A 57,060-nucleotide genomic window follows, 5' to 3' on the forward strand; every position below is an offset into this window, starting at 1 on the left:
CCGTGATCCACGGCAACGGCGCGGGTCAGGCCGTGCAACCCTGCCTTTGATGCGCAATAGGCGGCGTGACCCGGATTGCTGCCCAGGCCTTCGATGGATCCGGTGTTGACGATGCTTCCCTTGGTCTGACGCAGATGCGGCAGCGCGGCTTTGATCATCAGGAACGGGGCGGTCAGGTTCACCGTCAGGTTGAGATGCCAGCCCTCAATGCTCATTGCTTCGACCGTTGCTTCCTGCATCATCCCAGCGTTGTTGACCAGCACGTCCAGACGCCCGGTTTTCGCGATCACTTCGCCGACCACCTGTGCCGGGCTGTCGGGAAGGGTGAAATCCGCAGCGATGCCGTGGAATTCGGTGTCCTCACCACGTTGGGCGGTAAAGACCCGTGCGCCTTCGTCGTGCAAACGCCGGGCAATGGCCTTGCCGATGCCGCTGCGCCCGCCGGTGACTAGTGCCACCTTTCCGTCGAACCGCCTCATGATACCGGTTTTCCTCCGTTCACCTCGACGAGCGTGCCGCAAACATAGCGCGACGCGTCCGAGACCAGGAACATGATGACGTCGGCGATGTCCTCGGGCTCGGCGATCCGGCCCAGCGGCACGGTCTGGCCCAACTCGGCTACAGCCGTATCGGGGTCAAAGCCGCGCTTTTCAAAGCCTGATCGCAGCATCGGGGTATTCACCTCATTCGGGCATACCGCGTTGATGCGGATACCCTGATGGGCGTGATCCATGCCCATGCACTGGGTCAGGGACGCGATGGCCGCCTTGGTCATGCAATAGACCGCATGATTGGGGCCGGGGCGCAGCCCCCAGCAGGACGCGGTGTTGACGATGGCCCCGCCGCCAGCGTCCGCCATGATCGGAATTGCCGCACGGCAAATGCGGAAAGGGGCTTCGACATTGACACCCAGCGACAAGGACCAATCTGCATCAGACGTATCCGTGACCGAACCGCGCGTGATGACGCCCGCATTGTTGATCACGATGTCAAGCCCGCCCAATGCGGACGCGGCTGCGCCGGGCAGCTGGTCTGCATATTCGGGAACAAGCAGATCACCGGGCAGATATGCCTCGGCCTCGATGGCATCGACAGCCCGGTCGGCGACGGCGACCCGCGCCCCGGCGTTGCGCAGGCGTTGAACGATTGACGCCCCGATGCCGCCAGCCGCGCCAGTGACCAGAGCCGATTTTCCTTTCAGGTTCATAACGTCATCCATTTTTTAGAACGATGCGACAGGTGTGCCGAGCAGGCTTTCATCAGGAACCACGCCCAGCCCCGGCCCGGTTGGCAGCGCGATATGCCCGGCCTCGATCCGGATGCCGTTTTCGGGATCGTAGTTGCCTTCGATATATGGCGCAGCCAGCCAGACGCCTTCCAGCAGGTCGGGCCGAACGGTTGCACCGATATGGGTGCATGCAGCGGCGATGATATCCCCGCCCCAGCTGTCATCGCAGGTATGGGGCAGGTTGCACGCCTCGCAGATATCGCGGAAGGCGCGCATCGGATGCAGGCCGCCGATGCGGGTGACTTTCATGCCGAACCCGTCGACCAGACCGGTGCCCGCCGCCGAGATCACGGTGTTCAGGCTGGTGCTGTTTTCATCCATGTAGATACCATGCGTGACCTGAGGCCGGATCTTTTTCAGATCTTCGATTGTGTTGCAGGGCTGTTCCATGACGAAGGGGATTTCGGGGCACTCGCGGCTGACCCGCAGGGCGTCTCGTGTGGTCCAGCCCCGGTTGCCGTCAACGGCCAGACGCATGCCCGATCCCTTGACCACGTCCCAGACCTTTCGAATGGTTTCGATGTCGATCTCGACCGGGCGACCTCCGACCTTGATTTGCAGACGCGGGTAACCTTCGGCCATTTTCTCGGCAGCCAGTTTCGCGATGTCGTCGGGTGCGCCGACGCCCGTGGCATAATAGGACGGCACCTTGTCCGAAACCGCTCCGCCCAGCAAATCGGAAACCGGAACGCCCAAATGTTTGCCAAGCAGGTCGTGCACCGCAATGTCTATGGCCGCCTTGGCATAGCCATGACCGTTCAACAGCCCATCCATCCGGCGATGCAAGGCCAGAGGCAGGACCTCTGTTCCGATCAGGCCCGGGGCCATTTCGACCAGAGCGGCGCGCGCCCCGGTGGCGTGCGCCTCGGCATAGGTCGGGCCAACCGGGCAGGTCTCGCCCCAGCCGACCAGACCGTTGTCCGACACGATTTTGACCAGCGTGGTATCCAGCGCCCAGACCTGAGCGTTGGCCATGGTATAGGGCCCGTTTTTGACCGGCAGGTCGTGGGTGTAGATATGTAGTTCGGCGATCTTCATCTTGGTTTAGGTGTCCTGACCGGAAAAAAGGGCCCACCCGGATGACGGGTGGGCAAGTACGGGGAGTGTGGATCAATATGTTTGGTTCAACTCGTCCGCCGCCGGGATTTCCCTTTCGCGGCGGGCGATATAGTCCAGAAGGGCCTCGTTCCTGGCCTCGTCCAGCTTTGGTTCTTCATATTCAGCCAACAGGTTCCGCGCATGTTTCAGGGCGCGTTCGGTGATCTCAACTTCGCCTTCGGCGACCCATTGTTCGATCGAGTTGTTGTCGAACAGCTCCGGCATGAAGAACGCGGTCTGAAAGTTGTCCTGCGTGTGCGGATGACCCAGGTAATGCCCGCCGGGACCCACATCGGGGACCGCTGCCAGGGCCTGATCGAAATCGTGCCACTTTGGGCCTTCCGCCATCCGGTAAGCCATCGCGCATTGTTCGGCGTCGACGATGAACTTGGCGACCGAACAATGCATGCCCGCCTCGTTCCAGCCTGCCGAATGCCAGATATAATTGGCCCCGGCGTGAATGACCGCGCTGAGCGTCGTGGCGGATTCGTACCCGGCCTGTGCATCAAAGGTCTTGGCCCCGCCCAAAGTGTTCGAAGTGCGCCACGGTACGTCGTAAAAGCGCGCCATTTGGCCGATCATGAAGTTCATCAGACTGATCTCGGGCGTGCCGGCCATCGGCGCGCCGGATTTCATCGAAACGGTCGACAGGTAATGCCCCCAGATCGCAGGGCAGCCCTTGCGGATCACCTGCGTATAGGCCAGCGCCGAAAGCGCCTCGGCGGTCAGCTGCGCCACGGTCGCGGGCACCGATGCCGGGGTGTTCGCGCCACCCAGCACAAAGGGCGAGCACAGAACCGGCTGATTGCGGCGGCAGAAGGCGCGCATCGCACCCAGCATGGTTTCATCCCACACCAGAGGGCTGTTGCCGTTGCAGTTGCCGGTGGTGACCGGATGATCGTCAATGAACCCTTCGCCGAACAGGATATCGCACATATCCATCACATCCTCGGCATTCCTGGGCGAGGTGGTCATGCCCATGAAGGTCTTGTCCGAGTATTTCATCGACGAATAGGTGATGCGCAGGTGCCGCTGGCTGATCGGGTGGTCGTAGGGCTCGACAATGTGATGGGCCGAGCTGTGCAGCGCCGGCATCATGTGCGACAGCTTGTGGAACATCGCCAGATCATCCAGCGTCGGGTTGCGGCGTACATCGTCCAGATCGCGCAGGAACGGCGCGCCGGTCATCGGCACGAAGATCGCGTGCTTGCCCCCCAGCGCCAGGTTCTTTTTCGGATCGCGCGCGTGATAGGTGAACTGCGCCGGAATGGTCGAGATCAGCTCGCGTACCATATTGCGGTCCAGATAGACCAGTTCGCCGTCAACCTTGGCACCGGCTTTTTTCCAGTCTTCCAGCGCGATGGGGTCGCGGAACTGAACGCCGACATTTTCCAGGATGTCCATCGCCGCATTGTCGATGCGCTCAACCTGGGTTGCGTCCATGACTTCGCAAACGGGAATGCCTCGGGTCAGGCCCGGCAGCATGTCGAAATTCAAAGCGGTGCGTTGGGCGCGGCGGGCAGAACGTCCGCCGGAACGCGTGGCAGTGCGAGTGGTCAAGGGGCAATCCTCCAATTTTGAAACAAACTGACGGATTCGCGGCGCAACCACCTCTCTGATTGCGATATGTGCTTGCAATAAGCGACACGGGTCATTCCAAATAATTTTGTCCCTGCGTAACGAAAAGACGCCGGGTCATTGTTGTCTGTGTGACCTACTTCACAGCCAGACAAGTGCATACATCTGCAACAGATAAACGCAGGGTTGTTTCAGAAGGCACTCACTCATGCACCACAGAACACAGATGCTGATCGTCGGGGCCGGGTTTGCCGGGCTGACGATGGCGCTTGAGGCACGCAAGCGCGGCATCAAGGATATCGCGATTTTGGAAAAGGCCGATGATATCGGGGGGACATGGCGCGAAAATACCTATCCCGGTGTCGCCTGTGATGTGCCGTCGCATCTGTATTCCATGGCGACCCATCTCAACCCGCATTGGAGCCGCGCATATGCCGGTGGCGCGGAAATCCAGGCTTATCTGCAAAATGTCGCGCGTCAGGAAGGGTTGTATGACCTGTGCCATTTCGGGCAAGAGCTGAAATCGGCCAGGTGGGATGGAACGCGCTGGCAAGTGGAAACGATGGATGGCCAGCACTGGTCGGCGCGGTTTCTGGTCTCGGCCATTGGCGCACTTCATTATCCCAGCATCCCGGATATCCCCGGTGCCGACAGTTTTTCGGGGCCCAGTTTCCACTCGGCCGAATGGAATCACGATGTCGATCTGACCGGCAAGCGCGTGGCGGTCGTTGGAACCGGCGCATCCGCCGTTCAGTTTGTACCCGAGATCGCCAGGATTGCAGGCCATGTCACGATCTTTCAGCGCAGTGCGCCTTACGTGATGCCGCGCCCGGACGGCCCGATTGCGCCCTGGGTGCGCAGCCTTTACGCCCGGTTTCCCATTTTGCCCCGCATTCGGCGCAAGCTGATATTCATGATCTTCGAATTTCGCCACCGCGTGTTTCGCGGTGAGGAACGCGCGGTGAATTTTGCCTTGAAAATGTGGCGAAAGGCATTGGAACGCGCCATCACCGATCCGGCCGAACGGCGGAGTCTGACCCCCGACTACCGGATCGGCTGCAAACGTATCCTGAGTTCGAACGATTGGTACCCGACCCTGGCCCGCGACGATGTCAGTGTTGTTCCGAAGGGCGTCGCCCGTATCGAAGGCGACACGGTCATCGCGGCAGACGGCACCCGGACCAAGGCGGATGTCTTGATCTGGGGCACCGGGTTTCACGTAACCGACGTGGTCGAACGTCTGGACATTACCGGAACAGGCGGGCTGACGCTGCGCTCTGCCTGGTCGGATGGCATGTGCGCGCATCTGGGTACCGCAGTTGCGGGTTTTCCCAATTTCTTCCTGCTTCTGGGGCCGCATACCGGGCTGGGGCATAACTCGGTCGTGCTGATGATCGAGGCCCAGGTTGGCCATATTGGCCGGGTCCTGAGCGAGATGCAGCGCGAAGGGCTGTCCGCGATCACTCCTGACGCCGCCAAACAGGCGGCGTTCATACGGGAAATGCACGACCGCCACGCGGAAGGCGTCTGGCAGGCCGGGGGCTGTACATCCTGGTACATGGATGCGGAAGGCCGCAACACGACCTTGTGGCCCGGCACCGTTGCTGAGTTTCAGAAACGCATGGCACAATCGGGGTTGGAACAATACAGACCCGCCGCCCTTGGCAATGGAGAAAGCTGAATGACAACCGTTCTGATCACAATCGCCGTCCTTGTCGCCTTCCTGTTTGTCATGAACCTGTGGACACGGAAAATTACCCGCCGCGGTCTTGAAACCGTGCCGCCGCTGGGTCAGATCACACCCGTTCATGGCGGCAGCATCCACTATGTGGAAAAGGGAAACCCCGAGGCGCAGACCATCGTTATGATCCACGGCCTGGCCGGGCAGTTACAGCACTTTACCTATGCGCTGGTGGATCTTCTGGCCGACGATTACCACGTTATCGCGCTGGACCGGCCGGGATGCGGGTATTCAACGCGCGATACGGCCGAGCTGGCGCAATTGCCCCACCAGGCAGGCATGATTGCCGAGTTTCTGGACAAAAAAGGCGTGGACCGCGCCGTTCTGGTCGGCCATTCACTGGGGGGCGCGGTTTCACTGGCGATGGCACTGGACCACCCGGCCCGGGTCGCCGGTCTGGCGCTGCTGGCGCCGCTGACGCATAAACTGCCCGAAACCCCGGCGATCTTCAAACCGCTTGAGATCCGCTCCGAATGGATGCGCAGCCTGATCGGCAACACGCTTGCCGTTCCCCTTGCGTCCAAAACCGCGCCGCACACGCTGAGCGCCGCGTTTGCCCCGGAAACCCCGCCTGATGACTTTCTGGACCGGGCAGGTGGCGCGCTTGGCCTGCGGCCTTCCGCCTTTGTCACGGCCTCTCAGGACGTTGCTGGCGTCGATGCCAGTATCAACGCGCAGGTCGCGCGCTATCCTAATCTGACCGTCCCAGGGGGCATCTTGTATGGCCGCCAGGACGCGATACTGTCGCCGCCGCTGCACGGGCCGACAATGACCGAATTCGGGCTGAGTTACGAAGAGCTGGACGGGTTCGGCCACATGATTCCGATTACAGAGCCCGAAATTTGCGCCGCCTTCATCCGCAGGATGACCGAAGCGGCCACATCCCCCCTGACTTCCTTGCAGGACACGCCATATGAGCAGGCGTGAAAGAAATCTTCGGGTTGGTTGATTTCCCTCTTGACCCTCCCGGGCCCCTCGCTTAAATCGCCTCTCACTCAAGGCGGAGTAGCTCAGTTGGTTAGAGCAGCGGAATCATAATCCGCGTGTCGGGGGTTCAAGTCCCTCCTCCGCTACCAAATCTCTCAAGTCCAACATCTGATTTCAGAAGCAATTCATGTTCTGTCTTTAGGTTGCCCTGCCATTATTACCACCACTTGGGTTTTCAAAACCAATTGGAAGGAAAAATGATTCAAAATGGATCACTTAAGGAATTCAGTAGCTTAGTGCTCGGTGTAGATTATCAAGCTGCTGGTTTGGCGGTAGCGCTGGACAACGCGATTTTCCTCGACAACTGCAAGCTGCAAGACGGACACTTCCAAGCTTTAGAGGCCTCGGACGGCATAGAAAAAGCGTTGTACAGATCCACGGACGTGCTCCTCGACTAGATCTGATTTCTCGATCTGGCAATCTATTGGACAATGACAACTGGTGAACGTCCACAACTGGTGAAGAACGGATAGAAGAAAGAGCCCGGACAGAGCCAAGGATAACTCGCGGCGATCTATAAATGAGCACAAGTTTTGTCGGCCCATTATCCGTGCGGCAGGACTTATTGAAGTTTATCATTTCTGAGATTGACGCAGCCGCTGCGAGATTTCACTTTGTCCGCGCTTTCCCTTTTCACCCAGCGGAACTGAACGTCCGAACTGTGCCGTCTACGATTTGCTGCGCGAGGATGGAAGAAAATGTCGCAAAGGCAGCTAGTGGCCCATCCCGCCTTGCACACAGCACTTCGGATGGGTAGGACGCCAACATAGCTTCTGTTTCCACAACGATGGTGATTGGCCTTCAGTCTTCGCAAGAGCAAGAAGACTGAGTGTTATCAGCGCAGGAAAGTCCGAGGGGAAAAGAACCGTTCACGCGAGTGTCAACCGCTCTCTTCCTCGGATCCTCTTACTTGTAGTCTTCAGTATCGTAGCAAGGTAACGGTTTCGTGGGCTCTTTGCCCCAACTAGTCACTCTCGTATTCGAGAAGATCTTCATAAGAGTAAACCGATGAGATTTCCCCTTCCAAACCCGGAACGAAACTAGGGTCTTTTGGCAAACACCCGATATCGCAGATTTGTCTCACTTCCATTCGCTCCGTATCGACGTACCACAAACGTCCACCCGGAGTTGACACAAAGCCGTCGATGCCCTCGTCTTCATCGGCCTCAATGTCTGCAACGCTTGGAACTTCCGAACTATATTCCGGGTCGAACCTCCCGTGCGTGTGGTAAGATAAAACAAGCACCAAACCATTTTCTGCTTGATCCCAAACGCAGCTTTTGTTGTCGCCACGTTGAGCAGGAGTAGCAACAAGTTTCCCGGCTGGGTCATATGCAAGGTAGCCGCAATACTCTGTGTTATTGTTGAAAGAAATACCCTGTAGGCTAGACAGTGTTGCTTTCGCTACGCTGATTTCTTCCTGTGATTGGGCCAGGGTGGCCGCGGGTGGCCAGAGTATCAAGACAACTAAGGTATAGCGAAGGCGGCGTGCGGCTTCACATTTGCCTTCTGCAAGACCAAGTTGACGAGCCGCAAAAAGAAGGCAAAGTCCTGACAACGCAATAATGCTAAACTCGATCATGTTTTGCTCCTTATTATGAACTTATTAAAGCAGCGCTAACGCTGTAGGGATAGCTTGAAGAAAGGTGCTGACTGCGACCACGGCAATCCATCCATCGCTGTTGCATACTCCTAGACATCGTTTTGCGCCTTCCTAGTGTTTTCCAGTCCGCGTTATCGTTCGACACTAATCTATCTGCGTTGTCTTCGGTCGCTGCATGTACAGCGAATAAGCCGCTCTACCTGCCGCTATCAACGTTACTGTGAATCCAAACAACGTTAACAACTGCGACCTGTTTCAACTATAAATCTCAAGCCGTTCCGCTCCGTTAGTCTTTTCGAAAGAACCGGTGCAGCAGCATAGCCAACAACACCCAACACAACCAATTGCTCGCAACCTGTGCGTTTCAGGGACAGCCGAACTAAAAACCGCGATGAAGGCGAATACGAGCAGACAAACAAACGCGGCCACCCAAAAAACACCAAGCAAATCCTGCATCTAAGTTGCTCCAATTCTTAGCAAACGGAAGTACTATGCCGATGATCCGGTCTGTCGTGCTGCGCAAAGTGTTTGCAAGATTGATCCGATCGGCCAGCAGCGGCGTACAAGTGTCACCCCGAACACTTGCCCCGCGCTTGCTCCTATCCCTCAGCAGCGCGGGTTTTTTCTTGCCTGCGGCGCTACGACACGGGGTCGGTTCAGGCCACAACACTACCTCAGTTTTACTACCACCCTTCGGGGGGCCCGCGTTGCTCTTGTCCCCTCTAGCTTGCTTGCAGCGCGGGTCTATTTCAGGTGTGATGTGAACTTGAAGTATTGAATTGTTTAGACAGCCAGCCTGTCGCTTGGGCCCTCCCCATTAATCACCAAGGTCTCTATCGCCCAAACTCTCTGGGTCCGGTATGCCTCCGGCGTGACCCAGATTTTTTCGATTTCGGTTAAGCAGTCTCCAAATCTCCTGGCAGTTTTTCGGTTCAAAGCGAAAGACCCCAGTTTTGAATAGCAGAACTACGCAGTTCATCCTTTGGTAAACCACCAGCACACAAGGAAATCACATCAAACTCACGCTCGCTAGATACACGACGTCAAATCACTCGTCATTGCCTGTGCTGGACCTAGTAAGCAGGCGTTCTCGGATGGTGCGCCAAGAGTCTGGAACAAGAAACGCAGTTCCGTTGGGAGTTAAATTGTAAATCCGGTACATTAACGCCCTAGGATTCCCTACTGATTTGCGAGCGACTAAATCGAATGCAGCTGGTTCATTGAGCGCTACGCCCTCGTCACCAACGTGAGGCACAGTCAAGAAGTTGTGCGCAATTTCGTGGGAAACTAAGGTGCCGAACGAATTGTCCATAGGAGGGTCCACATTCAGAGTAACACCCGCGATGCTCCCGTTTGGTCCAGATTGGGCACTTCCGCCAAGCGGCATTTCTCCGGGTTGTTGAGTGCGTATTGTCAGGACATGCTCGGCCCGATCCGGCCTGCCAGCAGCAGACTGCTCCTGGTTAAATGCGGCCAAGCGCTGCGCAACGGGAGTCCGATCAGGCCACGCGAAATCAATTGGTATCGGCTCAATTCGGTAGCGCAGCCCGGCTTCCTGATCCCCATCCAGAGGCGCCAAACCTGATCGAATGGGAAAAATTCGAGACAAGTCCTCCAGAGCCTGAAAGAGAATTTCCCATTTCTCTGCAGGAAAGGGAAAGATCTCAACGACAACAAGAATTCGCAGATCCTTCGTCGGATGAAACTGTGGTTGCCCAAGAGACTTTTCGCCGACAAGAGTACCGTTGCGATAAAGCCGCGCAGTAAAACGATGCCGTCCTGGCTTTGAGATTTCCCGACCGCGGATATAGAAGTTGATATTGTCGTCTTCGGCGAAACTCTTTGTATCATTTGAGAATACACCATCACCAATATCACCAGGAATAACTGTTGTCCCAGATGGGCCGGAAATCTCAAGTTCGGCGTAATCAATCCGGGCTGGATTGAAGGGCAACGAATGGATTGGAAGGGAATTCAGATCAAATCCGAGGGCTTTAGACGAATAGTCAGAGTCCGCGTCATCCAAAAGTTCTGATGCCATAACAACTACGGGTGGGCGGCGACCAACAAATATTCTTGCAAGAGTATCTTTACCCGCGACAAGCTCGTAACCGGGGATACCTTGAGTCACCTCAGAACCGAAATCTGACATATCCGCCGGAACTTGCGGCAATGGGGGCCCGCTCTCCTCACACGCCTTAAGAGCCCCCCTTTTTCGCTGAAGCAGTGACAGCGACTGCTTTCTAAATCGAAAAAGCGCAGACTTTTGTATTGGGTCAACAGTGTTTTGAATCTGAATATCGAGAAGTTCAATACTATGCTCAAGCGTCTCAATTTCATCCCGAATACTTTGACAATGCGCAGACATGCGGCCACCTGAGGAGGTTAGTGTTGAGTAGAACTTGTTCAGAAAATTACTCTAGCACGAAAACCAAAAAAGAGACGAATCTGGTTGGTCGAGAAATGTACTTGCAGGTATAATTCGTTTGTTTGGCAAGTTTAACGCAATGAAAAATAAGCCAAAACGAAAACTTCCCGAAAGACAGGCCTTTGTAGCAGGCACAACGCGTGGAGCGTGACAAAGGTATTTTCTGTACGATCCGGATCCAAGGAGCAGGAATTAGAGGCAGGCTTTTGCTGCGGTTTCAAACTGTTTGCGGTTTTTCGAGCCAGAGAAACGAAAATCCGTTTAACTCCAGATTTGAATTTCCTTCAAACACCTAAAAAATGATTGATGAATCCTCCACTACGCCGCTTGAGCAGCTTGGTGGCTTCTGCTGCTGCGAATTCAGACTCCTTCCCGACCGGCTTGCCGGATGCGTTGAGTTCGCGACGTTCTCGATTGCAGGCGCGGATGAACCCATCGATGCGGGTTGGCTTTGACAACTCTTTTCCTCGTTCCCTTGGCAGGGCGCGCCCGTTCTTGTCGATGCAAACCTTCCCATTGTTTTTGCAGGAGCCACTCTCTTCGGTCGTCGAGCAACGGATGGCCGCCACCGTCAGGATCAGTTTGTCCAAGGTCTGATTTGAAACTGCGCGTTTCAGCCGTTCGCTTTCTTTCTAAAGCGGTTTCGGTTCCTTCTGTTGGTCAACACCCATTCCACCGTTCTTGCTACTTCAGCGGTGGTGGGGCTGTTAAGCGCCGACAGTCTGCCTGATTGCATCAAGACGGGACATGCCATGCCCCAGATTCCTCAATACACCCATGGACCAGATCAGTTGGGTAGGCTCAGTCAACTACGACAAACTCTTTCAAACAGAGGCCGTTCAGAAAATTACAGATTGGAACAGGTTTGCCCAAAAAGTGGCCGGCTGGCGTTTGTGCAGAGTCTCTAAAAATAAGATGTCTTTTCCACGCAACGCGTTATGCGTTACGAATAGACATGAACGGGAACCGCAGACTTTCCGCAGTACTCTCGGCCGATGTAGTAAACTACTCGGGTCAGATAAAGGCGGATGAGAACAGGACTCTCAGCGAACTCCGTGTCCTGCGTCGAGAGTTGTTCGATCCATTGGTAAGTGATCATCGCGGCAATATCGTGAAGAGGATGGGCGATGGATGGCTGGTCGAGTTCAGCTCGGTCTCGGACGCAGTGCGGTGTGCCCTCGATCTTCAAAGCCAAGTGTCAGCCCAGTCATCGCTTAAACTTCGCGTGGGCGTTCATCTGGGAGATGTCGTATTTGACGAAGATGACATTTTCGGCGATGGGATCAACATAGCCGCGCGGCTACAAGAGGCTTCCAACGAAGAGGCTGTGTTAATTTCCGATGTCGTCCATCGCAGCCTTGATGAGAGGCTCGCCGAGCAATTTCACCGCGCTGGTGAGCGGCAGTTCAAGAACGCCCCGTCACCAATTGAAGTATTCCAATGGTCGCCACCCGGTTCCGCCCCACCGCGAGTGACTCCAGCCAGTCACTCGAAGTCATTGCTGATCGGCGTTCTACCCTTTGACAATCTTTCTTCTGACCCTGATCAGGAATTCTTTGCCGATGGCATTACCGAAGAGATAATTACCACTCTGTCAAAACTCCCGAACTTACTGGTCGTCGCGCGCAACTCTACGTTCGTCTACAAGGGGCGTTCGGTAGACGTAAAACAAGTAGGGCTGGAACAGGGCGTCGATCTTGTTCTCGAGGGAAGTGTCCGCCAAAGCGGTAGTCGTGTGCGAATTACCGCGCAGCTCATCGATGCGAAGTCCGGGATGCACATTTGGGCAGACCGGTTTGATCGCCTGATAGAAGACGTATTCGAGGTTCAGGATGAAATTGCCCTGAGAATTGCGACTGAACTTCAAGTCGAATTACTGGCGGGCGAGATGGCCCGTTTCAGAGGTTCGGGGACTAAACATCTGGATGCCTGGACTGCTCAGCTGCAAGCTGTGGAAGCCTCGCGCAGAATAACTAAGGAAGCACAGGCTGACGCTCGTCGGTTTGCTCAACAGGCAATTTCCCTGGATCCTGGCTACTCCGCGCCATATTGCACTTTGGGGTTCATTTGTACAGTCGAAGCAAGGCACGGTTTTGTAGCAGACCGAAATGCGGCGCTGGCAGAGGCCCGAGACTGCGCTCGACGCGCTCTGAAAATAGACAGCTACAACCCAGAGGCTCACGCAATTGCGGGTTTCGCGGATGCAATCGACGGTAAACTGGAATCGGCTATCGGGAAGTTCAACAAAGCACTGCAGCTAAATCCCAACCACGCTGATGTGGCTGCAAGGCTGTCGATTACATTGGCATTCAATGGGCAGGCAAAAGAAGCGATCCGCGTGGCGCGGCAAGCCATTACTCTCAACCCTCATTATCCGGGCTGGTATGCTGGCGTATTGGGTTTGGCCCTTCGGCTCGACGGTCAATACGAGGAAGCCAAGAAGGCATTCACCGAATATGGTCAAAGAGTTGAAGGTTTCGGACACCTCGACCTCGTTATCGTACATATGGAAACGGGTAACGTTGAGGGCGCTCGAGATGAGGCGCGGAATGTGATGAAATACCGTCCTCAGTTTTCTATTTCAGACTGGGCAAAAACTCAGCTTTTCTCTGATGCAGAACGATTGGAGAAAGACTGCGCGTCTCTGCGTTTGGCCGGCTTGCCCGAATAAGTGCCGCGCGGATTTCCGGCAAAGCGATTTTTCCTGGAAAGTGACACCCAACGCATCGGCTATGGGTTCGAAGCTAAAGCCCGACAAATATGACCGATCACCCGCTCTGGGAAAAACCTGCGTTCCAGTGTTTTACGCGATTGCCCGCTTTATGCGCTTTGCGATGGCAGCTAACACAACAACAGGGCAGATAAACTGCTGCACGACGACTTCTTCGCCGAACAAAGTTTGACAAATGATAACCTATGGAATGCGTTCAGAATTGTACGCATAAGCATGCTCATCGGTTCCGCTCGTAGATCAGGCTTCAAGCTAGGACCTCCCTAGCTGAAAATGCTGTCGCCTTGTTCATCAATGACCTGTTTCGCCTTTGCTATACTAAAGCTTTCGGCCTGTTCCCGACTGTCGAAGACATCCGCCCTGATCACCGTATGTGTCTTTCGATCTCCGTCGATGGTCTTTTCGATACGGGCCATCAGGCGAAATTTGCTGCCCTCGGCCATCAGGTCGGGGAATATCTCGAACCCTTTGTAAGAAACCGGATCTGGCTTGGGCTTCTCAACGCCGCCGAAGAGTTTTGAGAAGAGGGACATCGGGTGGCTCCTTTCAGCGTTGTTCAGGGCAGAGACTAGCGCCGCTCAAGGCCGGAGTGAAGGGCGTTGCACGGTCAGGTCACTGGTTCCAGGGTTCAGAAGCGCGCACCTTTCAGAGGCAAAATGTCCCGAAAAAAGCGGCGAAGGATCCGCCCTTGAAAAGCAACGGCAAACACCGCGCTTGCGTTTCAACAAACCAGCCTACATGTCAGTTTCCCCGATTTACCGATTTAACCTCTCTTAGATGGCATCCGAGCATTAGGAGGCTTGGCCAGAGCAAATAGGTCTGAATCTCAACGTTTTCTCCAAAAGTTAGGAGGACAATGGTAAGCAGTAGTCCCAGCGGAAGCTTGCCACGTTCACACTTTATTGCGTCCAGCGTGACGACCCAGAAATGGACTGACAAAGGCACAAGGAAAGCTGTAAATCCTGTCAGCCCTTTGACGAATAAAAGCCCGTACCAAGTGTGGTGACTGCCGATCGGCATGTATTCAACAAGATGCGCTCCGGGTCTGACTGTGCCATGCCCGAAAACCATTGCATCCGATTGCCACCGTTCATAGGCAATGCGCTGCAGAGTTTCGCGCACGCGGGTACTGTCGGCGCGCGCGGATTTGAAGCTGTAGAGGGCTCTGTTCCCGAACTCGACAAAGGCGACACCCCAAACGGCAACGGCTGTTGTGACTGAAGACAATAAGACCCACCCCAAGCTGCGGGCGACAAGGGGCAAGAGGCGGGGTGACATTGAGCAGAACACCAATCCGACTAAACCCATGCGGGACTTGGACATCAGGATCATCAGAACACCCGCAGCCAATCCGATGATCTTCCACCTGGGGTGTTTTTCCTCCAACGCAAACAAGACCAAGCAGACACCCAGCAGGGCGGCGAAAGGAGACCAGGGCGCAAAGAACTGCCAACGCGGCGTGCCGCTGGCTGGGTCAATTGTATAAAGGTAGACCGAGAAATATTCGGGCCCCGGACCGCCTACGGCTTTCAGCGGGGACGTAAACAAAAGGTGCGGTAGGCCCACATAGGGGGCGACAGCGAGCAACGGCAAAAGGCACAAGGTCCAAAGGCCCAGAACGCATTGCCCTCTGACCAGAAGCTCGCGTCGGATTGGCAACACTGCTCCGGCAAGGATGAACAACGGTATCAACGCCCAGCCTTTGGCCCATCCGATGCTCGATTTGATCGTTTTGGTTGTGCCTAGGTTCCAATCCGCATGGCCTGCCCAAAGTGAGACCAGCATCACCAACATGCCTGCGCTCCAGACCCACACCACGGCAGGCACAGGGCCCGTTGCTTGCATATCCGAGCGGATCACCGGACCGAGATAGAGCGACAACCCGGCCATCGCAGCCAGTGTCCAACCCAGAACCGGGCCGACGACATAAAGCGCGCCAAGCCCGTAGAGTGGCCATGTCCAGATCAGCGTATGCCAGACGATTTTTTCGGCTGGGGTTTGAGGGGACACCTGCATTACGCAGCGGCCTCTTTCTGGTCCTTCAGCAGCTTTGAAATCAATGGGTTTCGGATCCAGGCCAGCGTCAAACCCATCAGCAGCATAAGGCTCGCAGCGATTCCGGCGGCAATCGATATTTTCTTGTTCGGTGAAGATGGGTGTGTCGGCAGCGAAGGATTCTCGAGCACTTGGATCAAGGGGTAGGAGGCATAGACATCGGTCTTTTTCGACTCGGATCGGGCTATGGCAGAGGCGAACACGGCTTCCGCCACGGCGAAATCTCTTTGCCGGTCTTCCAATTCGGCGGCGATGGGTGCGAGGTCTGACAAGCGCAGAGTTTCCAGACGGGCTTGTTCGCGCAGCGTCGCAACATGCTTCTCCAACCCGGCACGCAAGGCGTCTTCGCGCACCAATTCACTTAGCAATTGGGCTCTTTGCCCTTCCGGCGCACGATCCAACCCGCCGAGTTGCCCGACCGCCAGACCAGTCACTTGCGACGCTCGTTGCAAAGCTACTGATCGCGCGCCTTCATAGTCGTTCTGAGCATTCACATAGATCGGGTGGCGTGCTCCGTAGGTCGCATCGGCTTGTGCCAGCTTTGCAGCGCCCACCGACACGTCCTCAAGCAAGGATAGGTACTGAGCATCGGCATAGAGCTTAAGCGTTGCCGCCGCTGCATCAGATGGCAGATCCAACGCGACCTGAAGCGCGGCGACACGTTCAGATTGACGTGCGAGTTCGCTCTCCTGCGCACGCAATTGCTGCTTTGCACGGTCATTTGCCGCGACTTGCTCTTGGTATTGCGCGACCGATATCAGACCGCTTTGCGACTGCAGTTGCTTGATCTCGCGTCGCGTCGTCCGAATTGCACGGGTGTAGTCTTCAATCGCGCCCGTATTGCTGGCCTCGCGCGTGGCTATTTCGTCGGCGCGCAGGGCGTCAATCTCAGCGAAAAAGGCGGCCACCAAGGCGTCACCATATTGCTGTGCATCAGCAGGAGAGGCCGCTTGAAGCTCGATATGAATCAGGCTGGTTTGATCAACCAGTTGTACCCGCGGCTTGCCGAACGCATCCCGATCAGCATCCACAGCCTTTGCAGCCGCATCGAGGATGCGATCTGCCGACAACAGACGTTTGTACGTCTCGGTTGGGCTGATCGATCCATTGGCAAAGGCTGAATTCGCGTAAGAGGACGCCTGACCGATATTGGCCAGATTGACCGATGCCGATGCGCCGGATCCGGGCAGGATAAAAGAGGCGTGGGAGGTGTATTTGACAGGCGCGGTTGCCAGATATCCGCTGATCGGGGCCCAGATGCAACTTGCCCCCAAAAGGAACAGCGCCACATAGCGCGGGAGGCGGCCCGCATCGCTGAGACGACCGCCTTTTACGATGCGACGCCACCCGGGCGATCTGAAGTTGGATCGGGATATGCGCGCCCAATTCAGAAATTGCGTGTCGTTCGTGGATTCAGAGGTGTTCGAAATCTGTTGCGGCATAGAAAAACCCTTTCTTGAAAGGGTGATACACCGCATCCCATCGCTGTTCAGTTGCCCAGCGGGCTAGGGGGTGAGGGGATTGGGAGCGCACCCTATCCCTTCGGATAACGAGGTTTAGAACAATCCAGCTTCGCGCGCCGCCAGGGCGGCCTGTGTTCGGTTGCTGACACCGACTTTACGATAGAGCGTCTTCATATGCAGTTTGATCGTCGGCTCGGACAGGTCCAGATCACGGGCGATTTCCTTGTTGGATTTACCCTCAGTCAGCCCTTTCAGAACCTGCCGCTCGCGCTCGGTCAGCTTTTGGGCCATGGGATGTGAGGCTTCCGGCTGCTCTGCGTTCATGAACCCCGCAGGAAGGTACTGTTCCCCCATTGCCATAAAGCGGATCGCATTCACCAGGGATTTTGCCGGCAGAGTTTTTGGGACGAAACCAGCAGCCCCAAGTTCCAGCGCGCGTTGCGCCAGATCGCGCGAGGTATCGCCGGTAAACAAGGCCACGTGCTGGGCGCCGTCCAAGGCGATGCAGGTTTCAAGCCCGCTCAACCCGTTCATGCCGGGCATGTTGAGGTCCAGAAGGACCAGATCAAAGGCTCCGTCGTTCTCAATCAAAGATTTCGCGGCGGGAAAATCCGGCGCGGTCTCAACCTCGATCCCACCTGCGGCATCTATGAAGGCGACGAGCGTGTCCAAAATAAGCTCGTGGTCGTCAGCAATAAGTACTTTCATCTCAAATCTCCGTCTTCCCCCAACCACACCTGGATGCGTTAATAAATCATTGAACGCATGGTATGAAGCCTGCCTGAAGGACAGGTAAATATCCAATCGGATAGGTCATCGGGCCGTTTCCTCCACGCTATGTGCTGCGGGGTCGTTTGGATAGACCTATTCTCCGATCCCTCTCCGGATGCTCGCCTATCGGTTGCGTGATCACTTTGGCAGTCTGATGTCACAGATTGTTATCGTTGATCGGAGAGTTCCATGCAGTTCCTGTCAGTCCAAGATATGTATAAAGGCGCGCAGCCAGCACCCGGACCAACCCTTGAAAAAACCGCGATTTTGGGTTTGCCAGTTGTGAATGCCCAATCCGGGCAGGTGATTTCAAAACTGCTGGATGGGACGCGCAAGACGGTGTTTTTCCTGAATGCTCATTGCGCAAACATCCGGGCCCGCAACCTTACCTATCGAGCAGCATTGGCCCGTGCAGATATGATCCTACCTGATGGAATTGGGGTAGAGGTCGCGGCAAAGTTGCAAGGTGTCCGGCTGACCGAGAACCTGAACGGCACTGATTTTGTTCCCAATCTATTGAAACGGGCCGCGCGTCTGGGGCAGTCGGTCTACCTGTTGGGGGGACGTCCCGGAACAGCTCAGGCGGCAGCGGCCCGGTTGCAGCATATGATCCCCGATTTGACCGTGGCTGGTGCGCGCGATGGTTACGAGGGGGCTGCGCGGGTTGACGAGGCGATCGTCGATATCAACCAGTCGGGCGCTGACATTCTGTTGGTTGCAATGGGCGTCCCGCTGCAAGAGCTGTGGATCACGCAAAACCGTCACCGGCTAGACCCTCGTATCGCGTTGGGCGTGGGTGCTTTGTTCGACTTCCTGGCCGGCAATGTGCGCCGGGCACCGCGTATCGTTCGCCGCGCCCGGATGGAGTGGGCATGGCGGTTGGCGATGGAGCCGCGCCGTATGGCCCGCAGATACATACAGGGCAATTTCGAGTTCCTCGGGCGTGCCGCACACAATTCGCTTTCCAAGGTCACAGCATGTCGTTTGCTGGACCTCACTTTGGCGGCGGTCGCGCTTTCTCTTCTGGCCCTGCCCATGGCAGCAATCGCGGCATTGGTGCGATTGGACAGTCGCGGCCCCGCCTTTTTTCGACAGACACGGATTGGTCGAAACGGGGTACCCTTCACAATGTACAAGTTCCGCTCGATGGCGCAGGACGCCGAAGCGCGGCGTGCAGATCTGCTCGCCCACTCAGATCGTGAGGGCGTGTGCTTCAAAGCCAAGAATGACCCGCGCGTAACCCGCGTAGGGCAGGTTCTTCGCCGGTTTTCGCTGGATGAACTGCCGCAAATCTTCAACGTTCTCAGAGGGGACATGTCGCTGGTTGGCCCGCGCCCGGCTTTGCCCGAAGAGGTTGCCGCGTATCCTGAACGGGCGCTGGAGCGCTTGCAAGTGCGCCCCGGTGTCACCGGCCTTTGGCAGGTTTCGGGTCGTGCGGGCGTCGGCTTTGACCGCATGGTCGAGCTGGATACGGCCTATGTCCGCTCTCGCTCGCCGCTATTGAACCTCATCCTCATCGCAATGACCGCGCGTGCTGTTGTGTCGGGCAACGGCGCTTACTGATCAAACCCAGGAGCATTGAAATGACACGTATTCGCAAAGCCGTTTTTCCGGTCGCTGGATTGGGCACAAGGTTTCTGCCCGCGACCAAATCGGTGACCAAGGAGATGTTGCCACTGATTGACCGGCCGTTGATCCAATATGCGGTCGACGAGGCCCGCTCGGCCGGAATTGATGAGTTCATCTTTGTCACCTCAACCGGCCAATCCGCGCTTGAGTCTTACTTCGGGTGCAACTCGGTGCTGGAGCGCAAGCTGAAAGATGGGGGCAAAACCGGCCTGCTAAACCGCTTGCGCCAAACGAACCTTGAGGATGAGACATACAGCTTTATCCAACAAGACAGCCCCCGCGGATTGGGTCATGCTGTATCTCTGGCGCGCGACTTTGTCGGTAATGAGCCCTTTGCGGTGATCCTGCCGGATGATGTGATCCACGCGCAGCGCTCGGTCCTGGCGCAAATGGTAAAGAACTTTGAAGGCAGCCACATGATCGCGACCCAAGCCGTTCCATCCGATCGGATCAGTGCCTATGGCGTAGTCGATATCGCGCATAAATCAGGGCAGGTACAGCACTTGCGGGGTTTGGTTGAAAAGCCTTCCGCCGCTCAGGCTCCGTCAGAGTTTGGTATCGTCGGGCGGTATCTGCTGCAATCTACGATCTTTGATCGTCTGGATGGCCTGGCACCCGGCGCGGGCAACGAAATCCAACTGACCGATGCGATCGCGGCGGATATCGAAGGGGTGGGATGCAATGGCTTTGCCTTTCAAGGAGAGCGCTTCGATTGTGGTTCGGTCGCTGGATACCTTGAAGCAACCACTGTCTTTGCGTTGGAGCGTGCCGAACTGCGAGACGGTTTCCAATCCATGTTGCGTCAGCGCATGAACCTCCTTTCTGTCGCCGCATGAGATCCAGGCACCTATCCGTTCGGATAGGTGCTTATCCCCATGCCCATCTGTCGCCGCCGACCTCTTTCTGGTTTCTTGGGGTCAAAGAGATGGAGATTAAGATGCGTCTGTTTTTTGCGATCATTGCAGCGGCTTTCACCTTTTGCCTTACGTCTGCTCAGGCCAAGGAACTGGTGACCCCGACAGGAGAGGTCGTATTGACCATTTCCGGCAACATCGGGCAAGCCGGACCCGATGGAACTGCGCAGTTTGATATGGAAATGTTGCAAGCACTGCCGCAGCGCAGCTTTGAAACCTCGACGATCTGGACCGAAGGCAAGGCCAGTTTTGTCGGCGTCCCTCTGTCGGTCTTGATGAAACGGGTCGGGGCAGAGGGCTCTGCGATCCGGGCAACGGCGATCAACGATTATGCGGTTGAGATCCCTGCGGACTCGATCTCGGCGCAGGATCCGATTGTCGCCTATGAGATGGACGGCGCGGCGATGTCCCGACGGCAGAAGGGGCCGCTTTGGATTGTTTATCCGTATGACAGTGACACCAAATACCAGACCGAGGTGATCTACTCTCGCAGTATTTGGCAACTCGACAGGTTGGAGATCGTTAAATAGCGTGGGGTTACAATAAAGTATGAAGTGGTTGTTGCAGGCGAAACATTGACAAGAGAATTCCAAAACCACTCGCGACGCCGGTGGGCCTTCTGGCTCATCGGTATCGCCGTTTTATGCGCCCTTGTTTTGGTCGTCTTGCTGTCGGTCAAGGTGATGTCCGACCTGCGCGACCGGCAGTCTGCCCGAACCGATAACGTCCAATGGACGCTGACGCAGGTTGAAGTTGAGTTCCTGTCCTATCTCAACGCGCTTGAGGCAGGTGTATCGGATGCGGAGTCAAAGCAAGAAACCCTGGACATTGTCCGCCGCCGTTTCGACCTTTTTTACAGCCGCATCGATATTCTGAGCACCTCGCGTCTGTTTGAAACGCTGCGTGCTGATCCAAAATTCGCCGAGCCTCTGGCGCAGGTTTCTGATTATCTTGAAGCATCGGTTCCCACAATCGATGCCGCAGATCCGAAATTGAAAATCGGGTTGCCTGATCTCTATCAAGGCGCCCGAGAAATATCTCCGCAGGTGCGTGAGCTTTCGGTCTCTGCGATCTCTTACTTTGCAAGCCAGTCAGATCAGCGCCGTGAGGAAACCGCGCTAAGCCTGTTTCAACTGGCCATTTTGTCCGGTGGGTTGTTCCTGACTCTCGCCGCAGTCAGCGCCTATCTTTTGGCGGTCAACCGCAAGGCCGAAAGGCGCGGGCGGGCGATCCGGCAGGCCAACCAACGTATGAATACGATCCTCTCGACCTCATTGGATGCAGTCATCGTGGTGGATGCCGCCGGCAAAGTGCTGGAGTTCAACGCTGCTGCACAAGCGATTTTTGGATATTCCGAGGATGAGGCCAAAGGGCATTTGATCGGTGATCTGATCGTGCCCGCGCATCTTCGCGACGCTCATACCGCCGGAATGGAACGTATGCAGCGCGGAGGTGATCGCCACGTCGTTGGCAAGGGCCGTGTTCAGCTTGAGGCGATGCGCAAAAACGGTGATGTCTTTCCTGTCGAACTCGCCTTGCAATCCGCCCAGGCAGGCGACGAAGAAATTGTCATCGGCTTTGTCCGCGATATCTCGCAAAGCGTGGCGGATCAGAAAGAGCTTGTCTCGGCCCGCGACCGCGCCCTTGCCGGGGAAAAGGCCAAGTCGGATTTCCTGACCGTCATGAGCCATGAGATCAGGACACCGTTGAACGGGTTGCTGGGCAATCTGACCCTGCTCAAAAACACACGCACGACCAGGCAGCAATCCCAGTTTGTCCGCAACATGGAGATCTCGGGACAGATTCTGCAAAACCATGTGGATGCGGTGCTGGATATCGCCCGGTTTGAGGCCGGTAAGCTGTCTATTGCGCGTGAACCGACTGACCTGAATGCGATGCTGCAGGACTTGGTGGATGGCCAAAGCGGCAATGCGGCCTCGCGCGGCAACTCGATTTCGTGGCAATGGGTGGGCGGAGCGTTTCCGAATGTCGCAACTGACGCACAGAGGCTACGGCAAATTTTGCTGAACTTAGTAGGCAATGCGATCAAGTTCACCGAAAACGGCCGAATATCGATTGAGGTTGAAAGATGTGAAGCTGCGGATCAGGGAAATGCACATATCTACGAAGTGCGTGTGATCGATACCGGGGTTGGCATCGCCGAGGATGAAATCGACACCATTTTTGATGACTTCTACACCAGCGATCCCTCAATCGGTCGCACGGCCGGAGGGACCGGGCTTGGCCTGGGGATCGCCCGTCGGTTCGCGCAGGCGATGGGTGGCGAGCTTGGGGCAGAAAGCACATTGGGCGCCGGCAGCGTTTTCTGGTTGCGGTTGCCATTGCAGTCGTCAGAGCCCGACCAGTTGCTTGACGCTGCTCAAATCAATACCACGACCGTTCGCCCCTTGAACCTGCTGGTTGTCGAAGACAACGAGATCAACCTCGAGGTTATCTGCAACATGCTGGCGCTGGACGGTCACCGTGTGACGACAGCTAAAAACGGGCAGGTCGGCGTCGATAAGGCCAAGGGGCAGCGCTTTGACGCGATCCTGATGGATATCAGTATGCCAGTGATGGATGGGCCAACCGCTGCGCATCATATTCGTAACGGTCAGGGGCAATCGGCAGATGTGCCGATTATTGCGGTGTCGGCCAACGTTCTTCCAGACGCAGTTGATGCCTTTCGCGCCGCTGGAATGACGGCTTTCATCGGCAAGCCAATTTCGATAGACGCCCTGCGCAGGGCGCTTTCGATGGTCACGCAACCCGAGATGCAGGTTTCGCAGAGTGTGCAGCTTGATCCATTGGCAGAGTTGAAAGACAGCGTCGGGCCTGAGGTCTTTGCCCGCCTTCATGCCAAGTTTATTGCCGAAGGGGATGAGTTCATTGGATGGCTCGAAACCCGAGCATTTGATCGGTCAGATTCGAATGAGCTCGCACGGGCTTGCCACAAACTGGCCGGTAGTGCGGCGACCTTCGGGGCGGAAAAGTTTCGAGAGGCGTTGGTTGCGGTAGAGATTGCAGCAAAAGAACACAAAGACATCACTGACAAGCTCGCTGCAGTCTCCACCGCTTGGGAGCGGGCGAAATCATCGCCCGCTCGGGATTGATTTACGGGGCCAGCAGCGCCGCAGCACCGACGATGCCAACAGCACGGGCAACCTCGGTCAGGCCGGTCACCTTACTGTCGTAGCAGGCAATGGCATCACCCGGCAGAACATAGGGGTCATAATCATCCCGATCCCCGCGCCGCAGCAGTTTTTCGATGTTGCGTTCAATGACGATCGAGTTGCCTGTCATCGGGTTGCGGGTGAACAGGACCGCGCTGCGATTGGCATTGGTGGTCTTGGCCCCGCCGACACAGTTGGTGTCGACAACTGCCTGAAGATAGCGCGTGCCATAGGGAACTTCGCGCACGTCGCGTCCGATGGCCGATTCCGCGTTTCCGGTGGCTGGTTGAGTGAGGTTTGACATGTACAGCGTTACACCGGGCGGGCTGATCGGACTGGGACGCATCAAGTCATCTTGGAAACATCCTCGGCTGTTGACCACGATCTTGTCCCCGGTCAGCAGCATAATGTCGGTCGGGTCGGTGCCTTCGAACACACCGCGCAGATCCATACGATAGATCGCGCCGTGACGGTGCAGTTCGACCGCTGACAGATCAGCATCCGGGCGTACGCCTCCAGCGGAACGAATGGCAACCGACAGGTTGCGCGCCTCGGTCGAGGCCCCCAACACACCCTGACGTCCTCGATCCAGCGCGTCGCCGGGGATGCCTCCGATCTCAACCGAGTGGGGTTCAAACACTGCACCTTGCACGCCGACAGTAACCGAGGCGAAGTCGCTAATGCGCGCCGTTACGCGCGGCGTGTTGTCATAGAACTGCGCTTCCACCAGAACACGGGCCACATCCCGCTCCACCTGCTCGGTCGTTCGACCCTGCGCGCGCACCGGTGGCAGGTAGGGCAGCTTCAGGTCGCCATCGCGAGACACAACGTAGGTGTCGCTGAGAAGTTCGTCACCGTCGATTGTGATCTGCACCATGTCATTGCGCGAAAGCTTTTCGCCCAACAGCGGACTGAGAGCAGGCTGTGACCATTTGGCAAAGGCGCTTGCGCCTTGATCCCCGGCCTGAGACCGACATGCGCGCCCGTTCATATGCTCCGATTGCAGCAAAGGCGCGTTTGCAAGGCGCCGCGATGGGGACCGGTACTGGGCTTGATAACTTTCGCCCTTCGCGACGGATTCGATGTTGCGCGGGGTCTTCATGCTACTACAGCCCGACAGAGCAATTGCGCTGACGGTTCCTAAAACCAAAACTTTGAAATGTCGTATCATTTTCAACTCTCCTGAACTGCATCCACAGCTACAGCAGTGCTTTCCTATGTGTCAGACCGGTATCGGGATTGCCGCCTACCCCATTCGGATAGGTCGCTCACCGGATGGTTCGTTCGGCTGTCCACCCGCGTCTGGGACAGAGACTTCGCCGCCAATTAAAACTGAGCTCAACACTGTTTCTGGACATTAGGTGAGATGACTCAGCGATTGGCACATTCCGGTTTCTTGCAGCACCTGCTGGCTTACGCGGCGTCTGAAGTTGCGGCAAAAGCCTCGCGTCTTGTTGTGGTCGTCGTAGTGGCCCGCAATCTCAGCCCCGAGGCGATCGGTCTGGCTGCTGCTGCCCTTGCGGCGGGGGATATCCTCAAGGCGCTCACCGAGAACGGTGTAGTTCAAAGGATCATCCAAGCCCCGCGGGCCGAGCTGGAACAGCGTTGCAACACCGCAAATCGTATTTTCTGGGGCTGGTGTGGAGGACTATTTCTGCTGCAGGTGACTATCGCTGCTGTCCTATACGCGATGGAGCATCAGACTTTGGCGCTGCTTCTCGCCATTCTGGCCGGAGAATATCTGTTTATGCCTGCAGGTTTGGTGCAGGCTGCGCTTGCGATGCGCGAAGGCAAGCTGAAACAGACTGCCGCCATTGCCGGAGGGCAGGTGGTTGGTGCGAATGTCATGGCGGCCCTGCTGGCGCTGCTCTGGGCATCGCCGCTGGCCTTGGTGCTGCCCCGGTTGTTGGCCGCCCCGATCTGGCTGGTCCTGATGCGCCGCCTGCGCCCCTGGGCGTCGGACGCGAAACACGGGTTTGCCGCCCTGCGCCCCTTTGTTGGTTTCGGCTGGGCCGTTCTGGGGGTCGAGATTGTCAAAGTTCTACGTCTACAGGCCGACAAACTTGTTGTCGGTGTGATGCTTGGGGCTGAAAGCCTTGGCATCTACTTCATGGCCTTCAACGCCGGGCTCGGTTTGGCGACTTCTTTCACGCAGGCTTTCTCGGTTGTTCTGTTCCCACACCTTTGCGCGGCTGAGGACAAGACCAAGGCGCTGCGTCACGGGCTCGGCACGTCCCTCCTGGTGCTGAGCCCGCTTGTTCTGCTGCAAGCTGCTCTTGCGCCGGTCTATGTGCCACTGCTGCTGGGCGCAGAGTGGCAGCAGATTTCACCGGTGGTCACTGTTCTTTGCCTTGCGGCTTTGCCCAGTGTCATCTGGTCCGCTGTAGCGGGTTGGCTGCGGTCCGAGAACCGCGCGATCACAGAGCTGCGGGTAAGCGCTGCACTTGCTTTTGCATTGATCCTCAACACTGCGGTCATGGCTCCTTTCGGGCTGATGCCGGTGGCGTTCGGATACTTGCTGACCAGTACTGTCCTGATGCTGACGGCCTCTTGGGTGCTGCTGCCTCGGGATCACAAAACAACAGAAAGGTTCGGCTTCCAATGACCCGCTTTACCATCATCATTCCGTTTCACAGCGATGCGGACACAATCGCCGACACGCTGACCAGCATTCGCACGCAAAGCTTTCCGAATTGGGAGGCGATCTGCGTCGGCGACCGCCCCTCGAAGGCATGTTTGTCTGTGGTGTTGGATCACATCGCGCAAGACCCACGCATCCGGGTCGCTGGCAGCCCGCTTGATGGCCCAAGTGCGGCCCGCAACTATGGGGCCGAGTTGGCCAAAGGTGACATACTGGCGTTCTGTGATGCAGACGATCTGTGGCACAAGGACAAGCTGGCGCAGCTAAACGAAGCCTTCCAACCCGCCTCTACGGATGCAGTCTTTGGGCAGATCCGGTTCTTCGCCGATCAGCCCGGAGATTCTCAGACGTGCTCGACCGTTCCTGACGCACCACTGACCATTCAGGACCTGTTGGCCGAGAACCCGGTCTGCACCATGTCCAATCTTTCGATCCGCCGCGAAGTCTTCAACGCGATCGGCGGCTTGGACGCAAGAACGGTGCATAACGAAGACTTGGAGCTGTTGATCCGCCTCGCAGGTGAGGGCTTTACCATCAAAGGCGTCGACCGGTTTCAGGTCTGGTATCGCACCAATGCCGGTGGATTGTCCTCGAACCTTAATGCAATGCGCGCTGGGCGGGCCTACGCGGTAAAAACGGCTGCGTCATATGGCGTTTTCCCGTCGCGGTCGTCCGAAGCCGTCTATTTGCGATATCTCGCGCGCCGGGCATTGCGATTGGGGCATCAGAGCCAGGCTCTGTCCTATACACGCAACGGCCTGGGTTTGCATGCGCGAAGTTTCCTGCTGCCTCTGCGCCGGGGTCTACCCACCGCGGCAGGGGCAACACTGGCCCCGATCTTGCCGCAAGCGATCAAACGCACGTTGTTTTCATGAGAATTCTGAAGGAGATCACCATGCCCATCGCATCTATCGTCGTACCTGCCTACAATGCCGAAACTACTTTGGCCGAAACACTCGCCTCGCTGAAGGCGCAAACCCATGACGATTTTGAAATTATCATCGTCGACGACGGATCCCAGGATACAACCCCGACGATTGCCCGCGCGCATCAAAGCGACCCGCGCGTGCGACTTGTTCAGCAGGCCAATCGAGGGCTGGCGGGCGCCAGAAACACCGGCATCGCCGCCGCGCGCGGAACGTTCATCGGCTTTTGCGATGCCGACGATCTGTGGATGCCCGAGAAGCTTGCGGCTCATATTCACCATCTCAAGAAAGAGCCGGATGTGGGGATAAGTTACTCCGGCAGTGCCTTGATCGACGAGGCGGGGTGCACGATGGGGATCAAACAAACACCCCGCCTGAAGAATGTGACCGCAGCCCATGTTCTGAACCGTAACCCGATTGGCAATGGATCGGCGGCCGTTATTCGTAAGACTGTGCTTGAGGCTCTGGCCTACCGCCCGGCTTTTGAGACCGAGCGGGATTGGGTCTTCGATGAAACCTTCAGGCAGTCCGAAGACATCGAATGCTGGATGCGGCTAGTGTTGACGACCGACTGGCAGATCGAAGGCGTTCCGGGGCTTATGACCCACTACCGGATCAGCGCGGGCGGGCTGTCGGCGGCTTTGGATCGTCAACTGGAGGCGTGGGAGAGGATGGTTGCGAAACTACGTCCGCTTAACCCTGAATTCTTCGCCCGGCACGAACACTCGGCCCGTGCTTATCAGCTGCGCTATCTGGCACGGCGGGCCATCACCAACCTCGACCGCGACGTCGCTTGGGAGTTGTCTGAGCGCAGCTTCAACGAAAGCCTCCGCCCCGTGCTGGAAGAACCTCTCAAGTCGTTCAGTACTTTCGCCGCAGCCATTGTTTTGAAAACGTTTGGACCCGGCCCGATCAACCGAGTCGGGCAAATGAAATCCAAGCTTCTGTCGATCTAAGAAGGGCATCTTCATGAAAAAGAAAAAGATTCTTCATCTGGTTGACGATACGACAGCGGGCGGTGTGATGCGGATGCTCGACCATCTAATGACGCAACCCTATTTGTCCGAGGCGGTTGAGCAAAAAGTCTTGAAGGTCAAACGTACCGCGTTTTCTTGGGGCAAACTGAAGGCGGATGTCATTGTATCCCATGTCGTGCCAAGCTGGAGAAGCCTGCCAGCGTTCTCAGCCCTTCGTGCCTTGCATGTCGACACAGAACTGGTCCATGTCGAGCACAGCTATACCCGGGCGTTCACCACCCTAAACGTCCCGCATAAACGTCGGTTTTTTGCGATGCTTCGCGTGATCTATTCCTTATTTGATAAGGTTGTCGCGGTCAGCCATACGCAGTCGGAATGGATCAAGGAACGTCGTCTGACAGAGCCGGAAAAGCTGGCCGTTGTTCCTCCTACCGTTGATCTTGAGCAGTTGGCTCGCAATACGACGCCCCCCAGATCCACGACCAAAATCGGTGCCATCGGGCGTCTGGAGCGGCAGAAAGGCTTTGACATCCTGATTCAGGGTTTCCAATCAACTTGCGCGCCAGAGGCGCGTTTGTTGATCTTTGGTGAAGGCAGTCAGCGATCATACCTTGAAGAGCTGGCAGAGGGTGATCCGCGCATTGAATTTCGGGGCTACGTGGATGACCCAGCAGAGGCCTATCAAGCAGTCGATATCGTCGCGATCCCGTCGCGGTGGGAGGCGTATGGGCTTGTGCTGGACGAAGCGCTTGCAGCACAGCGGAACGTGATAGCCAGTAAAGTTGATGGCTTACGTGACCGTGAGGGAGATACGAGAGTCTCTTTCTGTAACCTTGACCCTCATGAATGGAGGCGTGCGATCGATGAATTCCTGTTTTCCGGCGGTATTGAGATAAGCAGCTGAAACAAAGCCTGAAACATAAATTTTTTGGGTTTCAACTGTTTTGGCATTCGAGGTGACAACAAATTTTTGAAGACAGAGGGGAAAATTCTGAAGTTTCAACAATGGAAATTGGATGGTTTAGGTTTTGGGTTCGATCACCATTGGTACATGATTGTCTCAAATGATACGCAAGCCTGGCGAACAAACGCTCAGCCTGCTTGAGGGGTGCCAGGGGGTGAGTGAGACGGGTTCGACTGCCTCGCCGAGTACGAAACCAATCATAGTTTAATAGTATTGTCGTGGCGCCGAATGCGTTGAGCAAATGAATCTTGTTGCGAATAAGCTTGCACAATGGTCGCCATTTGGTTGCCACACAATCATTTTATCACCAAAGGCTTCGCGATTTTCTGAGAAGATGGTGCTGCTGGAGAGAATTGAACTCTCGACCTCTCCCTTACCAAGGGAGTGCTCTACCTCTGAGCTACAGCAGCGCTGTGGGCGGGTGATTAGACTCAAACGAAACGCGGCGCAAGGGTGTCTGGACGGTTTTTTTCGCCTCCTGTAGAGAAAGATCATGACGGATAAAAATTCACCCAAAAAACAAGGCAAATCCGGGGATGCGCGCGAAGAGCGGCTGAAAGCGGCGCTGAAGGCCAATATGGCGCGGCGCAAGGCGCAGGCCAAGGCGCGGGCGGCCTCCGGGGACAAAGCCGACAAGGACGAGGGATAAGAGCAGATGGATTCGATTCTGGTGACGGGCAACGGCCCGCTGAACGGTCAGATACCGATTGCGGGGGCCAAGAACGCGTGTCTGACGCTGATGCCCGCGACCTTGCTGAGCGAAGAACCGCTGACGCTGACCAACGCACCACGCCTCAGCGACATCAAGACCATGACGGCTCTGCTGCAATCGCTGGGGGCCGAAGTGTCGTCGCTGCAAGATGGTCAGGTGATCGCGATGTCGAGCCACAACCTGACCAGCCAAACGGCGGATTATGACATCGTGCGCAAGATGCGTGCCTCGAATCTGGTGTTGGGACCTTTGCTTGCGCGATTTGGACAAGCGGTCGTTTCTCTGCCCGGTGGCTGCGCGATCGGAGCCCGTCCGATGGACCTGCACGTGGAAGGGCTCGAGGCGCTGGGCGCCGAGATCGAGCTGAAAGACGGCTATCTGCACGCCAGGGCTCCGGGAGGGCTGAAAGGCGCGGTGCATGAGATGCGGTTTGCCTCGGTCGGGGCCACTGAAAACATCGTCATGGCGGCGACGCTGGCCAAGGGCACCACGGTTCTGAAGAACGCCGCGCGCGAGCCCGAGATCGTCGATCTGGTCGAATGCCTGCGCAAGATGGGTGCGCAGATTTCGGGCGAGGGCAGTTCGACCATCGAAATTCAGGGCGTCGACCGGCTGCACGGTGCCACCCATCAGGTTGTCACTGACCGGATCGAACTGGGCACCTATATGCTGGCCCCGGCGATTTGCGGCGGCGAGGTCGAACTGCTGGGCGGGCGCATGGCGCTGGTTGAATCCTTTGCGGCCAAGCTCGACGCGGCGGGGGTCAGTGTCACCGAAACCCAAAACGGCTTGAAAGTGGCCCGCAAGAACGGCCGGGTTCAGGCCGTGGATGTGGTGACCGAACCTTTCCCGGGGTTCCCGACCGACCTTCAGGCGCAGATGATGGCGCTGATGTGCACCGCCGAAGGAACCTCGGTCTTGGAAGAGCGAATTTTCGAAAACCGTTTCATGCATGCCCCGGAACTTGTGCGCATGGGCGCGAATATCGAAGTGCACGGCGGCACCGCCACCGTCACGGGTGTCGAAACGCTGAAAGGCGCCCCGGTGATGGCGACAGATCTGCGGGCTTCGGTGTCGCTGATCCTTGCCGGATTGGCGGCAGAAGGTGAGACAACGGTAAGCCGGGTCTATCATTTGGACCGCGGATATGAACATGTAGTGCGCAAGCTGGAAGGCGTGGGTGCAAAAATCGAACGGATCAAGGGCGAATGACGGACGCAAGTTTTGAAGACGGGCGCGAAGCCCCGCTGAATCTGGGGGCCGAGGATGCAGATGACCTGAAGGTGATCTCGACCCTTGCCCAGGACGCGGTTTTTCCCGTGACCGAGATGAAATGGCAACCGTCGAAGCGCCGCTTTGGCCTGTTGCTGAATCGCTTTCGCTGGGAAGACAAGGATGCCGCCGCCCGTCGTGACCGCCCGTTTGAACGGGTGCAGTCGGTTCTGGTCTTCGATTCCGTTCTGTCCGTGGCCAGTCAGGGCATAGATCGCGGCGAGAAGGACATGGTCATGTCCCTGCTGTCCGTCGAATTCGAACCCGGCGAGGATGGCGCGGGCCAGGTCTTGCTGACACTGGCGGGTGATGGCGCGATCCGCCTGACGGTCGAGGCGTTGGAAGCCACGCTCAAAGACGTCACGCGCCCGTATCAGGCCCCATCCGGTCGGGTCCCGCACCACCCTGAATAGATGCAGAACAAGCGTGGCATTCCTCAGGCGTTTTTGAAGGTGCCCGAAGGCATCGCCCTGCGCCCGGCCACGGTGTTCGATGTGTTTGACGTAAGCCGGGTACTGATCCGGTCGATCACGCAGCTTTGTGTGGCCGATCACAACAATGATCCCGACCATCTGAAGCAGTGGACCGCGAACAAAGACCCGGCGACCATCCGGGGCTGGTTCAAGCCGGGATCCCAGATCTGGCTGGCCGAGCGTGAAGGTCAGGTGGCTGCGGTCGGAGGATTGATCGAAACCGGCAAGATCACCTTGCTCTACGTTGACCCGGATCACGTCGGCAGCGGGGTGGGGGCCGCACTGCTCAACAGGCTGGAGCGGCAACTGGCCGCGTGCGGCTGTTCCGAGGCGCATCTTGATGGCACCCGGACCGCGCGCGAATTCTATCTGCGCCACGGCTGGCAGGTCACCGGGCAATGCAGTGACCGTCAGGACCTGTCCTGCTTTGCCATGCGCAAATCGCTGCACCCCCAGGGCTGAGGGTTGAGGCCGCGCCTCGTGGGCGATATGTCCCGTGGCGCAACGCCCGGAGTGCCAGACCATGCCCGTTTTCCTCGACGCCACATCGCCCGATTTCGAAGCCGCCTTCCAAACCCTGCTGTCCGCCAAGCGCGAGGACAGTCCGGATGTGGACGCGGTCGTGGCGCAGATCATCGACGATGTGCGCAAACGGGGCGACGCGGCGGTCATCGAACTGACCGCGAAATTCGACCGGCTGGAGCTGACACCCGAAACGCTGGCCTTCAGCGCGCAGGAGATCGCAGACGCGGTGGCGCAGGTCGGGGCCGAAGACCGCGCCGCGCTGGAGCTGGCCGCCGGCCGGATCCGGGCCTATCACGAAAAGCAGATGCCCGAGGATCACCAATGGACGGATGAGGCCGGGGTCACACTGGGCTGGCGCTGGTCAGCCGTTTCGGCTGCGGGGTTGTATGTGCCCGGCGGGCTGGCGTCTTACCCGTCTTCGGTTCTGATGAATGCCATCCCGGCCAAGGTGGCGGGCGTGGAACGGCTGACCATCGTGGTGCCCACGCCGGACGGGCAGGTGAACCCGCTGGTGCTGCTGGCGGCACAATTGTCGGGCGTGGACGAAGTGTATCGCATCGGCGGCGCGCAGGCCGTGGCGGCGCTGGCCTATGGCACCGACACCATCGCACCGGTCGACAAGATCACCGGCCCGGGCAATGCTTTTGTGGCAGCGGCCAAGCGGCGCGTCTTTGGCAAGGTCGGCATCGACATGATTGCGGGCCCCTCGGAAATCCTGGTGATCGCCGACAAGGACAATGACCCCGACTGGATCGCGCTGGACCTGCTCAGCCAGGCCGAACATGATGAAAGCGCACAGTCGATCCTGATCACGGATGATGCCGCTTTTGGCCACAGCGTTGCCAAGGCTGTCGAAAAGCGCCTCGAAACCCTGCAACGCCGCGCCATCGCCGGGGCCAGCTGGCGCGACTTTGGCGCCATCATCACCGTGCGCGATCTGGACGAGGCCGCGGCGCTTTCCAACCGTATCGCCCCGGAGCATCTGGAGCTTTGCGTCGCGGACCCGGTGGCGCTGAGCGAAAAGACCATCCACGCCGGGGCCATCTTTCTGGGCCAATATACCCCCGAAGCCATCGGTGATTATGTCGGCGGCCCCAACCACGTGCTTCCAACGGCCCGGTCCGCCCGGTTCTCGTCCGGGCTCAGCGTGATGGATTTCCTCAAACGCACCACGCTCAGCCAGATGACCCCGGAAGCCCTGCGCGCCATCGGGCCCGCCGCTGAACAGCTGGCGCAATCGGAAAGCCTCGAGGCGCACGGCCTTTCGGTCACGGCGCGCCTGAACCGCCTGAATGGCTGAAATGACGCAAAGACCGGGCATGTATGGCGCTTCTCTGCGTTGCCGACGGAATGCCGTTGTTATAGGTCTGTGCTGACACAAGGATAGTTGCCGTAAAGATGACCCGTATTTCGCATATCGAACTGGATGACCGAAACCTGCCGCCTCCGACCCCCGAGATCGAGCAGGAACGCAAGGTTGCCATCTATGATCTGCTGGAAGACAACAGCTTTGCGCTGCCCAAACGGGATGACCGCGTCATTCCTGATGGGCCTTACCACGTGCAGCTTTCGATCCGCGACAAACGGCTGGTCTTTGATGTCGCGACGGAAGAGGATGAAAAAGCCGCCGAATTTCACCTGTCGCTCGGCCCGTTCCGACAGGTGGTCAAGGATTACTTCCAGATCTGCGAAAGCTATTTCGACGCGGTCAAATCGCTGCCTCCCAGCCAGATCGAGACCATCGACATGGCCCGCCGCGGCATCCACAACGAAGGCAGCCGCGTTCTACAGGAACGGCTGGAGGGAAAAGCAGAAGTGGATACCGATACGGCCCGACGCCTGTTCACGCTGATCTGCGTGCTGCATTTCGGGGGCTGACGGGTGAAGCCTCTGCCGCAGTCGGTCCTGTTCTGTTGCGACCACAACTCGGTTCGATCTCCGATGGCCGAGGGGCTGATGAAGAAGTTTTACGGCACGGGCACCTATGTCCAGTCCGCAGGCGTGCACAACGATCTTGAAATCGACGGGTTCTGCATCGCGGCCTGCCAGGAGGTGGGTGTAGAGCTGTCCCGTCATCGCTCGCGGTCCTTTGACGAGATGCAGGAATGGGGCGACGATCTCAGCTCGTTCGATCTGGTCGTGGCGCTTTCGCCCGCCAGTCAGCGCCGGGCGCTGGAACTGACCCGGGTTTTTCACCTCGATGTCGATTATTGGCCAATAATGGACCCTACCGGGTTGGGCGAGACCCGCGAAGAAAAGCTACATCACTACCGACAGACCCGCGATCAGATCATCAAACATCTGAAAGACCGCTGGGGCGAACCTACGGAGTGACCATGAACCAGACCGTCAAAACCTATTTCGAAGCCTTCAATGCCGGTGACGTGGATGCCATGCTGGCTTGCCTGTCCGATGACGTGGCCCATCACGTGAACGAAGGCCAGATCCGCATCGGCAAGGAGAAGTTCGCCGCGTTCTGCGCGCATATGAACCGCTGCTACAAAGAAAACCTGACCGACATCGTCGTATTCGAAGCCGAAGGCGGCACCCGCGCGGCGGCCGAATTCATCGTCAACGGAACCTATCTGGAAACCGATGACGGCCTTCCGGATGCGCATGGCCAGACCTACCGCCTGCCTGCCGGTTCGTTCTTTGACCTGAAGGATGGCAAGATCACCCGCGTCACCACTTTCTACAACCTTGCGGACTGGACCAAACAGGTCTCGAATGGCTGAGGTCACAGCCGTCCGCCCCCTGATCGGAGAGGCGCTGGAAGCCGCCCTGGATGACGTTGCCCAGCTGCGCATCAAGGTGTTTCATGCCTGGCCGTATCTTTACGATGGCGACCTGGGATATGAACGGAACTACCTGCAATCCTACCGCGACAGCGACAAGGCCATTGTGGTCGGCGCATTCGACAACGACCGCCTGATCGGCGCGTCAACCGGCGCCCCTCTGATCGACCACGCCGGAGATTTCGCGGCGGCTTTCGAGGGCACCGGGTTTGATCTGAACGACATCTTCTATTGCGCCGAGTCGGTGCTGCTGCCCGACTATCGCGGGCAAGGTGTCGGCCACAGGTTCTTCGACGAACGCGAAACCCACGCCCGCGCGCTGGGCTTCACAAAATGCGCCTTCTGCGGTGTACAACGCCCCGCAGATCACCCGATGCGGCCCGACAAGTACCGCCCGCTGGATTCTTTCTGGAGGGCGAGGGGATACACGCCTTTGCCCGGCGCGATCGCGCAGTTTTCGTGGAAAGATATTGGCGACGAAGGCGAATCGAAAAAACCTCTTCAGTTCTGGATCCGTGACCTCTGAACGCCAAACGCAGAAAAAATTCCCGAATCATGGTAGTGTTGGGTTTTCTGTGGGGGAAGTGCCATGAAACGCTATGTTATCGAACGCGATCTTCCGGGTGTAGGTTCCATGTCCGGTGACGAACTGTGCGGCGCGTCTGCGAAGTCGAACGAAGCGCTGGCGCAAATACCGGGCGTGCAGTGGGAGCATTCCTATGTTGCCGGTGACAAGACCTTTTGCATCTATCTGGCCGAGAGCGAGGACGCGATCCACAAGCACGCCGAGCTCAGCGGGTTCCCGGCCAACACGATCACCGAAGTGACCACCATCATCGATCCAACGACCGCAGGGTAATTGGGCTGTACTCCGGTCCGCGTCCGCGACTAAGGTCATGCGAATTTGACCGCACGGGGACGCTGCCATGAAAGTCGCAACCGCCGCCTATGACCTCGACTGGCTGGATAGCTGGGCGCAGTTCGAAGACAAGCTTGAGAGGTGGGTGTCCCAGGCCGCAGGGCAGGGGGCCGAATTGCTGGTCTTTCCCGAATACGGCGCGATGGAGCTTTCGACCCTGGACGGGGCCGAGGTTGCCGGTGATCTGGAGCGTTCGATCCGGGCCGTATCCGACCGGATGGAGGATGTACAAAACCTGCACACCCGCCTCGCCAGGACGTACAAAACCTACATTCTGGGCGCATCCGCGCCGGTTGTGGATGGCCCCGGGCGTCCGGTGAACCGTGCCGCCTTCTATGCGCCGGATGGCAGTTCTGACCATCAGGACAAACAGATCATGACCCGGTTCGAACGCGAGGATTGGGACATTGCCCCGGGGGGTCCGCTCAAGCTGTTCGACACCGCGCTGGGCAAGATCGGTGTGTTGATCTGTTACGACAGCGAGTTTCCGTTGCTGGGCCGCGCACTGAGTGAAGCAGACTTGATTCTTGCGCCATCCTGTACCGAAGCGCTTTCGGGTTACTGGCGCGTGCGGATTGGCGCGATGTCAAGAGCTTTGGAAAATCAATGCGTTACGGTTATGGCCTCGCTGGTTGGAAGCAACGAGTGGTCCGAGGCGGTGGATATGAACACCGGGACCTGCGGTGTGTTCGGCCCGCCCGACAAAGGGTTCCCGGCCACCGGTGTGCTGGCCGAAGGCACGCTGAACCAACCCGGCTGGACCTATGCGGATGTCGACCTGTCAGCCATCGCCGAGGTCCGCGCAGACGGTCACGTGCTGAACCGAACCCATTGGGAGGAACAGGCCGCCCGAGTCGAATCGGTCACAATATCCGCTCTTTAGGTGATTCCGCCCTTGAAATAAGGCGGAAATAGGCTCATTTAAGCGCACACCCCCGCAGATTCTGCGGGTGCAACGTAATGATGGAGACAACATGGCCAAGGAAGATACGCTCGAATTTCCCGGTGTCGTGAAGGAACTCCTGCCTAATGCGACGTTTCGGGTCGAGCTGGAAAACGGCCATGAGATCATCGCACATACGGCAGGCAAGATGCGCAAGAACCGCATCCGTGTTCTGGCCGGCGACAAGGTTCAGGTCGAGATGACCCCATATGATCTGACCAAGGGTCGGATCAACTACCGCTTCAAGTAACGCCTGCCGCAATGGCGTTCATTCTCGGATCGGGCAGCCCAAGACGGCTGGACCTGCTGGCCCAGCTTGGCGTGCAGCCCGATGCTATCCGCCCTCCTGACATTGATGAAACGCCCTTGAAGGGCGAGCTTCCGGTTCCGTATTGTCACCGCATCACGCGCCAAAAAGTGCAGGCTGTTCAGGCGGATAGAGACGACGTTACCCTCTGCGCAGATACCACCGTGGCCTTGGGGCGCCGAATTCTTGGAAAGCCCGAGGATGCGGGGCAGGCGGCGGAATTTCTGCACGCTCTGTCCGGTCGCCGTCACCGCGTGATCACCTCGGTTGCGGTCCGGCGCGGAGATCGTGTGCTGCAACGTGATGTTGTCTCGCAGGTCAAGGTCAAACGCCTGTCGGACGTCGAGATCAACGCCTATCTGGCGACCGGAGACTGGCGCGGCAAGGCAGGCGCCTATGCCATTCAGGGTCCCGCAGGGGCTTTCATTCCATGGATTTCTGGGTCGTTTACCGGCATCGTCGGCCTGCCCCTGTCCGAGACCGCAGCCTTGCTGCAAGGCATCGGCTATCCACTGTATCGTGAGGCATCATGAAAGGTCGCACCATTGTTCTGGACCATATCCAAGGCCGCGAAGCGGCTGCGCTGATGGTCGACGGCAAGCTGGATGACTTCTTGATCGCCGCGGACGCCCCCGCGCCCGGCACCATCTACCGCGCCCGCGCTGACCGCCCGGTCAAGGGGCAGGGCGGAATGTTCCTGACCACGCCAGATGGCCCTGCGTTCTTGCGACAAGTCAAGGGCTTGGGTCCCGGCGCCCTGTTGTTGGTACAGGTCAGCGGGTTTGCTGAGCCCGGCAAAGCCATCCCGGTGAGCCATCGCATCCTCTTCAAAAGCCGCTATGCGATTGTCACGCCGGACGCTCCGGGCCTGAACATTTCGCGCAGTATCAAGGACGAGGACATACGCGATCAACTGCTTGAAATCGCCCATGAACAGATGGGTGACAGCGCGTATGGTCTGATCCTCCGCTCCTGTTGTGCAGGAGCAGATGCCGAGGATATCTCGGAAGACATCTCGGCCATGTTGGCGCAGGCCGATCAGGTGATGAGTGACGACGGGTCCGAGCCGGAACTGCTCAGCGAAGGTGACAGCCCTCATATCCTTGCCTGGCGCGACTGGACGGACCCGGCCGAAGTCGTGACCCAGGCGGGCGGGTTCGAAACCCACGGCGTTCTGGATGCACTGGACATGGTGCGTGGAGCGTCCGAGCCTTTGCCGGGCGGAGGGCATCTATATATCGAACCCACACGCGCATTGGTCGCCGTGGATGTGAACACCGGAGCGGACACCTCGCTGGCGGCGGGCACCAAGGCCAATTTTGCCTGCGCCAAGATGCTGCCCCGTGCTTTGCGCGTACGTGGGCTGGCCGGGCAGATTACGCTGGACCTGGCTCCAATGCCAAAGAAGGATCGCCGCGGGTTTGAATCCGCTTTGCGTGCCGCGTTCAGATCAGACCCGGACGAGACGATTCTTGCAGGCTGGACCCCGCTGGGCCATTTTGAGTTGCAGCGAAAACGTGGTCGTATTCCCGTGATGGAGATCCTGAAATGAGCTGCCCGATTTGCGGTGCGGAGACCGAACAAAAGTTTCGTCCGTTTTGTTCCAGGCGGTGTGCGGACATTGATTTGGCCAAGTGGCTGAACGGGTCCTACTCGGTTCCCTCGCAGCGCGAAGAGGACCTCGAAGCCGAGGATGACACGCAGGACTTCACGCCAAAGCGACCACATTGAAAAAATGTGAAAAAGCCTCTGGACACCGCTTGTAGCAAGTCATAGAAGGCCCCCACCCAACGACGAACGTCGTTCCCGTGCCCGGGTAGCTCAGGGGTAGAGCAGTGGATTGAAAATCCTCGTGTCGGTGGTTCGATTCCGCCCTCGGGCACCACTTTTAAATAACAATATTAAATGTTTATGCGCCACTAGGTAGCTCGATTTTGTGGCCGCTAGCCCTGTGGGTATCATTTGGGTAGCATCGCACAAATGCGGTTCTCGCCAATTTGGCTTAAGGGGCGATTGGGCCGGGAACTTACACAGCCGAAGGCGTCGCTTGGTTTGAAAGTACGCTGACGCGGCCTGGGCGAGAAACCGAGCGCTCGTTTCCCCAAGTGTCAGTTTTCGGTTAATCGCTGACTGCTTCTGTGCCAATGTCACGCTATGACACCAGAAATCCACGATATTTCAGCGTTGAAGCTGAAGCTGAAACGCACAACTGGCAAACCAGCGAGCTTCCTCGTTGGCGCGCCGTTCTCATGGGAAAACGGTACCGGCGTTCCGCCCGTCTCTGGTTTCATAGAGGTCATTCGCAAACGCGTTGCTGCCGAAGGCGCGGACTTCTCGAAGGAACTCGAAGCGCGTCTTGCGGGTGCTGATGGTGCGGGCCAATACCAAGCGGCCATGAGCTTTGTTTTCAGCGTCCTTGATGCTGACGTTGTAACGGAGATCGTTCAAACAGCAGTCTTGTCGGCACGCAAGACAGGGACACCGAGCCTCGACCCGCATAACGGTTCTGATGGTGCACCCAACGAATGGAATATCACGCAAGGGCAGCGTGGGCTTGCCCACTTGATCAAGCTCGACCCAAATCGGTTTTCAGGCCCTGTGTTTACCACGAATTTCGATCCGATGATCGGGCTTGCGCTTCACGCGCAGGGCATTCGCTATCAACCATACACCATTCCGCTGGAAGGTTCGTTGAACGCACCGATCAGCGTAGCTCGTGATGACGTCAGCATTTTCCACCTTCACGGCTATTGGCGGGACTCCCCGACGCTGCACAGCCCGCAACAGCTAGAGGCCAAGCGGACGCAACTCCAAGCCTCCTTAGAAAAGCATCTACACCAGACCAACCTTGTGGTCATGGCATACAGTGGCTGGGACGATATATTCACGTCCGCGCTCGCCAATTGCCTCAGCTCTGACACGTTCAGTGGAACGGTTACGTGGTGCTTCTACGGCAGCAGCCCAGCAGAAATCAGAGAACAGAACGCGGCGCTCTTCGAGAAGTTCAAAGGCGGCATCCAACAAGAGCGGATTACGTTCTTCCACAGCGTCAACTGCCACACCTTCTTCGATGACCTGATCGCCGATCTGGGTTTCGATCCTGTGACACGGTCAGCAATTGAGACCTCACCTCTGGCCGGGTGGGAAGTGGTGACGAAGGAACGGCTTGATGCCTTTGATCCCTTGACGGGCGAGGAAGCTGTTCGGTTTTTTGACGGGGCCGTCCCAACGCTACGGCATGCAATCAGTCCCCTGATCCCAAGGCTTAGCCACGTAGCGACAGTTGTTGACAGGATCGACCAAGGGCTGGTCAGCATTGCAGGCTGCACCCTGCAACTGGTTCGCGCGGCGGGTGGCGAAGGCAAATCGACCGCCTTGTTGCAGGCAGCGGTTGCTGCGGCACGAGAACGCGACTGTGTGGTGCTGCATCGACCTTTACCCGATGCGGGCCTGAACCCGGATGTGGTGGCTTCACTAGATCCCGATCATCACTGGGTGCTTGTTGCCGATGATGCTGAGGGTTTGATCGATGAACTATGGCAATGTGCGGTTCGCCTTCATGAGGCCGGGCGGCGCAATATTACCTTCTTGCTGGCTGCGCGTGACACCGACTGGCTTGCCGAGAAGGGTGATCAAAAGGGTTGGAACGGGCGGCTGAGCCGTCTTGATGACATCGTGCTCGGCGGCATCGCGGAAGACGACGCAGAACGTGTCGTTGATGCATGGAGCGAACAGGGGGATGCCGGACTACGGGGCCTGATGTCCGAGAAGTCACGGGATGAGCGCATCAAGAAGCTCGTTGCGGCGACGCGGGCACAAGACGTCAAAGGCGGAGACGGCAGTTTCTTCGGAGGTTTGCTCGACATTCGGTTCTCCGGATCAGCGCTGATTGACCATGTCGTTACGCTAATGGAGCCCTTGCGCCACCGGGATATAGAATGCGGAGCGGGCAATCTCTACGATGCCTTGCTCTACGTTGCGAATTGTCACGCGGTAGGAATGCCGGGGCTCGACAAGCGAGTATTGGCTTCAATCTGCGACATTCCGTTCCATCGCGTATCGACTCTGATTGCTGGTGCCCTTGGGCGCGAAATTGGCGCAGCCGAGACCCGAATGCACATCTTGACGCGGCATAAGAAGGTCGCCGATGCCGTGGTCGTTGCCTCTGATACCCGCTTTCATACTGATCTGATCGGTGTCTGGGAGCGGCTTGTGTCTGAGACCGCTCGGCTCGGAAATGACGGACAGGTCAGTCGGGAATGTCATGGTCCTATCGTTCACGCAGGCTCCCACCTAAAACAGGATTTGCCTCTTGGTTTGTCCGAGCGTCGCCGCGGTTTCATCGGGATCGCTGCTGCCGAAGTGGCAATGGAAGCTCGACCAGATAGAGCTGATCAGATCGTTGACTGTGCCCGGGCTTTACGATTCGCGGCACAGGGCGTGGAAAGGGAGGAAGCACGTAGTCTGCGACAGGAGGCCTGCGATCTTTTCAAGAACAGTCTTGGTTTGCTGAACAAGGCCGTCGACAAGGCAGAAAAGTTCCGTGGATACTTCTTCGAATGGGGAACTTGCGCGGGAAACCTCGGTGATCGGCAAGGGCAAATCATGAGTGTCTGGCTTGATTGTTTTTCCCTCTGTGACCGCATTCCCATGAAGGTCGACTGCGAACAAGCCAAGCTCTCTTGTGCCGGCCTCGGCGTGGCATTCGCTTATCTCGTCGGAAGCGATCCAATCGGCGTCTTCGCGAAGGGTCGCCGCGCGGTAACAGAAATAGGATGGCGGACAAACCCGGACCCCACAACCGCGAGCTATTTTGAGCACCATCAACATGAACTGGACGAACTTGGCACACCGAAACCCGCCGACCTCGACGAGGCCTTGTTATGGTTGGCGGCAGCCGCGGCAGCCGCGTACGAGGAGCTGCAAGACCAAACCTTGCAGAAGCTCGAACCGACCGGACGCCTGACCTTCAAAAAGCTGCGCTCAGCCATCGAAAGGTAGTTGTTCGCCAACTGCGAACAAACCTTGCAATCTGGCGACCGACCCTCTTTATCTCGCCTGCGACCGGGAAGGCACCACGCATATGCGGCGTCACTTGACGCTTGGAGGCGCAGGTCTCTTCCTCTTATTGGCGCACCGGCGACGTTTCCCGGCAGCGGGCGTCGGCGGCGAGGCCCGGTAAGGATCGCCCCGCGTGAGCGGGCGATCACGGTGGCTTAGAGGTGTTTCGCCTGAGCCTGTTTCAGAGAGCGTGACGCCAGACAATCCCGTCTGGTGCTCTGAGACGAAAGGACTCAGTCATGTCGCAAGACACAGATGATCCCCCGGTCGCCGGGCGAAACTCTCTCGTGAAACCCTCGGCGCGCTCGAAGTGGAGCTGCAGGGGACGCAGGATGCGGCGCATTCTGCTGACGGTCTGGAAAGTGGTCGCGATGATCGTTGCCGCAATCCGCTCTGTCCGTTGGTTGTTCGAGAACCTCTAAGCTACCCTTGTGCCGCTGGTGGAGATGATGCTGAACGAAGCGCTAAGACTTGTCCGGGTCTATCACGACATGACCAAAGCCGATCTCGCTCGCGAGCTTGGTTTTTCGCGGTCGTTCGTTACGGAGTTGGAGGCCGGTAAGAAGAAGGTCACGATTGAGACACTGCAACGATATTCGGACTACTTCGAGATCCCTGTGTCGTCGTTGATGTTGTTCGCCGAGCGGACCGAAGACTCCGATTTTTCTGATCGGGCGCGGAATTTCGTAGCGCACAAAGCACTGAAGATGCTCGACTGGATGGCCACGATTTCCGGATCAGATCAGAAGAAGGACGCCTGATCCATGCGCCGATATCCCCTCGCTCAATCGCCACTCTACAAGATCACATCGCCACGGCGTCTGGCAGAGGTTCTTGGTCTCGATGTGGCAGAGCTTGAAGATTTGGCGAACCGGCTGGACAACTACAAGCGCTTCAAGGTGGGAAAGACGAAGAAACGGGACGTGCAGGAGCCAAAAGACCGGCTGCGCGCGATCCACAAGCGAATTTCCCGGTGGCTGGCGCGGATCGAAACCCCCGACTATTTGCATTCGGCAACCAAAGGCCGATCCTACATAACCAATGCCAAAGCACATCGCGCAGATACCAACCTCATCAAGGTCGATATCCGGTCGTTCTTCCAGAACGTTACGACTCACGCCGTCTACCTGTTTTTCGTGGACTTCATGCGGTGCCGAAGTGATGTCGCTATGCTCATGGCGAAGGCACTGACCGTCGACGGACATTTGCCAACTGGAAGCCCGGTAAGTCCCATCCTTTCGTACTTTGCCCATAAACGTATGTTCGACGAGATCGCTAATCTGGCGACCGAAAACGCGCTCACGTTCACGGTCTATGTGGATGACATGTGCCTCAGCGGCGAAAGTGCATCACGCGCCACCCTCTTTAAGGTGCGTGGCATCATCGCCAAAGCTGGGTTGAAATCGCACAAATGCCGGTTCTTTCCGGCAGGCAAACCACGCGTGGTCACTGGCGTCGCCCTAACGGAGAGAGGAGTAAACCTTCCGCATCGGCGCCATCTGAAAATCAGGGACGGGTTTGCGGCAATTGAAATGCTGCCGCCCGGCAAAAGCAAAGATGCGGCTGGGGCTGCGCTAATCAGCCGAATGCACGAAGCGGCGCAATTGGACGACTCTTGGAAAGATCGCGCCCGGAACGGACGCATTCACCTGCTCAAGAAGCGGGACGTTGCCGATCTACAGAAACTGTCACGCGCAGCCCTGAGTGCCGCCATCGAAAGGGCCGTTCGGTGACCCTAGGAAACTAGGGGCACCTCACGTTGCGGTCATGTACTTTGCTTTAGATCCACAAATTTTTTGTCAATTTTCCCGAGAAAACCCCAACTCGTTAGCAGCGAAAACAAAGTGAGCATGGTGGTCTTGTCGCCATCGGCAAGCAGTTGTTGCAATTGCGGTTGAGAGGAACTTAAGCCGAGTTGCGGAAGAACGGCTGTGACGACAAGGCCGACGATGCCAATAATTGACTTCTTGCCGTCTAACAACTTGCCAATCATCGGTCCAAGTGCATTGTTGACAGGTGTTAGTTCTTCGAGAGGCGCAACCGGCTGAGACGTTGCATTTTCATCCGACGGCGCGTCGATCTTTTCGTTCAGTATCGCATTTAGCAAACTGAGATTTTCATCTCTTTCGTCGGTTTTGTTTGCGAGTCTCTTGTTCAGAATTCCTAAGGCCAGTGCCTTAACGGCTGCGGATTTTCCACCAGTCAATGCCATCAATGCAACTCTCAGTACATCGTCGACGTCAATGTCCAAGTCTCTTTCTTTAACTTTCATGATTTTGATAGGACGTTTGCCCTCTCCCTCTGGCAAAGCATTCAAAAAGACACGCAACTTGTTGACACGATTTATCCAACCGGCCCCAAAGATGACAAAATCCTCAAGACCGCGCAGGCGTTGTTCGTATAGCTCGAGGTATTTCTCGGAAAGCACGGACGGGTCGGTCTGATTGATCGCGCTCAACGTGATCCGGCCAATTATCCCATCTTCTTCCAACGAAGTGCCGTCAACCTTCATGCCAAGTTCATTGAAGGCGCGTTGTGCAGTTCTTTGGGCCACCTTTGGTCCCGAGTGAACTGCCATATTGTAGACGACCATTGCAACGCGGTCGTGCAATTTATCGCACTTACACTTGATGTAGTAATTTGTATAAAGGATTTCTTCGGCCTCTTTCTGGCTCATGGTGGCAACGTCTTCTTCCGTTACGTTCGTACCACGCCATTCCGCCAGAGTTGTCTTGGTAATGCCAAAATTTGTGGCGCCACCTTTGTCGTGCTGATTATTTACGAACCCGCCTTCCGCATCTTTGATGAATTTGTGGAGCTTTTGGAAACGGAGATCTCTTTCAGCCGAATTCATCGAAGTATGCACCGGTGCCGATGACTCGGCCTCCATGGATGCCATCAACTCCGTGTCGATTGCGGGTGCGCCCAGATTTATTGAAGGTCGCGGCGGAGGGGCAGGGAGCCCACTCCAGTTGTCGATCAATTCGTTGAGGCGATCGGCCCAGGCCTCGTCTCCGCCATCCGGATAAGCCCCCTGGTACAAGTCGCGAGACTTTGTTCCTTGAAGTTGAATATGTGGTTTCTCGATGAGCTTACCTTTGGAGTTGTAGATCGGCGTCATTCCATTTTCTTTTGCGATCACATGCATCCGGTCCCACCAAGCCCCTTTGTGGCCTGTGGTATCCCAACTCCACTTACCGTTCTCCCTTAGGACGAAGTCGACGGCGAGCCCGTATTGGTGTATCGAATGCCATGGTCCAACCCAGGTTACCTTGGCGCCTGGCTTCGTTCTTCCTTGCGCATAAAGATCTGCTTGGCGCTCTGGTGTTCGAAATGCTTCGAAAACCTCGAATGGAATATCCTCTTTCTGTAGTTGAGCCTGTATGGCCCTGACGTGTTCCCTAATTGCAGGATGTAGATTTGAGATGTCGTTTTCTCGCTTTCGGGAGTTTCCCATAGCCTAATTCCTTCCTTAAAAAATAATTGGCGAAAACCATCTGCCACAGACTCCCAGTTCGGAAAGAGCTGTATAGTCATAGAAATGTTATGCATCTGCAAGTGTACACTCTAGCACACTTGGTGTAATTTTGCAGGGTTAGATACTTTTTTACGAACTGATTCTATGTCCGATCCAGCAAAAGGCATCACCCAAATGGGCTATGCTGATATTCGCTTTAGAAGTTAAGATGGTCCGATATATTTGAAAAAAGGGAAACTTATTGTGACCCAAGAAATTCGAGATCTTACGCTTGAAATTTATGATGCAATTGCCGACCCATTAGCATGGACCGGTGTCTTGGACCAGCTGGTGGAACGGATCGGAGCACAGGGAAGCATAATATTTGAATGGTCTCAAGGCGATGGGAATATGTCTCTGACCGCGCCGTTTCATTCTGGCTTTTATACAAATGCCGCACTGAATACCTATCTTGTAAAGTGCCAACACCTTGAAGCCAAGGATCAGGAAATTTTACGGGAAAAAACCCGAAGTCACGACGAAATTGAAATCCTTGATGACACTCTTCTTGCGCCGTCTGTTAAAGAACTAAAAAGCCAAGAACACGTTCAAAAACTAATGCGTCTTGGAATATTCCACCGCGCGGCCGGAATATTGAATAAGGACAATCCATGGATATCCCTGTTTTCAGTGCAATTAGCCGCCAACAGGAAACCGCTGGACGAAGTAGAGAGAAAATACTTATCCCAACTCCTGCCCCACATCGCGAAAGCTCTCGACCTCAGCCTTCCGATGAGACAATTGCAGGAACGTTACCAAGGTGTACTTTCTGCCATCGACTGCTTGAACATCGGCGTTTGTGTTCTGGATCGTAGAGGTATGATTGTGGCGCGAAATCAAGAATTCCAGAGACAACAGGAGACTTATCGTACATTCCGAATTAGTCCGGACGGAAAATTGACCATCACGGATCGTCTGGGGCAAAAGATTTTAGAAAGCCTGATGTCCGATCTTCATCAACACGGCAAGTTCGGCGCGCGACCACGCAAGGAAAGCATAGTGAGCCACTTGCTGGAGCCCCTTTGCATCGAGCTTTCACCGCTCCGTAAATCTGGTGAAATCGGAACCAGGGTATTTGACGGTTTTATACTCTGTAGTACCGATACAGGGCTTCCTGTTTCGTGCAATACGCGGCTGGTTCAGCAGGCATTTGGTCTGACATCAGCAGAAACCTCACTAGTCGACGCAATAGGTCAAGGTTTGACCAACCCCGAAATAGCAGACCGACGTGGTCGTTCTGTAGCAACAGTAAACGCACAAACCAAATCCATTCTTCTCAAGTCAAATTGTTCGAATAGAACTCAGTTCGTTCGTGCAATGATGCGATTTGGGGCAAGTTTTCTTTCGACAGACAGTGATTCGAAGAAACCCACCAAACCCAAGAGGATGATATGAATTACTTCTATTGGATGGCAATGGCCGCCGTCATTGGTGGGCATTTTTTCTTTGCTTACTTACAGTGGTTTCGTTGGCCATATATCTGCAAGAAGCTCACCAATTTTTCTGAAGAAGAGATTAAGGGTACAGCATTTTTGGGTCGTAGTTTTTCGTCTTATAACGCATCGATAGCTGTGGGGCTGTGTTTGAGCTTCTGGGTACCGGTCCCGTATCAAGTTTTCACTCAAAGTGCGGTCCTGTTGCTGATTTCGATTACAGCTGCTGTTGGCGCTTTGGGAACTCGTGGGAATACTATCCTGATAGTGCGATTTATGCCTGCTTCGGTCGCTTTTGTGGTCTCGTTTAGCTTGATTGATGGTGGATGACTGCGGTCATACGACTCACTTGGGCAGAGATTGTAAAGCAGAGCCGTACATGAACAGATTTTTACGCGAGATTTGGAATGCGTAAAAGATCTGAGACGGCCGGAATGTTTCGTCTTCGGGTTTGATCACCGGTGAAAAGAGGTGATCATGCAGGTTCGCTAGGCAGTTTGTTTTTGCCAATCCTTCAAGGCAAAGGAAAAACAACATCACTCGAATAGAAGCGCAATTGTACAGATTTTTTTGTGAGTTAACATGCATCTTCTTAGGGAACCCGAAGTCCGTAGACTTCTCATCGACATTAAATCCGAGTTTGAGTTGCAGGCTCCGGCTGGACCAGAGGAGTCCCGCCATGATAAATTACCCGGAATTGATCGGTTTTTCTGGCTGCGAGCAAGTAAGAACGAGTCCGAAAATGATGGCCACAGAATTGGTTCCGTTTTTTCCGAACGTCAACCGAATGTCGAAGGATCTTTTCGACTTTGCAATCTGATCTTGCAGGGTGGAGGTGCGCTAGGTTTGGCGCATGCCGGATTTGTCGCCGGGTTAGAAGCGGCGGGGATACGCTTTGTCGGATTGGCCGGAACCTCGGCCGGCTCGATCATCGCCATGGGCATTGCAGCGATACGCGGAGGCGACCTGACCCGTGCAACCGCAGAACGGCTGGCGGCCCTTTCCGAAACAGTCCCAATGGATCATTTCATCGACGGTCCGCGACCAATCCGAAAATTTATCAAACAAGCGCTCAAGCAACCTAAGATCTACCAATTTCGCAGCTGGTTCGGTTTGTTCGCAGCCGTTCGCAGACTGCGTGACAGCCGAGGTTTGAACCCGGGGCGAGCGTTTGAGTACTGGATGCAGTCCGTTTTGGACGATCTCGGCTTCAAGTCCATAGAGGACATGTACTTGGCCCTCGGCCAGATTTGGAACGACCTCGAGGATTTGCGCAACGAAGAACTCGAATTGAAAGGTCAAGGCGAAAAAAAAGCTGTTTTGAAACCCACGACCACAAAGCTGGAACACCCCGGGATTGAACTGCTTCAATTGATTGCCACGGCGATGCCGGTCGGTCTGAAGATGCACTTTCCGAAGGACCTAAACCTGCTAAGTGATGAGTACAGCAAAATTTCTCCTGCGCGGCTAGTACGAACGTCGATGTCAATCCCAGCGTTTTTCGACCCCGTGGTTATGCGACCTGATCGAAAGATCTGGCCTGCGTTCGCCGAAGACACGCTCCGAGGTTTGTTTTCTGAGAATCAGATCCAGAGGTTCAAGGAACTTGAGAAGTTCGTTTTTCTCGATGGCGGGTTAACATCAAACCTGCCCAGTGATTCATTTCGCCAATTGATGCCTGACGTTCCGACCATTGTCGTACCATTGGTCAGCAGTGGAGAGAATCAAAACGTCTCGCAGCGCAGAAGGCTGTCTGATCTGGTCGGTGATGCTATCGCCTGCGCAACGGCTGTTCGGTTGCAGCGCGACCGCGAAATCTGGATTCAAAACGCCGCGCTTCGGGCACAGTTTGAGAATCAGCAAGACCCTGAGGTCGACGCTGACTTCGCAATGCGCAAGTACCCTGTAGGAATCGCACCGATTGATCCTGGCAAGGCCAATTGGCTCAACTTTGTGATGTCGGGTCCCGAGAAGACAGAGCTTTACTTGGCTGGCCTCAAACGCGCCGAAGCGTTTCTGAAAGGTTTAAACAAGACGGAGTAGATTCACGAAAGGGGGAACTCATTATGTTACGTGGTGATTTTGAAAAACATATTCGTACGCTAGAAGAAGAAATAAAGTCTCAGGGTACCAAATCGGACGCGGGCAGCACTGAGCAGCTGGCAATAGCCGTTAAGAAGATCCTCGAAGGTCTGTTGCCGGATATCCAAGCTTTCGATCGAGAGTATGAAGCGCGTAAGAGAGCCACTGACGAGGTTGATGAGCATCGTGCGAAGATAGAAGCTGTGCATCGGCGCATCCAAGCCAGCTCTGACAAACTCGCACGATTAAGACGAGACGAACGACAATTCGAAGAAATCGTTAACGAAATCAGGGAGAAGCTGGAAACTGCACCGGAAGCCGAACGCGGTGAGCTTACCGAATTGCTGGACAAGGCTCAGGCCGATTTGGCCAATTGCAGGCAAACCATCAACGACCTTGACACAGCGATCAGCGAGGCTGGGATTGATCGAGCCGAAGCACAAAGAGAACTGGACGAGGCCGAGACACGCTTGCATGCGCAGGAACAACGCTGGGAGGCCGCCTATGAGAGAGTTATCGGCGAAATCCAGGACTTGTTGAATCCACTGAACGTGCTGTCTGAAGAGATCATCCTAGGCATGTTTCCGAGCGATGGTGCGCGGTTTCTCGTTGAGAACAAATCCAATCTCCCACTGCAAAAGCCGGATGAATTACTTGAAAAGATTCGCGATTTGAAAAGAGCACCCGAAGAAGCCGCGAGCAACGACGCCGATCTGTTCTTTCGCCTGAATTGCAAGTCATTGGAGGAAGAACTGCAATCACTGGTGGACCACCTGACGGCAAAGCGAGTTGCGGAGGAAATGGATGGTCAGACTTACGTGAATCTCCTGCGTCAGAACTACGACCGGATCAGTCAGAAAGCCGAAATGGACGTAAGGAGCCTGGCAGAGGAACAAAAAAAGGCCGAATGCGCCAAAAAGCGTTTACAGAATCTTGAGTGTTTCTTGGCTGCGCTGAGCAAGAACCTTTCCGGACACAAAAAGCGGACGAAGGCCGAGGATAGTACAAGCGTTGCCAGCGGTTTAGAGCTGCAAAGGATCGCAGACCTGTGCAAGAAGGGCGCATCCTTTTGCGAGAAGCTTGGTGATTTTCTCAAGCAAAGCGACGGCAACCTCAAAAACCTGCAAAACGACTTGTGCAGCGCCCCAAATCGAGATGCCGCTGAACAGCAGTCACGCCTCGTTTCGCAAGCGATCGAACGCAGGCCTCTTCTTAGGCCACACCCTTTCATTGTGGCGGCAGTTTTCACGATACTTATGAAGGGCATTCTAGCGCGCAACAACGCAGAATTGCTGCATGACAATTCAATTACGATCTTGGTTGTAAGCTTTGTCGCAAGTTGGGCCTTTTCGATCTGGTTGGGCTTTTCAGCCCGCAAGAATAAGATGAAAGCACTGCGTACGCATACGGCGCGTCAAATTCGACACATCATCATGCCACGCAGGTCTGAACGGCTGGTTTCATTGATCAAAAGATCGGTGGCGAAATCGCGTCAAATGATACTGGACAGACGCTTGATAGACGAAGCCGTGAAGTTCCCCTCAATAGAATACGGAACGAACTCTGCGGGCAACAAGGACCAATCTGTATTTCAGTGGAGAAATGAGAACTTCTGGCGAAATGCAAGTGTTGTTTCGCTCAACTGCGCTATCCTGGCGGTTCCAGTAGCGGTTTTGTTCGGATGGGATCGTTTTCTCGGTATTACAGTTTCGGGTGGCGAGGAGCACCGCGTGTTCGTGGCCCGCTTACCTGAGGCACCTCCATGTGTTTTGGCAAGGGGCCGTCTGGTTTTTGCGACGAAAGCCGACTACTTCGTCCGTGAAGTGACACCATCCAAGGCAAATTGGACGGGATGGGTGTTGCAGATATTCCCTGAAATCGGTGCGCAAGTCGTACCTCGGGATCTGGTGATCAGAGTTATCCCCACTAAACACGCGGATGACGATCATGGCTTGCTGGATTGCACGGTAACAGATCCCAATCACAATACCTTGCGAATCCAACACGCGGGAAAGGTTTTTGATGCGCTGGGCGAAGAAGAAGTGCGCCAAGAGATACTCTCGGGCCTTCAGAAAATTGCTGAAAACCTGAGCGGGGCACCAACAGTCGTATGGTCCCCCGAGACAGATCCTGAGATTGCAAAGGCGCGCGACGAGATGGAAGGGTTGCTGGCCGTGACCGACCCAACCGAATTCGATGGCCCCCGTTTCGTTGCTGCCTTTGTTCGTATACAGCAGTCTTTGGCGGAGAAGCTTGTGATTGCCGAAAAACTGTCGGTAGCAGATACTATGCGCCTGACATGGCCGCGGACAGGCTCGCTCACTCCGTCGACCAAGTTCCCGAACCCGTTGCAGGTGGATTTGCTCGATCAGGACGAGATAGAGGCGCTGTCTGAGCTGGTGGCCAGGATCGCTACGTCAAACGAGAAACTGGCGCAGCTTATCGAACAGGAACTACCACTGGGAAACAACCCGGCAGCGGTTGTCCTGCCTATCCTGTATGAGTTGCAAGAAAAAACGCCACCCTCAGATGTTCAACCCAGCACTTGGATAACCAACCTTCTCGTGCCCAATGGTGCGCCCGCTGGGAAAAGCTGGCCGGACACTTTGATTTTGCCTTTCTTCAACAACGAAGTGAAATTCAGTGAAAAGGACAAAACGGCATATGAAAAACGGCCATTGCAAATGGCCTTTGTCTTTGGCGCCCGTCAAATCAACTTCGACGACCCGGTGCTGGGAAACTCAGATGAAGGCACGTATTTTGGCCGCATCGCGGAACACCTGGAGCAATGCTTGCAAAGCTCCGACGATCTTGCCTTGGACGGTGCCAGTGCAGAACTGACCTTGGACATAATCGGGCTGGCCAGCCGCACCTGGAAAGACGAGCGCGCCAATTCTTCCAAAGGACAACTGAACCTCGCCTTGGCCGAAGGCCGCAGAGCTGCCACGCTGTACAAGTTGGCCGAGCAGATTTCCGACAAAGAGGCCCAGAACCGAATTCACATCATGATCAGCGACAGCCCAACTGACACCCTGAGCCTTGCCCAAATCTCGGACCTGTTGGCCGGTGAAGAAGAGCGATGGCATGAAAAGCTCCCTGAATTCAGTCGGTTCTCCAAGCAGGAAGAGCTTGCGGAAGCGCGTTCCAACTTCATTACGACATCAACCTCAAAAGGCGAGGCTGGGCTGCCTCTCGAAGAGCTCTTTGCGCGCTCCGTTGTCGTGAAGGTCGAACGTGTGAGAGGCGGACCATGTGCGAAAACTTGACAGACCAGAGTCAGGCGACCTGCCGCACGTGTCCGTCGTCTGAGCCGAATTTGACAAGATAAACTTGAACGGCTTCTAACACCTGACAGGCGACGTTGATCGTTTTCCTATCTGCAGGTTCAAAACTGATCCTTGGTCTGTTCGATGATGGACTGGACAGACAGTACATCAAATATAGTTTGGATATAATTCTTAGTGTTTCAAAGGCTGCGAAATCGTACCAACTGATACTAGCTTAACACCTTTACCGATAGCATGTAGAAGTCTACCTTTGTCTAAATTTGTTTCATTTTGAATTAGGAACTCTGTTATGCATCGGAAGTGTGAAAATCCGAGCGGCGAGTGTGATCACGTATTTGAGTTCTCTGACTTCGGTCCCCAAATCAAGATGGCGACCTTCCCAGAAAACCCGGTCGGAACTGCCTTGATGTTCGTCGAAAAAGAGAACGTTACTAGCTGCCCAGTTTGTGGCTACGATAACGAAATTATTGACGGAGCCGCGATAGGTACCGATAGCGCCCTCCATGTGATTTCGCCGTTACCAGAAGGCGAACTGATTGAAAAGATTAGACATACCAACCTTCTCTCGGGCGGCAGAAAGCTGATCTGTTCAGCAGAAAAGCGGCAATTTCGGCGAGAATTCATCACGAGGGAAACGGTTCCACGACTTGAAGTATTCAAAGATATATTTTTGGCTTTGCAGGATGACAGTATCAACGTTTTTCAGGCGGTCTTTTCTCACTATCACGATATTGACGACGAGTTTTTTGCTTCCCTGATCATCGTTGCTTCAGGTGCGGTCGAAATTAAGTCTAGCGTAGCAGATGACATTGAGAATGCGCCTGTCTTTCAGCCCGCGTCCGAGAACGACGAGCGTTTGTCTAAAGAAGAGTTCGCACGTCGGCTGGATTACCTGCGCGGCCTTTTGGGGCGGCTGGCTTATGCGTATTCCGTGACTTCACTCTTAAATGGGGTACAAGAATCCGGTGACATAAACTGGGGAGTTTCTAGGGTACTTGATGCGTTGCCAGTCGGCTTCCTTCGTTATCCCGAAACATCTGAACATCTGTTGCAGGCTTACCGAGAGTTGGTTTCCCAAGTCACTGAGGATGGTGATGGTTGGATCACAACTAAGTACATTTTCGTTTCAGCCGCAGCTCTGTGCTATTTGGCATCACACGATCCTTTTCCGGATCAGGAGGAATACAGCGACTTTACGGCATTTTTTGAATTCATGAGGGAATCAAATGGTTCTAACGAGCGCCAATTGATCGCTCCGGAAGTTGTTCGAAGAATGATCGATAGGTCCACGTTTGCGCGCGCGGTCACAGATTTCGGGAGGTCCAGTTCGGACAGCGAGAGCGACATAACCTCTAAGGTCGAGAAAGCGATGATGGCAAGCCTCCACCTTTTCGCGGGCGTCCGCAAGGCTCATGAACCAATGGGTGTTCAGACATTCCTGAGGAAAACACCAATCTTGAGCAGATTGTAGATAGGGTTCGCGCTGAGACCACTCTAAGTCGCCTGCTTGAAGAACCAAGCGTATCGCTGAAGCAGTTGTCGCGTGAGCTTGGCTATGCAAATCAGGAAACTCTTTCCCGCGCAGTCAAACGATGGACAGGTCAAACACCGAGCGGCTATCGACGGCAACACTCCTCGCCGTGACGGTGTTAGTTTCCTTCCATACGCACCAATCAGTCGCGACGAAGAGCAGGATGGCGTGTGGATTTTCCTGCACTTGCGAAAGTCGGCTTCGTCCCGCAACCCGGTCATTCAACCATAAAGTCTGAACATCCGCTCCCACTGAAACCGAGAAACCTCCTGCATCTAAATAAAGAAGCAACTGCAGGGGTTTGATCCATGAAGTACCTGTCTGCCCTCGGCGTTCTCGTCGGGGGTTTTCTTTTGCGCCCACCACCCAAGGCTGTCCTGACGACGATGCTCTGGGTGGTTGCTCGGTCTCACCCCGCTGTCTCGGCGCTGGTTCTGCTGACGGTCCTCTGGACGTGGAGGTCCAACTATGACTGAACTGGAGCTGAACCCCGGTGACGTCGTGGTCGTTCAGGCCTTCGATGACGTCCCTGAACATCTGTTCCGAGTGGAAGAGGTGTTCGAAGACTGCGTGACCGGCCATGCTGTCACTGGCCCTCTGACTGGAACCTACGGCGAACCGGCACTCGAGATGATCGTTCGGCTCGTCTCAACCCACTGAACCAATCCCACATTCCAAACCTGAAAGGAGGAGACCCATGTCTGCTCACATTCGCTATGCCTATCTGAAGGGTCACACGTGGCTTTATAGACGCAACTATCCCGTTGACGTGGCTCTCGCGCTGGGCGCTCAGGCGCTGAAGCAGAGCCTCAAGACCGGAGACCGTAACATCGCCCGCGTTCGTGCCGCTGAAGTCAATGCCCGGTTCGAAACGCTGGTGGAACAGGTTCGGGGCAAGGCAGAGGAAGCCCTGTCTGTCACGGAGAGCACCGCTGACGTTCCTGATTGGTTCAGCCAACCGGAAACGTCTCTCGTCCGTCTCCGGGCCACTCTGGGGGACTCTGGATGCAATCTGGAGCAACCTGCCTTCACCCGACCCGTCGCGAAGGTAAAGGTGCCGGTTCGTGACCTGAGCCGCGCCTATCTCTCCCGGCGTAGTGATGAACTGCGACCCAGCGGGTTCAAATCGGTCCGATACTCCGTCGGGTTGTTCACGAGCCGATATGGTGACCAGTCAGTGTGCAGTCTGACGCGGGCAGAAGGACGAGACTTCCTGTCAGCGATAGCCCAACTGTCTCCGATGATTGGCAAGTCGGAAAGAACCCGAGGGCTGCCCCTGGAACAGTTAGTCGCGTACTCTTCTCGTGGGGGGACCGCGACGATAACAGCCAGAACCCAGCGTCGGATCTGGTCGCAGGTCAATCACTTCCTCGACTGGGTGGTCTACGAGGGGCATCTGGAGGTTAACCCCTTCCGAACTGTTCTCTTCGATCGCAAAGTCCGGCCTCAACCCTATGCCGTCCCGACTGACGATGAAGTCTCCAGACTTCTGAGCGCTCGTGACCCTGAGCTTCATACCGTGTTGTTGACCTGTCTACTGTCAGGAATGCGAGCGGGGGAAGCGGTCGGGCTGCTCCGGGAAGACCTCGTGGCCAAGGGCAATCTCGGGGCGTTCGTGCATGTTCGACCGAACCGACTGCGGCTGCTGAAGACGGACGCGGCGGAGAGACTTGTTCCGGTTGGGTCTTACGCCGCCCTTCTTTAGGTTATTGCTTTCTGGCTCCACATAACATGTTGCCCAGACCTGCTTGGTCAGATGGGTAACATTCGGGTGTTCTGAATAACGGTGAACATCCAGTAGTTTGGAGTAGTGCGGATTTGTGATCGGAAAAGCATCTAGGGTCTTTCCAGCGTATATTTCTTCCATGAGTCAATTTGGCCCTCAAAAAATGCGACCACGCCCAGAGCGCACTTAGGCCCTGAAGACGTGATTAGCCGAGCGGAACCGCAGACGGCATTAAGCCATCAACGAGACACACCTCGACTGTGGTTTTCATTGTTGTTTGCTGTGAAGTGGAGGCTCTTGCGGAACCTCATAGCGGACCAAACCGCTATAGCGCATCTAGACGCTGGTCATGGTGCCCACGTAATGCGGGCGGTTAACATGACTAATAAATGGGTATGACCGGATAGTTTGCAAGTTCATGCGGATACTTTTTCCCCGCTGCCCTGCCTATCGGGCCCGACAGCGTATCTTCAGCGAGAGGATAGCGTATCTGGATTCTCTTGGGGGATGAGGAAACTGGGGTGATCGGGAGGGGGAGAGGTTTGAGTTTCTCTTCTCCTCTTTATCCCGCGTTTTCCATTACTTATCCCTATGCCGACTATACTCAGCCATAACCGCTATCGGCCTCTCCCTCTGTTTGGGGGAGGTCACCGCTGACGTGCAGACAGCAAGACAGTCTAGTAAGACATGTGTGATCTGAGCGGGGGCATAAACGGGGGCATTTCTTGGAGGGTTTGGCTCCAAGTGCCTACTGTTCAACCATGTCCTGATGAGCTGGCTGGGGTGGTAGGATTCGAACCTACGATACACGGTACCAAAAACCGCTGCCTTACCACTTGGCTACACCCCAACGGTGAGCGGCTATCTACGATTGTTGCTGGCAGGGATCAAGAGCGTTTTGTCAAAAAAACTCAGGTTGAACCGATTTTTTTCAGGGCGGTCATTTGGTGTCGATCAACACGGCTCCGGTCCGGTTTCCGTCCTGCACCATTGCATGCGCAGACGCGCATTCCTCAAGTGCAAAAACCTTTTGAACAGGGCAGGTCAAAGCGCCATCCGCCAAGGCCTTGTGAAGGGTCTTCACGGCATTGGCACGAAGATCCGGCGGAAGAAGGTAAATCAAAATGGTCTCAAGCGTCATGGCTTTGAACATCATCGGTCCGAACGGAAACACGGGGGTCATGTCCTGCGCGGACCCATAGGCGTTGATGCGACCGTTCTCGGCGATGACCGCGGCGTTTGTTTGAATATTCCGGCCGAATTCGACGTCGATGATTCGGCCGATTGTCTTTCCTTCATTTGCATCGAGAATTTCGGTGGAAAGATCCTCGCTGGCGTAATCAACCACGATATCTGCGCCGGCTTCCCTGACCCGGTCAAAGTTGCGAGGGCTGGCGGTCGCAATCACGCGCGCGCCCGCCCATTTGGCAAGCTGAACGGCCAGAAAGCCAACCGTGCCCGCGCCACCGTGTATCAAGATCGTATGCCCATCGGGGCGGCCGCCTGAAAA

General features: G+C 56.1%; 53 protein-coding genes and 4 tRNA genes (2 of these 57 running past the window's edge). 41 read left to right on the top strand and 16 right to left on the bottom strand.

What is annotated here, in order from left to right:
- The 4 genes from AC2FFD_RS01680 to AC2FFD_RS01695 form a co-directional block, all read right to left on the bottom strand.
- A protein-coding gene (locus tag AC2FFD_RS01680) for an SDR family NAD(P)-dependent oxidoreductase (protein ID WP_496871614.1) crosses the window boundary here: on the bottom strand, window positions 1–479 show its 5' portion. It extends 256 nt beyond the left edge of the window; the window shows 479 of its 735 coding nt (coding positions 1–479); it begins with the start codon at window positions 477–479; its stop codon lies beyond the left edge, outside the window.
- The gene (locus AC2FFD_RS01685; RefSeq protein WP_496871616.1) at window positions 476–1,207 is read right to left on the bottom strand and encodes an SDR family NAD(P)-dependent oxidoreductase; all 732 of its coding nucleotides are present in this window, start codon (window positions 1,205–1,207) and stop codon (window positions 476–478) included. The genes AC2FFD_RS01680 and AC2FFD_RS01685 overlap by 4 nt, the downstream gene beginning before the upstream one ends.
- 15 nt (window positions 1,208–1,222) lie before the next feature.
- Window positions 1,223–2,326 carry a mandelate racemase/muconate lactonizing enzyme family protein gene (locus AC2FFD_RS01690; protein ID WP_496871618.1) on the bottom strand — a complete coding sequence of 368 codons (1,104 nt, stop codon included), beginning with the start codon at window positions 2,324–2,326 and terminating at the stop codon, window positions 1,223–1,225.
- Between the two features lie 72 nt (window positions 2,327–2,398).
- Window positions 2,399–3,946, bottom strand: coding sequence for a trimethylamine methyltransferase family protein (locus AC2FFD_RS01695; RefSeq protein ID WP_496871621.1), 1,548 nt, complete (start codon window positions 3,944–3,946; stop codon window positions 2,399–2,401).
- Between the two features lie 226 nt (window positions 3,947–4,172).
- Here AC2FFD_RS01695 and AC2FFD_RS01700 point away from each other — a divergent pair, with 226 nt between their 5' ends.
- The 4 genes from AC2FFD_RS01700 (at window position 4,173) to AC2FFD_RS01715 (ending at window position 7,090) form a co-directional block, all read left to right on the top strand.
- Window positions 4,173–5,645 carry a flavin-containing monooxygenase gene (locus AC2FFD_RS01700; protein ID WP_496871622.1) on the top strand — a complete coding sequence of 491 codons (1,473 nt, stop codon included), beginning with the start codon at window positions 4,173–4,175 and terminating at the stop codon, window positions 5,643–5,645.
- The gene (locus tag AC2FFD_RS01705; RefSeq protein ID WP_496871623.1) at window positions 5,646–6,632 is read left to right on the top strand and encodes an alpha/beta fold hydrolase; all 987 of its coding nucleotides are present in this window, start codon (window positions 5,646–5,648) and stop codon (window positions 6,630–6,632) included.
- Between the two features lie 72 nt (window positions 6,633–6,704).
- Window positions 6,705–6,781: transfer RNA gene (locus AC2FFD_RS01710), tRNA-Met, on the top strand.
- A 108-nt stretch (window positions 6,782–6,889) separates the two neighbouring features.
- Window positions 6,890–7,090 (top strand): hypothetical protein, encoded by a 201-nt coding sequence (locus AC2FFD_RS01715; protein WP_496871624.1) that lies wholly within the window; start codon window positions 6,890–6,892, stop codon window positions 7,088–7,090.
- A gap of 566 nt (window positions 7,091–7,656) precedes the next feature.
- On the opposite strand, the gene AC2FFD_RS01720 is transcribed toward AC2FFD_RS01715, so the two are convergent.
- The 3 genes from AC2FFD_RS01720 to AC2FFD_RS01730 all read right to left on the bottom strand — a co-directional run bounded on the left by AC2FFD_RS01720 (window position 7,657) and on the right by AC2FFD_RS01730 (window position 11,313).
- Window positions 7,657–8,274, bottom strand: coding sequence for a DUF4329 domain-containing protein (locus AC2FFD_RS01720; protein ID WP_496871626.1), 618 nt, complete (start codon window positions 8,272–8,274; stop codon window positions 7,657–7,659).
- Between the two features lie 1,069 nt (window positions 8,275–9,343).
- A complete protein-coding gene (locus AC2FFD_RS01725) occupies window positions 9,344–10,663 on the bottom strand; it encodes a hypothetical protein (RefSeq protein ID WP_496871627.1) in 1,320 nt (439 codons plus the stop codon).
- A 344-nt stretch (window positions 10,664–11,007) separates the two neighbouring features.
- On the bottom strand, window positions 11,008–11,313 hold the full coding sequence (locus AC2FFD_RS01730; protein ID WP_496871628.1) for a hypothetical protein: 306 nt from the start codon (window positions 11,311–11,313) through the stop codon (window positions 11,008–11,010).
- A 365-nt stretch (window positions 11,314–11,678) separates the two neighbouring features.
- Between AC2FFD_RS01730 and AC2FFD_RS01735 the strand changes: the two genes are divergently transcribed.
- Complete coding sequence (locus AC2FFD_RS01735; protein WP_496871629.1) at window positions 11,679–13,394, top strand: adenylate/guanylate cyclase domain-containing protein; 1,716 nt, start codon at window positions 11,679–11,681, stop codon at window positions 13,392–13,394.
- Window positions 13,395–13,717: 323 nt separating this feature from the next.
- On the opposite strand, the gene AC2FFD_RS01740 is transcribed toward AC2FFD_RS01735, so the two are convergent.
- The 4 genes from AC2FFD_RS01740 to AC2FFD_RS01755 form a co-directional block, all read right to left on the bottom strand.
- Window positions 13,718–13,987, bottom strand: coding sequence for an HlyU family transcriptional regulator (locus AC2FFD_RS01740; protein ID WP_496871630.1), 270 nt, complete (start codon window positions 13,985–13,987; stop codon window positions 13,718–13,720).
- 208 nt (window positions 13,988–14,195) lie between these two features.
- A complete protein-coding gene (locus AC2FFD_RS01745) occupies window positions 14,196–15,470 on the bottom strand; it encodes an O-antigen ligase domain-containing protein (RefSeq protein WP_496871631.1) in 1,275 nt (424 codons plus the stop codon).
- Window positions 15,470–16,951 (bottom strand): GumC domain-containing protein, encoded by a 1,482-nt coding sequence (locus AC2FFD_RS01750; protein ID WP_496871633.1) that lies wholly within the window; start codon window positions 16,949–16,951, stop codon window positions 15,470–15,472. Before AC2FFD_RS01750 ends, AC2FFD_RS01745 begins: the two co-directional genes overlap by 1 nt.
- Before the next feature lie 114 nt (window positions 16,952–17,065).
- Entirely contained in the window at window positions 17,066–17,680 is a 615-nt protein-coding gene (locus AC2FFD_RS01755) for a LuxR C-terminal-related transcriptional regulator (protein ID WP_496871634.1), read from the bottom strand.
- A gap of 252 nt (window positions 17,681–17,932) precedes the next feature.
- On the opposite strand from AC2FFD_RS01755, the gene AC2FFD_RS01760 reads away from it, so the two are divergent.
- The 4 genes from AC2FFD_RS01760 to AC2FFD_RS01775 all read left to right on the top strand — a co-directional run bounded on the left by AC2FFD_RS01760 (window position 17,933) and on the right by AC2FFD_RS01775 (window position 23,399).
- On the top strand, window positions 17,933–19,306 hold the full coding sequence (locus AC2FFD_RS01760; protein ID WP_496871636.1) for a WecB/TagA/CpsF family glycosyltransferase: 1,374 nt from the start codon (window positions 17,933–17,935) through the stop codon (window positions 19,304–19,306).
- A gap of 20 nt (window positions 19,307–19,326) precedes the next feature.
- Entirely contained in the window at window positions 19,327–20,208 is an 882-nt protein-coding gene (locus tag AC2FFD_RS01765) for a UTP--glucose-1-phosphate uridylyltransferase (RefSeq protein ID WP_496871639.1), read from the top strand.
- Window positions 20,209–20,309: 101 nt separating this feature from the next.
- Entirely contained in the window at window positions 20,310–20,816 is a 507-nt protein-coding gene (locus AC2FFD_RS01770; RefSeq protein ID WP_254443861.1) for a putative pterin-binding protein, read from the top strand.
- Between the two features lie 45 nt (window positions 20,817–20,861).
- A complete protein-coding gene (locus AC2FFD_RS01775) occupies window positions 20,862–23,399 on the top strand; it encodes an ATP-binding protein (protein WP_496871642.1) in 2,538 nt (845 codons plus the stop codon).
- A gap of 1 nt (window position 23,400) precedes the next feature.
- Here the strand turns inward: AC2FFD_RS01775 and AC2FFD_RS01780 are convergent, their stop codons facing one another.
- Complete coding sequence (locus tag AC2FFD_RS01780) at window positions 23,401–24,561, bottom strand: polysaccharide biosynthesis/export family protein (RefSeq protein WP_496871644.1); 1,161 nt, start codon at window positions 24,559–24,561, stop codon at window positions 23,401–23,403.
- Window positions 24,562–24,825: 264 nt separating this feature from the next.
- Here AC2FFD_RS01780 and AC2FFD_RS01785 point away from each other — a divergent pair, with 264 nt between their 5' ends.
- From AC2FFD_RS01785 to AC2FFD_RS01800, 4 genes are read left to right on the top strand one after another with little or no spacing between them, the layout of a single operon-like run.
- Window positions 24,826–26,064 carry an oligosaccharide flippase family protein gene (locus tag AC2FFD_RS01785; RefSeq protein ID WP_496871645.1) on the top strand — a complete coding sequence of 413 codons (1,239 nt, stop codon included), beginning with the start codon at window positions 24,826–24,828 and terminating at the stop codon, window positions 26,062–26,064.
- Entirely contained in the window at window positions 26,061–26,975 is a 915-nt protein-coding gene (locus tag AC2FFD_RS01790) for a glycosyltransferase family 2 protein (protein WP_496871646.1), read from the top strand. Before AC2FFD_RS01785 ends, AC2FFD_RS01790 begins: the two co-directional genes overlap by 4 nt.
- 20 nt (window positions 26,976–26,995) lie before the next feature.
- Complete coding sequence (locus tag AC2FFD_RS01795; RefSeq protein ID WP_496871647.1) at window positions 26,996–27,982, top strand: glycosyltransferase family 2 protein; 987 nt, start codon at window positions 26,996–26,998, stop codon at window positions 27,980–27,982.
- Between the two features lie 13 nt (window positions 27,983–27,995).
- On the top strand, window positions 27,996–28,907 hold the full coding sequence (locus AC2FFD_RS01800; RefSeq protein WP_496871648.1) for a glycosyltransferase family 4 protein: 912 nt from the start codon (window positions 27,996–27,998) through the stop codon (window positions 28,905–28,907).
- A 395-nt stretch (window positions 28,908–29,302) separates the two neighbouring features.
- Here the strand turns inward: AC2FFD_RS01800 and AC2FFD_RS01805 are convergent.
- A tRNA-Thr gene (locus tag AC2FFD_RS01805) sits at window positions 29,303–29,377 on the bottom strand.
- Between the two features lie 83 nt (window positions 29,378–29,460).
- Between AC2FFD_RS01805 and AC2FFD_RS01810 the strand changes: the two genes are divergently transcribed.
- From AC2FFD_RS01810 to AC2FFD_RS01900, 19 genes are all read left to right on the top strand, one after another.
- Complete coding sequence (locus AC2FFD_RS01810) at window positions 29,461–29,616, top strand: hypothetical protein (protein WP_170346170.1); 156 nt, start codon at window positions 29,461–29,463, stop codon at window positions 29,614–29,616.
- A 6-nt stretch (window positions 29,617–29,622) separates the two neighbouring features.
- On the top strand, window positions 29,623–30,891 hold the full coding sequence (gene murA, locus AC2FFD_RS01815; RefSeq protein ID WP_496871649.1) for a UDP-N-acetylglucosamine 1-carboxyvinyltransferase: 1,269 nt from the start codon (window positions 29,623–29,625) through the stop codon (window positions 30,889–30,891).
- Window positions 30,888–31,364: a DUF2948 family protein gene (locus AC2FFD_RS01820; RefSeq protein ID WP_496871650.1), complete on the top strand. Its 477-nt coding sequence runs from the start codon at window positions 30,888–30,890 to the stop codon at window positions 31,362–31,364. The genes murA and AC2FFD_RS01820 overlap by 4 nt, the downstream gene beginning before the upstream one ends.
- Window positions 31,365–31,886 (top strand): GNAT family N-acetyltransferase, encoded by a 522-nt coding sequence (locus AC2FFD_RS01825; protein ID WP_496871651.1) that lies wholly within the window; start codon window positions 31,365–31,367, stop codon window positions 31,884–31,886. It begins immediately after the preceding gene.
- A gap of 61 nt (window positions 31,887–31,947) precedes the next feature.
- Window positions 31,948–33,249 (top strand): histidinol dehydrogenase, encoded by a 1,302-nt coding sequence (gene hisD / locus AC2FFD_RS01830; protein WP_496871653.1) that lies wholly within the window; start codon window positions 31,948–31,950, stop codon window positions 33,247–33,249.
- Window positions 33,250–33,347: 98 nt separating this feature from the next.
- Entirely contained in the window at window positions 33,348–33,827 is a 480-nt protein-coding gene (locus tag AC2FFD_RS01835) for a UPF0262 family protein (RefSeq protein WP_170346175.1), read from the top strand.
- 3 nt (window positions 33,828–33,830) lie between these two features.
- The gene (locus tag AC2FFD_RS01840) at window positions 33,831–34,283 is read left to right on the top strand and encodes an arsenate-mycothiol transferase ArsC (protein WP_170346176.1); all 453 of its coding nucleotides are present in this window, start codon (window positions 33,831–33,833) and stop codon (window positions 34,281–34,283) included.
- Window positions 34,284–34,285: 2 nt separating this feature from the next.
- Window positions 34,286–34,684, top strand: coding sequence for a ketosteroid isomerase-related protein (locus AC2FFD_RS01845; protein WP_299636373.1), 399 nt, complete (start codon window positions 34,286–34,288; stop codon window positions 34,682–34,684).
- Window positions 34,677–35,270, top strand: coding sequence for a GNAT family N-acetyltransferase (locus AC2FFD_RS01850; RefSeq protein WP_257599194.1), 594 nt, complete (start codon window positions 34,677–34,679; stop codon window positions 35,268–35,270). Before AC2FFD_RS01845 ends, AC2FFD_RS01850 begins: the two co-directional genes overlap by 8 nt.
- 63 nt (window positions 35,271–35,333) lie before the next feature.
- The gene (locus tag AC2FFD_RS01855; RefSeq protein ID WP_152458857.1) at window positions 35,334–35,603 is read left to right on the top strand and encodes a DUF4242 domain-containing protein; all 270 of its coding nucleotides are present in this window, start codon (window positions 35,334–35,336) and stop codon (window positions 35,601–35,603) included.
- A 67-nt stretch (window positions 35,604–35,670) separates the two neighbouring features.
- Window positions 35,671–36,546 (top strand): carbon-nitrogen hydrolase family protein, encoded by an 876-nt coding sequence (locus AC2FFD_RS01860; protein WP_496871656.1) that lies wholly within the window; start codon window positions 35,671–35,673, stop codon window positions 36,544–36,546.
- Between the two features lie 91 nt (window positions 36,547–36,637).
- Window positions 36,638–36,856: a translation initiation factor IF-1 gene (infA, locus tag AC2FFD_RS01865; RefSeq protein WP_005978431.1), complete on the top strand. Its 219-nt coding sequence runs from the start codon at window positions 36,638–36,640 to the stop codon at window positions 36,854–36,856.
- A gap of 11 nt (window positions 36,857–36,867) precedes the next feature.
- A complete protein-coding gene (locus tag AC2FFD_RS01870) occupies window positions 36,868–37,446 on the top strand; it encodes a Maf family protein (RefSeq protein WP_480683779.1) in 579 nt (192 codons plus the stop codon).
- Window positions 37,443–38,465: a ribonuclease E/G gene (locus tag AC2FFD_RS01875; protein WP_425078756.1), complete on the top strand. Its 1,023-nt coding sequence runs from the start codon at window positions 37,443–37,445 to the stop codon at window positions 38,463–38,465. Before AC2FFD_RS01870 ends, AC2FFD_RS01875 begins: the two co-directional genes overlap by 4 nt.
- Entirely contained in the window at window positions 38,462–38,644 is a 183-nt protein-coding gene (locus AC2FFD_RS01880; RefSeq protein ID WP_170346183.1) for a DNA gyrase inhibitor YacG, read from the top strand. Before AC2FFD_RS01875 ends, AC2FFD_RS01880 begins: the two co-directional genes overlap by 4 nt.
- Window positions 38,645–38,723: 79 nt before the next feature.
- Window positions 38,724–38,798 (top strand) — tRNA-Phe (locus tag AC2FFD_RS01885).
- Between the two features lie 269 nt (window positions 38,799–39,067).
- Window positions 39,068–41,914 carry a P-loop NTPase gene (locus tag AC2FFD_RS01890; RefSeq protein WP_496871658.1) on the top strand — a complete coding sequence of 949 codons (2,847 nt, stop codon included), beginning with the start codon at window positions 39,068–39,070 and terminating at the stop codon, window positions 41,912–41,914.
- A gap of 509 nt (window positions 41,915–42,423) precedes the next feature.
- A complete protein-coding gene (locus AC2FFD_RS01895; protein WP_480683806.1) occupies window positions 42,424–42,735 on the top strand; it encodes a helix-turn-helix transcriptional regulator in 312 nt (103 codons plus the stop codon).
- Between the two features lie 3 nt (window positions 42,736–42,738).
- Window positions 42,739–43,707, top strand: a complete 969-nt coding sequence (locus AC2FFD_RS01900; protein WP_496871660.1) for a reverse transcriptase family protein — start codon at window positions 42,739–42,741, stop codon at window positions 43,705–43,707.
- Between the two features lie 32 nt (window positions 43,708–43,739).
- Here the strand turns inward: AC2FFD_RS01900 and AC2FFD_RS01905 are convergent, their stop codons facing one another.
- Window positions 43,740–45,431 carry a glycosyl hydrolase 108 family protein gene (locus AC2FFD_RS01905; RefSeq protein WP_496871662.1) on the bottom strand — a complete coding sequence of 564 codons (1,692 nt, stop codon included), beginning with the start codon at window positions 45,429–45,431 and terminating at the stop codon, window positions 43,740–43,742.
- Window positions 45,432–45,695: 264 nt separating this feature from the next.
- Between AC2FFD_RS01905 and AC2FFD_RS01910 the strand changes: the two genes are divergently transcribed.
- From AC2FFD_RS01910 to AC2FFD_RS01950, 9 genes are all read left to right on the top strand, one after another.
- Window positions 45,696–46,886, top strand: a complete 1,191-nt coding sequence (locus AC2FFD_RS01910; protein ID WP_480683809.1) for a helix-turn-helix transcriptional regulator — start codon at window positions 45,696–45,698, stop codon at window positions 46,884–46,886.
- A complete protein-coding gene (locus AC2FFD_RS01915; RefSeq protein WP_480683810.1) occupies window positions 46,883–47,254 on the top strand; it encodes a DUF1304 family protein in 372 nt (123 codons plus the stop codon). The genes AC2FFD_RS01910 and AC2FFD_RS01915 overlap by 4 nt, the downstream gene beginning before the upstream one ends.
- Before the next feature lie 252 nt (window positions 47,255–47,506).
- Window positions 47,507–48,967: a patatin-like phospholipase family protein gene (locus tag AC2FFD_RS01920; RefSeq protein ID WP_496871664.1), complete on the top strand. Its 1,461-nt coding sequence runs from the start codon at window positions 47,507–47,509 to the stop codon at window positions 48,965–48,967.
- A gap of 23 nt (window positions 48,968–48,990) precedes the next feature.
- Window positions 48,991–52,272 carry a hypothetical protein gene (locus tag AC2FFD_RS01925; RefSeq protein ID WP_496871665.1) on the top strand — a complete coding sequence of 1,094 codons (3,282 nt, stop codon included), beginning with the start codon at window positions 48,991–48,993 and terminating at the stop codon, window positions 52,270–52,272.
- A gap of 310 nt (window positions 52,273–52,582) precedes the next feature.
- Window positions 52,583–53,764 carry a hypothetical protein gene (locus tag AC2FFD_RS01930; RefSeq protein WP_496871667.1) on the top strand — a complete coding sequence of 394 codons (1,182 nt, stop codon included), beginning with the start codon at window positions 52,583–52,585 and terminating at the stop codon, window positions 53,762–53,764.
- Between the two features lie 32 nt (window positions 53,765–53,796).
- Window positions 53,797–53,937: a helix-turn-helix domain-containing protein gene (locus AC2FFD_RS01935; RefSeq protein WP_496872235.1), complete on the top strand. Its 141-nt coding sequence runs from the start codon at window positions 53,797–53,799 to the stop codon at window positions 53,935–53,937.
- 195 nt (window positions 53,938–54,132) lie between these two features.
- Window positions 54,133–54,300, top strand: coding sequence for a hypothetical protein (locus AC2FFD_RS01940; RefSeq protein WP_496871668.1), 168 nt, complete (start codon window positions 54,133–54,135; stop codon window positions 54,298–54,300).
- Entirely contained in the window at window positions 54,293–54,484 is a 192-nt protein-coding gene (locus AC2FFD_RS01945) for a hypothetical protein (protein WP_496871669.1), read from the top strand. The genes AC2FFD_RS01940 and AC2FFD_RS01945 overlap by 8 nt, the downstream gene beginning before the upstream one ends.
- Before the next feature lie 37 nt (window positions 54,485–54,521).
- Entirely contained in the window at window positions 54,522–55,529 is a 1,008-nt protein-coding gene (locus tag AC2FFD_RS01950; protein WP_496871670.1) for a DUF6538 domain-containing protein, read from the top strand.
- 796 nt (window positions 55,530–56,325) lie between these two features.
- Here AC2FFD_RS01950 and AC2FFD_RS01955 read toward each other — a convergent pair.
- Window positions 56,326–56,400, bottom strand: a tRNA-Gln gene (locus AC2FFD_RS01955).
- A 90-nt stretch (window positions 56,401–56,490) separates the two neighbouring features.
- Window positions 56,491–57,060 carry the 3' portion of an NADPH:quinone reductase gene (locus AC2FFD_RS01960; protein ID WP_496871671.1) on the bottom strand. Its footprint extends 420 nt past the window's final position, so only the last 570 of its 990 coding nucleotides appear in the window; its start codon lies off the right edge, out of view; it ends in the stop codon at window positions 56,491–56,493.

This window comes from Ruegeria sp. YTSC002, from assembly GCF_059609845.1.

Excerpts from the sequence above, each read along its gene's own strand:
- AC2FFD_RS01685 (WP_496871616.1), bottom strand. The coding sequence starts at position 1,207 with ATGAACCTGAAAGGAAAATCGGCTCTGGTCACTGGCGCGGCTGGCGGC.
- AC2FFD_RS01690 (WP_496871618.1), bottom strand. The coding sequence starts at position 2,326 with ATGAAGATCGCCGAACTACATATCTACACCCACGACCTGCCGGTCAAA.
- AC2FFD_RS01700 (WP_496871622.1), top strand. The coding sequence starts at position 4,173 with ATGCACCACAGAACACAGATGCTGATCGTCGGGGCCGGGTTTGCCGGG.
- AC2FFD_RS01705 (WP_496871623.1), top strand. The coding sequence starts at position 5,646 with ATGACAACCGTTCTGATCACAATCGCCGTCCTTGTCGCCTTCCTGTTT.
- AC2FFD_RS01715 (WP_496871624.1), top strand. The coding sequence starts at position 6,890 with ATGATTCAAAATGGATCACTTAAGGAATTCAGTAGCTTAGTGCTCGGT.
- AC2FFD_RS01720 (WP_496871626.1), bottom strand. The coding sequence starts at position 8,274 with ATGATCGAGTTTAGCATTATTGCGTTGTCAGGACTTTGCCTTCTTTTT.
- AC2FFD_RS01725 (WP_496871627.1), bottom strand. The coding sequence starts at position 10,663 with ATGTCTGCGCATTGTCAAAGTATTCGGGATGAAATTGAGACGCTTGAG.
- AC2FFD_RS01735 (WP_496871629.1), top strand. The coding sequence starts at position 11,679 with ATGAACGGGAACCGCAGACTTTCCGCAGTACTCTCGGCCGATGTAGTA.
- AC2FFD_RS01740 (WP_496871630.1), bottom strand. The coding sequence starts at position 13,987 with ATGTCCCTCTTCTCAAAACTCTTCGGCGGCGTTGAGAAGCCCAAGCCA.
- AC2FFD_RS01745 (WP_496871631.1), bottom strand. The coding sequence starts at position 15,470 with ATGCAGGTGTCCCCTCAAACCCCAGCCGAAAAAATCGTCTGGCATACG.
- AC2FFD_RS01750 (WP_496871633.1), bottom strand. The coding sequence starts at position 16,951 with ATGCCGCAACAGATTTCGAACACCTCTGAATCCACGAACGACACGCAA.
- AC2FFD_RS01755 (WP_496871634.1), bottom strand. The coding sequence starts at position 17,680 with ATGAAAGTACTTATTGCTGACGACCACGAGCTTATTTTGGACACGCTC.
- AC2FFD_RS01760 (WP_496871636.1), top strand. The coding sequence starts at position 17,933 with ATGCAGTTCCTGTCAGTCCAAGATATGTATAAAGGCGCGCAGCCAGCA.
- AC2FFD_RS01765 (WP_496871639.1), top strand. The coding sequence starts at position 19,327 with ATGACACGTATTCGCAAAGCCGTTTTTCCGGTCGCTGGATTGGGCACA.
- AC2FFD_RS01770 (WP_254443861.1), top strand. The coding sequence starts at position 20,310 with ATGCGTCTGTTTTTTGCGATCATTGCAGCGGCTTTCACCTTTTGCCTT.
- AC2FFD_RS01780 (WP_496871644.1), bottom strand. The coding sequence starts at position 24,561 with ATGAAGACCCCGCGCAACATCGAATCCGTCGCGAAGGGCGAAAGTTAT.
- AC2FFD_RS01785 (WP_496871645.1), top strand. The coding sequence starts at position 24,826 with ATGACTCAGCGATTGGCACATTCCGGTTTCTTGCAGCACCTGCTGGCT.
- AC2FFD_RS01790 (WP_496871646.1), top strand. The coding sequence starts at position 26,061 with ATGACCCGCTTTACCATCATCATTCCGTTTCACAGCGATGCGGACACA.
- AC2FFD_RS01795 (WP_496871647.1), top strand. The coding sequence starts at position 26,996 with ATGCCCATCGCATCTATCGTCGTACCTGCCTACAATGCCGAAACTACT.
- AC2FFD_RS01800 (WP_496871648.1), top strand. The coding sequence starts at position 27,996 with ATGAAAAAGAAAAAGATTCTTCATCTGGTTGACGATACGACAGCGGGC.
- AC2FFD_RS01810 (WP_170346170.1), top strand. The coding sequence starts at position 29,461 with ATGACGGATAAAAATTCACCCAAAAAACAAGGCAAATCCGGGGATGCG.
- murA (WP_496871649.1), top strand. The coding sequence starts at position 29,623 with ATGGATTCGATTCTGGTGACGGGCAACGGCCCGCTGAACGGTCAGATA.
- AC2FFD_RS01820 (WP_496871650.1), top strand. The coding sequence starts at position 30,888 with ATGACGGACGCAAGTTTTGAAGACGGGCGCGAAGCCCCGCTGAATCTG.
- AC2FFD_RS01825 (WP_496871651.1), top strand. The coding sequence starts at position 31,365 with ATGCAGAACAAGCGTGGCATTCCTCAGGCGTTTTTGAAGGTGCCCGAA.
- hisD (WP_496871653.1), top strand. The coding sequence starts at position 31,948 with ATGCCCGTTTTCCTCGACGCCACATCGCCCGATTTCGAAGCCGCCTTC.
- AC2FFD_RS01835 (WP_170346175.1), top strand. The coding sequence starts at position 33,348 with ATGACCCGTATTTCGCATATCGAACTGGATGACCGAAACCTGCCGCCT.
- AC2FFD_RS01845 (WP_299636373.1), top strand. The coding sequence starts at position 34,286 with ATGAACCAGACCGTCAAAACCTATTTCGAAGCCTTCAATGCCGGTGAC.
- AC2FFD_RS01850 (WP_257599194.1), top strand. The coding sequence starts at position 34,677 with ATGGCTGAGGTCACAGCCGTCCGCCCCCTGATCGGAGAGGCGCTGGAA.
- AC2FFD_RS01855 (WP_152458857.1), top strand. The coding sequence starts at position 35,334 with ATGAAACGCTATGTTATCGAACGCGATCTTCCGGGTGTAGGTTCCATG.
- AC2FFD_RS01860 (WP_496871656.1), top strand. The coding sequence starts at position 35,671 with ATGAAAGTCGCAACCGCCGCCTATGACCTCGACTGGCTGGATAGCTGG.
- infA (WP_005978431.1), top strand. The coding sequence starts at position 36,638 with ATGGCCAAGGAAGATACGCTCGAATTTCCCGGTGTCGTGAAGGAACTC.
- AC2FFD_RS01870 (WP_480683779.1), top strand. The coding sequence starts at position 36,868 with ATGGCGTTCATTCTCGGATCGGGCAGCCCAAGACGGCTGGACCTGCTG.
- AC2FFD_RS01875 (WP_425078756.1), top strand. The coding sequence starts at position 37,443 with ATGAAAGGTCGCACCATTGTTCTGGACCATATCCAAGGCCGCGAAGCG.
- AC2FFD_RS01880 (WP_170346183.1), top strand. The coding sequence starts at position 38,462 with ATGAGCTGCCCGATTTGCGGTGCGGAGACCGAACAAAAGTTTCGTCCG.
- AC2FFD_RS01890 (WP_496871658.1), top strand. The coding sequence starts at position 39,068 with ATGACACCAGAAATCCACGATATTTCAGCGTTGAAGCTGAAGCTGAAA.
- AC2FFD_RS01895 (WP_480683806.1), top strand. The coding sequence starts at position 42,424 with ATGCTGAACGAAGCGCTAAGACTTGTCCGGGTCTATCACGACATGACC.
- AC2FFD_RS01900 (WP_496871660.1), top strand. The coding sequence starts at position 42,739 with ATGCGCCGATATCCCCTCGCTCAATCGCCACTCTACAAGATCACATCG.
- AC2FFD_RS01905 (WP_496871662.1), bottom strand. The coding sequence starts at position 45,431 with ATGGGAAACTCCCGAAAGCGAGAAAACGACATCTCAAATCTACATCCT.
- AC2FFD_RS01915 (WP_480683810.1), top strand. The coding sequence starts at position 46,883 with ATGAATTACTTCTATTGGATGGCAATGGCCGCCGTCATTGGTGGGCAT.
- AC2FFD_RS01920 (WP_496871664.1), top strand. The coding sequence starts at position 47,507 with ATGCATCTTCTTAGGGAACCCGAAGTCCGTAGACTTCTCATCGACATT.
- AC2FFD_RS01925 (WP_496871665.1), top strand. The coding sequence starts at position 48,991 with ATGTTACGTGGTGATTTTGAAAAACATATTCGTACGCTAGAAGAAGAA.
- AC2FFD_RS01930 (WP_496871667.1), top strand. The coding sequence starts at position 52,583 with ATGCATCGGAAGTGTGAAAATCCGAGCGGCGAGTGTGATCACGTATTT.
- AC2FFD_RS01940 (WP_496871668.1), top strand. The coding sequence starts at position 54,133 with ATGAAGTACCTGTCTGCCCTCGGCGTTCTCGTCGGGGGTTTTCTTTTG.
- AC2FFD_RS01945 (WP_496871669.1), top strand. The coding sequence starts at position 54,293 with ATGACTGAACTGGAGCTGAACCCCGGTGACGTCGTGGTCGTTCAGGCC.
- AC2FFD_RS01950 (WP_496871670.1), top strand. The coding sequence starts at position 54,522 with ATGTCTGCTCACATTCGCTATGCCTATCTGAAGGGTCACACGTGGCTT.